Below are 55255 nucleotides of genomic sequence, written 5' to 3' on the forward strand. Positions count from 1 at the left end.
ACACCGACCCCGCCGCCGACGCGAACCGGATGCCCGAGTCGGATCAGAGTGTCGGCATCGACCTCGGCCTGACGCATTTCGCGGTGCTGTCCACCGGCGAGAAAATCGACTCACCCCGGTTCCTGCGCCGGGCGGAGAAAAAGCTGAAGAAGGTCCAGAAGAGCCTGTCCCGCAAACAGAAGGGGTCGAACAACCGCAAGAAGGCCCGTCTGAAGGTCGCCCGCGCCCACACCAAGGTCACCGACGCCCGCAAAGAGTTCCACCACCAGCTCTCCACCCGGCTGATCTCCGAGAACCAAGGAATCGCCGTGGAGAGTCTGTCGGTGGCGGGGCTGGCGCGTACCCGGCTGGCCAAGTCCGTCCACGACGCCGGGTGGACGGCGTTCGTGAACATGCTGGAATACAAAGCCCAGCGGTACGGACGCACCCTGATCAAGATCGGCCGGTACGAGCCGACGAGTCAGGTCTGCTCCACCTGCGGGGTCAAGGACGGTCCCAAACCCCTCAACATCAGGGAATGGACCTGTACCGCCTGCGGCACCCTCCACGACCGGGACCACAACGCCGCGATCAACGTGAAGACGGCCGCCGGACTGGCGGTAACAGCCTGCGGAGCGCCGGTAGGACCAGAACCCGTTCTGGCACAGCGCGAAGAAACAGGAAGCCACGGACTCCCCACTGGAAACCGCGCCGCGTAGCGGCACGGCAACCGGTGGAGAAGGCCAGAATCCTCGCCTTTCAAGGCGAAGAGCATGTCAACTGTTCGCGCACACGCCCGTCGTACGGATCGAGGCGCACACCGATGTGGAGAACCTCGCCGAGCAACGCGCCCTGGAGAAAGTCGGTTTCACCCGCGAGGGCGTCCTGCGCAGCGTCGTGTTCCGGGACGGGCGCTGGCGTGACGGCGTGTCCTACAGCGTGCTGCGGGACGACGCGCCCTGAGCGAGCGGCAGTTCGGCCCACACCGTCTTGCCGACGGGCCGCTCCGCCACTCCCCACGTCCGGGCCAGCACCCAGACGAGGATCAGGCCCCGGCCGCCCTCCTCCTCCGGGTTGGTGACGATCCGCAGTTGCCGGTCCCCTCGGGTGTCGCTCACCTCGACACGCAGCGTGTCGTCCCCGAGCAGCAGCAGCCTCAGCTCGAAGTCCCGGCCGGGCACGCGTCCGTGCGTGACGGCGTTGGCGGCAAGCTCCGCGACGACCTGCTGCGCCGTGTAGTTGGCGTCGCCGTCGTGCGGATATCCCCAGTCCGTGAGCTGCTGCGCGGCGAGCCGGCGGGCCAGGCGGGCACCGCGCGGGGTGGAGCTGAAGCGCAGGGTCAGTTCACCGGGAGGAGCGTTCCGGGTGGAGATCTGGGTGGAGATTTCGGAGTTCACCTGACTCAGCGTGGCCGGTTGTATCTACCCTGGCCAGGGGCGACTTGGCGACTCTGTGTAGCCGTACGGCTGCGGTGGGGCGGGCGTACGGGTCGTCGGTCCTGACCAGGGAGACGTGAAGGCGGTGGCGTGAGTGACGGATGAGCGCAGGCCGGAGACACCGGCGGAGGCCGACGGGACGACGGGGCTGTTCACCGCGCTCGGCAAGATGATGAAACTCCTGCGGGAGCGGAAGGGGCTGACGCAGAGGGAGTTCGGGCAGCTCGTCGGATACGGGCCCGATGCCATCTCCTCCATGGAGCGTGGGGTGCGGACGATGCGGCCCGAGGTTCTGGAGCAGGCGGATGGGCTGTTGGACGCGGGGGGTTTGTTCCTGGAGGCGATCCCGGAGGTCCGGGAGGCGATGAGCAGGGTTCGGACCCGGCATCCGGAGTGGTATCGAGGGTATGCAGCGTTGGAAGCGGAGGCGGTGGAGCTGCACCATTACTGCAGCTATGCGGTACATGGGCTCCTCCAGACCGAGCAGCACGCTCATGCGGTGTTCGCGAAGCGGCGGCCAGTCATGAGTGAGGAGATGATCGAGAAGCGAGTGGCCGACCGGCTCGAACGGCAACAGCTCTTCGATCGCTGGCCGGCGCCCATCATCAGTTACGTGCTCGAAGAGGTCGTACTGGACAGGCCGATCGGTGGGCGGGAGGCTCACGCCGACCAACTGCGGCGTCTGTTGCATGTGAGCGGCAACCGGAACATCGAGCTCCAAGTGATGCCGACTGGCATGGAGGAACATCCCAACATGGATGGGCCGTTCAACCTGCTGACCCCTAAGAAGCACGCTCAAGTGGCATATACGGAGATCCAGGGATATCCCCGGCTGATCACGGACTCGGAAGAGGTCCGAAGGATCGCCGACCGCTATGGGATCATGCGAGCAATGGCGCTCACCCCCAGAGAGTCACGGGTGCTGATCGGGAAGAAGCTGGAGGAGCTATGAGCAGCGAGGACCTCACCTGGTTCAAGTCCAGCTACAGCGGCGGCGAAGGCGGTGATTGCGTGGAAGCCGCCTACACCTGGCGCAAGTCGACGTACAGCAGCGGCGAGGGCGGCGACTGCCTCGAAGTCGCCGCCTGCCCTCACACCGTCCACGTCCGTGACTCCAAGACACCCACCGGCCCCCGGCTGGCCCTCTCCTCCCCTGCCTGGGCGGATTTCCTCGCGTTCGCCACTAAATGAGCGTCGGGACATCCGGCTGGGCGACTCGACCTGGTCCTGCCGGCGGCAGGTTGCAATTGGCGGGTTTGCGCCACCCCTTCCACCTCCACCTTCGCAAGCCCGTCCAGCAGGTGGCCCCATCACTCCAATTGCCCTTGGACGCGTAATCGGTGAGGCTGCTGTGACTAGTGAGCCGTGTCAGGGCACGCCTGCCGGCCCCCACCAGCCGACGTGGCACCAGCCGCCGGGGCCATCGGCCGCAAGCCGCCAACCCACCCGGCGTGCCTCTGAGGCGCGGGCGCGCACCCCTCACCCCGGCCGGGAACGCAGCACGCCCGAGGGAAGGTCTGCCTGGGCCACCCGTTCCTCCCCCGGCCGCCCGCTCGCTTCTCACCCGTGCTGGAGCGGACCGAGTCAAGGGTGGGCCGTAGGCCCATCGGCGAAGCCGACGCGGAGCCGAAGGCGTAGCGCCCTTTACTCGGGCCGTGGAAGCACGACACTGGCCAAGAGGCGGGCGGTCCAACGACCACGCCTCCAACTAGGGGAGGGGTGCCCGGGCTCCGCTTCGCACCCACCCCGTAAGGCCTTGAGAACGCCCGCCCGTCCCCGTCACACGCCCAGGCCGGCGGGCGGCGGGCCCAGTGGATCGCCCGGCAGTACCGGCGGATTCCTCAGCGCCGTCTCGTACGCCTGCCGCTCGAAGGCGAACGGGCCGATCGGCAGCTCGCCCCACTCCTCGCGTTCGGGCTGGTGGAAGGCGGACCAGGTGACCGTCGTGGAGGTCGTCCCGATACGGGCCATCAGCGCCCAGCACTGCCAGAGGCCGCAGGGGCAGCCGAGGAGGGGAGTCCGGTCGGCCGCGTCCAGGAAGTGGTTCCCGGTGAAGTCGAGGACGCCCAGACCGTCGTGCTGACGCCAGATCAGCTCGGCCGACTCCCGCTCCTGTTCCTCCTCCTCGAACTGGTCCGCCAGTTCGGGTCGCCACAGCTCACGCGTCGCCCGGGCCGTCAGCGCGCGCAGGTCGGTGCCGTCGACGCGGATGCCCCACACGAGGGCGGTCGGGTGGTCGTCCCAGGGGTAGTGGAAGAACTCGATGCCGTTCATGCCGTTCATGCCGTTCATGCCGCTCGTGCCGCTCATGCCGTTCATGCCGCTCATGCCGCTCACGAGCGGCATGCTCCCTGGTCCGGGGGCCGTCCGCGAATCCTTTAGTGCTGCGCGTACAGGCCCTCCACCTGGTCCGCGAAGTCCCGCATGATCGTCTCGCGGCGGAGTTTCATCGAGGGGGTGAGGTGGCCGGCGAACTCGGAGAAGTCCGAGGGGAGGATGACGAAGCGGCGGATCGACTCCGGGCGGGACACCAGCTTGTTGGCCTCGTCGATCGCGCGCTGGAGGACGGCGTTCAGCTCCTCGTCGTCGATCAGCAGCTCCGCCGGGACGGGGTGCTTGCCGTTCATCTGACGCCAGTGGGTGAGACCGTCGGGGTCGAGGGTGAGGAGGGCGGAGACGTAGGGGCGGCCGTCGCCGAGGACCATGGCCTGGGAGATCAGGGGGTGCGAGCGCAGCCAGTTCTCCAGGGGCGCGGGGGCGACGCTCTTGCCGCCCGCCGTGATGATCATCTCCTTCTTGCGGCCGGTGATCGTCAGATAGCCCTCGTCGTCGAGCTCGCCGATGTCACCGGTCGCGAGCCAGCCGTCGGGTGCGGCGGGAACCACTCCCCCGGCCGCCGGGTCCCAGTAGCCGCGCAGGACATGCTCGCCCGCGACGAGGATCTCGCCGTCCGCCGCTATGCGGATCTTCGTCCCCGGGAGGGGCCAACCCACCGTTCCCAGGCGGGGCTTCAGCGGCGGGGTCACCGTCGTCGCGGCCGTCGTCTCCGTCAGGCCGTAGCCCTCGTAGATCTCGATGCCCGCGCCGAGGTAGAACGAGGAGAGGCGGCGGCCGAGCGGGGAGCCGCCGCAGATGGCGTGACGGACCCGGCCGCCCATGGCGTTGCGGATGCGGCGGTAGACGAGCGGGTCGTAGAAGGTGCGGGCGGCGCGCAGGGTGGCCGCCGGGCCGTGGCCGGTGCCGGTCTTCTGCGCCTCGACCGCCTCGCCGTAGCGGCGGGCCACGCCGACCGCCCGGTCGAAGGAGGTGACCCGGCCGCCGGCCTCCGCCTTCGCGCGGGCGGTGTTGAAGACCTTCTCCAGCATGTACGGGATGGCGAGGAGACAGGTGGGTCTGAAGGCCGCCAGGTCCGGCAGAAGGTCGTCGGACTTGAGGCTGGGCGCGTGGCCGAGGCGGACGCGGGCGCGGATGCAGGCGATGGCGACCATCCGGCCGAAGACATGCGACATGGGGAGGAAGAGCAGGACGGAGAGGTCCTCGCCCTTCGACTTGAAGACCGGGTAGAGCAGTTCGATCGCGTTGTCGACCTCGGCGAAGAAGTTGCCGTGGGTGAGCGCGCAGCCTTTGGGGCGGCCGGTGGTGCCGGAGGTGTAGATGAGGGTGCAGAGGGTGTCGGGGACGAGCATCCCACGGCGGATCTCGACCTCGGCGTCGGGGACGTTCTCGCCCGCCTCGATCAGCCGGTCCACGTGCCCCTTCTCCATGACCCAGAGATGGTGGAGGTCGGGCAGCCGGTCGAGTTCGGGGCCGAGGGCGGCCGCCTGACCGGCGGTCTCGGTGACGAGGGCGACCGCGCCGGAGTCGTGCAGGATCCAGCGGGTCTGGAAGACGGACGACGTCGGGTAGATGGGGACGGTGACCAGGCCCGCCGCCCAGGCCGCGAAGTCCAGCAGCGTCCACTCGTACGTCGTGCGGGCCATGATGGCGAGCCGGTCGCCGGGCACCAGGCCCTCCGCTATCAGCCCCTTGGCCACCGCGTGGACCTGGGCGGCGAAGCGCTCGGCCGTGATGTCCGTCCAGTCGCCGTCCTTGTCCTTGCGGCTGACGACCACCGTCTGGGGGGCGGCGGCCGCGTTGTCGTAGGGCAGGTCGGCGAGCGAGCCGTAGGTCACCGGGCGCGCCAGCGCCGGAACGGAGGCCTCCCGTACCGCGCCGTCCAGTCGTCGCGTCTCGGGTTCCACGAGGGCGGGGGGAGCGTCGAAGTCGGCGGAGACGTATGCCGAGCCGGCGGCTGAGGACGGGGTGGACACGGGCGGCTCCCTGAGCGTGCAGCGAGAAAACTGCTTGCTGCATGACGTACGTGCTTCGCGCACCGAGGCGTTCAACCGCGATGCCCCCTAACGGACTTTAAGAGGCCCTAAGACGTCCTAAGGCCCTTTAAGGCAGGGGTTACCACCGGTTAGGTAGGGGATCGTACGGCGTGCACGTGTGGGGCTTGTGCGTGTTCCGGGATGTTTCGGGGCTGGGGATGTGCAATCTCGGCGGTTATATGAGGAATCTTCACGTTCGTTCCAGAATCGCGGTCACCCCCTGGCCGCCCGCCGCGCAGATCGAGATCAGTCCCCGTGCCGGGCCGTCCCGTTCGGCGAGCAGCTTGGCCAGCGTGGCGACGATACGGGCTCCGGTCGCCGCGAAGGGGTGGCCGGTCGCGAGGGAGGAGCCGACGACGTTCAGCCGGTCACGGTCGACGGGCGCGAGACCCTGCTTCTCCCAGGCCGCGAGGGTCGCCAACACCTGGGAGGCGAAGGCCTCATGGACCTCGAAGAGGTCGAAGTCCTCGATGCCCAGACCGGTGCGCGCCAACATACGGGGGACTGCGTAGGCGGGGGCCATCAGCAACCCGTCCCCGCCGGTCCCGTCCTGGCCGTCGGCGACGTCACCGTGCACGAAGTCGACGGCCGCCGTCTCGTACGCGGTCAGGTAGGCGAGCGGCTCCAGGCCGCGCGCCTCGGCCCACTCCTCGGAGGCGAGGAGGACCACGGCCGCACCGTCCGTCAGCGGCGTCGAGTTGCCCGCCGTCATGGTCGGGTCCGGACCATCCGTGCCGAACACCGGCTTAAGGCGGGCGAGTTGCTCGGCCGTCGAGTCCGGGCGCAGGTTCTGGTCGCGGGCCAGGTCGCGGAACGGGACGACGAGATCGCCGAAGAAGCCCCGCTCGTACGCGGCGGCGAGCCGCTGGTGGCTGGTGGCCGCCAGTTCGTCCTGGGCCTCGCGCTCGATGCCCCAGGCGCGGGCGGTGACCGCCGCGTGCTCGCCCATGGACAGGCCGGTGCGCGGTTCGGCGTTGCGCGGGATGTCGGGGATCAGGTGGGAGGGGCGGATCTGCGCGAGCGCCTTGAGGCGGGCGCCCGTCGACTTCGCCCGGCGGGCCTCCAACAGGATGCGGCGCAGGCGGTCGTTGACGCCGAGGGGGGCGTCGCTGGCGGTGTCGGCGCCGCCGGCGATCGCGGACTCGGTCTGGCCGAGGGCGATCTTGTTGGCGGCGGCGATCACGGCCTGGAGTCCGGTGCCGCAGGCCTGCTGGATGTCGTAGGCGGGGGTGCGGGCGTCGAGCTTCGAGCCGAGGACGGTCTCGCGGGCCAGGTTGAAGTCACGGCTGTGCTTGAGGACGGCGCCGGCGACCACCTCGCCCACCACGCCCGGGACGTCGAGCGCGTACCGGTTCGCCAGCCCGTTCACGGCCGCCGTCAGCATCTCCTGGTTGGAGGCGGTGGCGTAGGGGCCGTCGGAGCGGGCGAAGGGGATGCGGGTGCCGCCGACGATCGCGACGCGACGGGCGCGCGGGGGCTCGACCGGGGGCTTCGGGGTGCCTTCGCGCACCAGCTCCAGGGGACTCATTCTCGACCTGCTCCTCACCCGTGACCTAGACTTACCCCCGGTAACCTTACTCCGGAGCAAGCATATTTCCGTCGTGCCGAGCCCGTGGGAGACGAGACGCACATGGCCGACCGCTATCTGAGCTTCACCGCCACCGCACCCGGCCGTTTCCTCACCCGGCGACTCGGGCTCCCGCAGCCGGCGGCGCTCAGCCGCTTCTCGCCCGAACGTCCCTCCCTCACAGGCAGCTTGGCTCACCTTACGGCCGGCAGGTCCACCGTCGGCGATCTTGCGGCCGTCCTCTCCCGCACCGGCCTGCCGCTCGGCGCCGCCGACCCCGCCGCCGCCGACCCCGCCGCCGCCGACCCCGCCGCCGTCGTGCTCGACGCGACCGGCGTGCGGGACGTCGACTCGCTCACCGAGGTGCACGCGGCCCTGCACCCGGTGGTGCGGTCGGTCGCGGCGAGCGGGCGGGTCGTGGTGCTCGGCGCGCCCCTCGATCCCGAGGACCACCACCAGGCGGCCGTGCAGCAGGCCCTGGAGGGGTTCGTGCGGTCACTCGGCAAGGAGATCGGGCGCGGGCGCACCGTGAACCTCGTCCGGCTGGGCGGCGACGCGGCCGCCGCCGAGTCGACCCTGCGCTTCCTCCTCTCCCCCAAGTCGGCGTACGTCAGCGGCCAGGTGATCGCGGTGGCGGCCGACGGGTCCGGGGGATCCGGCGGGTCCGAGGGCCCCGAGGACTGGTCGCGGCCTCTCGCCGGCCGTACCGCGCTGGTCACCGGCGCGGCCCGAGGCATCGGCGAGGCGGTCGCCGAGACGCTGGCCCGGGACGGCGCCCATGTCGTCGTCCTGGATGTGCCGCAGGCCGAGGAGGACGCCCGTCGGGTCGCCGAGCGGCTGGGCGGCACCGCTCTCGCGCTCGACATCACGGCCGCCGACGCGGGTGAGCGGATCGCCGCCGAACTCCCCGACGGGCTGGACGTGTTGATCCACAACGCCGGGATCACCCGGGACCGACGACTGGTCAACATGCCTGCGGAGCGGTGGAGTTCCGTCCTGGACGTCAATCTGGCGAGCGTGCTGCGCACGACGGACGCGCTGCTCGCCAAGGGGGCCCTGCGGCCGGGCGGGCGGATCGTGGCGACCGCCTCCATCGCCGGGCTGGCGGGCAACGCGGGGCAGACGAACTACGGCGCGAGCAAGGCGGGCATCGCCGGTCTGGTCCGCTCCCTCGCGCCGCGCGCGCTCGCCGGGCACGGGGTCACGGTGAACGCGGTGGCGCCGGGGTTCATCGAGACGAAGATGACGGCCGCGGTGCCGCTGTTCATCCGCGAGGCGGGCCGCCGGATGAACTCCCTCGCGCAGGGCGGGCTGCCCGTCGACGTCGCCGAGACGACGGCGTGGCTCGCGCATCCCGCCTCCGGCGCGGTGAACGGGCAGGTCGTGCGGGTGTGCGGCCAGAGCCTTCTGGGGGCGTAGTGGCTACGGTGACCACGACCCTCTCCCGCCTGCCCGCCCTCGGCCCGCTGTTCGCCCTCGGCGCCCTGCGCTCGCCCTTCAAGCGGCCCCGGCCGGGCGTTACGTTCCCGGGCCTCGGCGACCGCCTGGTCCTGCCCGGCCTGCGCGTCGACCTGTCCCGCCTCGCCGCGTACGAACGGGTGTGCGCCTTCCCGACCGGTGAGGACTCGCTGCCGCTCACCTATCCCCACGTCCTGGGCTTCCCCCTGGCCATGCGCCTGATGAGCCGCCGGGACTTCCCCCTCCCGCTGCTCGGCCTCGTCCACACCTCGATCGACATCACCCGCCACACGGCCCTGGCGGCCACGGGAACGTACGAACTCACCGTGTACGTCGACCGGTTGGCTCCGCACCGGCGGGGTACGGAGGCGGTCGTCGTCACCGAGCTGCGCAACGGCGGCAGGGTCGTATGGGAGTCCACGAGCATGTATCTGGCCCGGCACCGCACCGAGGCCGGGCACGCTCCGACGGAAACCGAGGCCACGCCCGCTGCGAGGGAACCGGAACCCGGCCCGCTCCCCGCGCTCGACGAGTGGCGGCTCGCCGCCGACGTCGGCCGGCGCTACGGCGCCGCCTCCGGCGACCGCAACCCCATCCATCTGCACGCCCTCACCGCCCGCCTCTTCGGCTTCCGCCGCGCCATAGCCCACGGCATGTGGACCGTCGCCCGCTGCCTCGCCGCCCACGGCACCCCTCAGGCGGTGCGCGTACGGGCGCAGTTCCGGGCCCCGGTACTGCTCCCGAGCACGGTGACCTTCGTGGCGGATGGCGCCCGGTTCGAACTGCGCGGGACGGGAGACGGGAGAGGAGACGGTTCGGGAGAGGCGGGACGGGTCCATGTGAGCGGCAGGATCGACCCACTCGTCCCGTGATCGTCCGTCAGAGGACTAGGACACCTGACCGCGGACGACGGTGACGCCTCCCAGGAGGCCCCAGGCGTCGATGCGGACCGTGGGACCGCCCGGCTCGGTGGGGCCCGCGTCCTTGACGCCGCCCAGGCGCAGGCCCCGGACGTCGACCTGGACGTCGGGGCGGACCTTCAGGCTGACGCCGCCGATCAGGCTCAGCTTGGTGATCCGCAGCTCGGCGCCGTCCGGGATCTCCACGTCGGTCAGGTCGACGTCGGCGCCGCCGACGAGGGAGACGGTGAGGGTCCGCTCGTGGAGGGTGGCGCCGTCCAGCCGATGACCGCCGATGAGGCTGATCTGGATGTCGGTCTTCTGCGGCTGGTCCTTGCCGGGCTTCGTCATGGGGAAGACGGTAGGGGTGGCGGGCAGGGGCGGCCCAGTGCCTCGCGTCCAGCGGTGAGCATGACAGATGTCATGCGCCGAGCGCGGCCTCCGGCGGAGTCCACGCGCGGCCTTCCATCAGGTTGCCCAGGCCCGCCCACGCGAAGTTCATCAGCGTCGCCGCTGCCTGGCGGGCCGTGGTGCCGTCGGTGGTGTTGGCCCAGGCGGCCAGCGACTCGGCGGCGCCGACCAGGGCCTCGGCCAGGCCGGCGACCTCGCGTTCCGGCAGGTCGGGGTCGCGGTGGGCCTCCCGGGCGGCGACCAGGATCAGCTGCGTCACGAACTCGACGATCTCCTCGCGCATCGCCGCGACCTCGCCCGCGAACCGCTCGCCGTGCGTGCGGGCCTGGAGATGCAGGACGGACCAGGCGTGCGGGTGCTGCGCGGTGTGCGCGAAGAACGCCCGCAGTCCGTCCCAGAGTTGGCGGTCGGCGGGCACGTCGGTGCGGACGCCGGTGCGGACCGCCTCGACGAGCGCCTTGGCCTCACGCCGGATGCACGCGGTGAAGAGGTCTTCCTTGGAGTTCAGGTACAGGTACACCAACGGCTTGGAGACGCCCGCGAGTTCGGCGATCTCGTCCATCGACGCGGCCATGTACCCCCGGCGGCCGAAGGTCTCCACGGCGGCGTCCAGCATCTGCTGCTCACGGACCGCACGCGGCATCCGCTTGGTCTTCACGGCACCCATGAGCACAGAGTAGTTGGGCCCGGCCGGACCCGACCCCGGACGAGCAGCCAGGAGCTGGGGCTCGGGCCTCAGGAGGTCTGCGCCTGGCCCTGCGTCTGGCCCTGCGTCTGGCCCTGGGGGCGGGTGGCCTCGTCGACCGTGGCGTCCTCCTGGGAGCGGTTGGCCTCCAGGTTGGCCTTCATGCGGTCGACGCGCTCGACGACCGTCACCGAGGCGCGGTCGCGCTCCTTGCGCAGCACCACGAAGCTGATCGGCGCGGAGATCACCAGCGAGAGCAGGAGGATCCACATGATGTTGGAGTCGCCGAGGCCGCGCGGGATGACGCCCGAGTAGACGAGACCCCAGACGACCACGAAGCAGCCGGCGAAGACACCGAGGCGCATCAGTGTGTAGCGGAGCATGTCAATCCACTCTTCCGTTTCCAAAAGGGGCCAGCGTCCAGTGAAGCACGCCGGAGTCCCGATCTTGCAGCCGCCCCCGCAGCGTCACGGGAGCCGTGTCACGTCAGCGGCAGCAGCATGGTGATGTCGTCCCGGTCGTCCCCCGGCGCGACCCTGATGGCACCGGGCACCCGGCCGACCTCCTTGTAGCCGCAGGACCCGTAGAAGCGCTCCAGGCCGAGCCCGCCCCGGCAGGTGAGCTGGATCGCCTCGATGCCCTCGAAGCCGCGGGCGGCGTCCTCGACGGCCGCCAGGAGGTCCCGTCCGTAGCCCTTGCCCTGGTGCCGGGGGTGGACCATCACCGTGTACAGCCAGACCCAGTGGGTCTTCAGCCGGTGCGCGTTGAAGGAGAAGAACGCGGTCGCCGCCACCTCACCGGCCTCGTCACGCCCGACGAGCAGCCGCATCCGCCCCTCGACCATGGACACGAGGTGGCGGACCAGCTCCGGCCGAACCGTCTCACGCTCGACCGGCGGCACGAAGCCGACGGCTCCGCCCGCGTTGGAGACGTCCGTCCACAGGTCGAGGACGCCGTCGCGCAGGGCAGGGGTGATGGCGGGGTCGAGGGTGAAGGTAAGCGACACACCGGGATCTTAGTCCTTACGACAAGACGCGTGCCGCCGTTCTCAGATCCTGGACCAGCCCCTGGTAGGCACCCTCGCGGTCGTCGGCGCGCAGCACGGAGGAGGGGTGGACCGTGGGCACCAGCCGCTCGCGGCGGCCGTGGATCTCCTCCTCCAGGACCGTCCCGCGCACCTCCCCCACCCGGAACGACGACCCCAGCAGCGCCTTCCCGGCCGTCGCGCCCAGCACCACGATCAGCTCGGGCTCGACGAGGGCGAGCTCGGCCGCGAGCCAGGGGGCGCACGCCGTCATCTCGCGAAGGTTCGGCGCTTTGTGGATACGGCGTTTTCGGGGCTCCGCCTGCGTGAACTTGAAGTGCTTGACCGCGTTGGTCACGTAGGCGTCGCCGGGATCGATGCCGGCCTCCGCGAGGGCACGGTCGAGGAGTTTGCCCGCGGGGCCGACGAAGGGCTTGCCCTGCCGGTCCTCCTGGTCGCCGGGCTGCTCACCGACGAGCATCACCCGGGCGTCGGCCGCCCCCGCGCCGAACACCGTCTGGGTGGCGTCCCGGTGCAGCGGGCAGCCGCGGCAACCGGCCGCCGCCTTGCGCAGCGCGGTGAGACCGCCGTGCTCCGGAACAAAGGGCCCTGCTGTGTAGGCGTCCTCAGGCGCTCGCGTGGTCACCATGGGGTTCGAGTACCCGCCGTGGACTCGGACCCCACGCTCACCCCGGCTGAAAAGTCACACCCGCATCGGCTGCGGGGCGTCCCGGCGGGCCGGGTCCGGGCCGTCGTACTCGCGGATGATCTCGTAGCGCGTGTTCCGCTCCACCGGACGGAAGCCCGCGTCGCGGATGAGGTCGAGGAGGTCCTCGCGGGTCAGCTTGTTCGGGGTGCCGTAGTTGTCGGCGTCGTGCGTGATCTTGTACTCGACGACCGAGCCGTCCATGTCGTCCGCGCCGTGCTGGAGCGCGAGCTGCGCGGTCTGCACGCCGTGCATGACCCAGAAGACCTTGACGTGCGGGACGTTGTCGAAGAGCAGACGGGAGACGGCGAAGGTCTTCAGCGCCTCCGCGCCGGTCGCCATCTGCGTCCGCGCCTGAAGGCGGTTGCGGACCTTCCCGTCCTTCATGTCCACGAAGTCGTGCTGGTAGCGGAGCGGGATGAAGACCTGGAAGCCGTTCGTCTCGTCCTGCAGCTCACGCAGGCGCAGGACGTGGTCGACCCGGTGGCGCGGTTCCTCGATGTGGCCGTACAGCATGGTGCACGGGGTCTTCAGACCCTTCTCGTGCGCCAGGCGGTGGATCCGCGACCAGTCCTCCCAGTGCGTGCGGTGGTCCACGATGTGCTGCCGGACCTCCCAGTCGAAGATCTCCGCGCCGCCGCCGGTGAGGGACTCCAGGCCCGCGTCGATGAGCTCGTCGAGGATCTCCGACGCCGACAGACCGGAGATCGTCTCGAAGTGGTGGATCTCCGTGGCCGTGAAGGCCTTCAGCGAGACGTTCGGGAGGGCGGCCTTCAACTCCCGCAGCGAGCGCGGGTAGTAGCGCCACGGCAGGTTCGGGTGCAGGCCGTTGACGATGTGCAGCTCGGTGAGGTTCTCGCCCTCCATCGCCTTGGCGAGCTTCACCGCCTCCTCGATGCGCATCGTGTACGCGTCCTTCTCGCCCGGCTTGCGCTGGAACGAGCAGTAGGCGCAGGACGCCGTGCACACGTTGGTCATGTTGAGGTGCCGGTTGACGTTGAAGTGGACGACGTCGCCGTTCTTCCGCGTCCGCACCTCGTGCGCGAGACCGCCCAGCCAGGCCAGGTCGTCCGACTCGTACAGCGCGATGCCGTCCTCACGGGTCAGCCGCTCACCGGCCCTGACCTTGTCCTCCAGCTCGCGCTTGAGCCCGACGTCCATGACCACACCTTTCTCCGACAACTCGACCAACCGTACGCCTGCACCACTAGACCTCTTCGGGAAGCTCTCCCACCCGGTTCTCCCACTTCGTGGAGAGCACGATGGTCGTACGGGTCCGGGAGACGCCCTTCGTTCCCGACAGCCGTCGGATGATCTTCTCCAGGCCGTCCACGTCGTTCGCCCGCACCTTGAGCATGAACGAGTCGTCGCCGGCGATGAACCAACAGTCCTCGATCTCACCGAGGTCCTTCATCCGGTTCGCCACGTCCTCGTGGTCGGCGGCGTCGGAGAGGGAGATGCCGATGAGGGCGGTGACGCCGAGGCCGAGCTGCGCGGCGTTCACCGTGGCGCGGTAGCCGGTGATGACGCCGGCCGCCTCCAGCCGGTTGATGCGGTCGGTGACACTGGGCCCCGACAGTCCGACGAGGCGTCCCAACTCCGCGTAGGAGGCCCGGCCGTTCTCCCTCAGGGCCTGGATGAGCTGCCTGTCCACCGCGTCCATGCGAATCGAAGCCTTCCGATCAAAGTTCCTGAAGAGATGAGAGGTGCCACGGCGTACGGCGTACTCAGGTGTCCCGGACCGCGCCCAGCTCGCCGTCCCACCGGCGGTACAGTCCGTGCGCGACCCCGGCCGCGTCGAGGACCCGCCCGGCGACGAAGTCGACCAGGTCCTGAATGTGGGTGGCCCCCGCGTAGAAGGCGGGCGAGGCCGGTACGACGCTCGCGCCGGCGTCGTCGAGAGCGACCAGATGCCGCAGCGTCTGCCCGTTCAACGGGGTCTCCCGTACCGCGACGACGAGCGCCCGGCGCTCCTTGAGCGTGACGCTCGCCGCACGCTGGAGGAGGTCCTTCGACAGACCGAGGGCGACGCCGGCGACGCAGGCGGTGGAGGCGGGCACGATCAGCATCCCCTTCGCGGGATACGACCCCGACGACGGCCCCGCCGCAAGGTCCCCCGCGCTCCAGTACCGCACGGCCTCGACGCCGGCCTCGAGGTCGACCTCGAACGTGCCCGGCTTGCCGTCGGCCCCCCGCGTAAGCCATTCCCGCAGGTCGTCCCGCCAGTGCGCGTCCCGGAAGGAGATCCCGGTCTCGTCGAGCAGTGTGAGCCGCGAGGCCCGGCTGACCACCAGGTCCACGCTCTCCCCCGCGGCGAGCAGCGCACGCAGCACGGCGGCGGCATAGGGCGTACCGGACGCCCCGGACACCCCCACGATCCAAGGCACGCGCTGCGTTTCTCCTGCGTTCACACCTTGAGCGTACCGGTGGGCGGAAAGGTCTTCAGGACCGGCCGACCGTGTTCGGAGCGACGGGCAGCGCCTTGGTGGGGATCATCAGCTTGCCCAGGGAGGAGTCAACGGTCAGTTCGCGTCCGTACGGGAGGGTGTCACGCCCCAGGTAGCCGTCGGGACCGGGGTTCCACATCGTGACGACGTGGCCTTCGAGCGGGTCCAGGACCAGGTAGTTGGCGATCCCCCGGGAGGCGTACCAGCGGGGCTTGACCTCGTAATCCCGGCGGATGCTGCTGGGGGACACCACTTCGGCGACGAACTCGATCAGGTCGGGCGAGTACTCGCTGCGGTTCTCGGCCTCGGCATCGGCCGGAATGACCGCCAGGTCCGGACAGAACTCGTTGTCGTCGTCGAAGGGGAAGGCCACGTCGCTCACCAGCGCCCACCCGGGCGGCAACTGGCCCTCCACGATCGTCCAGACCCGCTGGATGGTCTTCCCGTGTACCGGCCTGACCGGATTCATCACGATGCTGCCCTCGACAATCTCCGTCAGATAGCCGGGGAACATGTCCTCCAGCTTGCTGAGCTGTGAGTGCAGTCGGTCAAGGTCCGAGACGGTCACGGCGGCCTCCCTGGGGTCCTGCTCCCGATGGTAGGCCGCACGGTATTCAGACGGTCAGACCTCGAACCAGGAGATCCAGCAACGCACACACGAACAGGGCAATGCCGATGAAACCGTTGACGCTGAAGAACGCCCTGTTCAGACGGGACAGGTCGTGGGGCCGCACGATGGTGTGCTCGTAGACGAACGCGCCCGCCACGATCAGCAGTCCGAGCCAGAAGAACGCGCCGGCGTCGGTGACGAGGGCGTACCAGACGAACAGGGCCGTCGTGATCGCGTGGCAGGCGCGCGCCCCCCGGATCGCCGCCGGGATGCCGAAGCGGGCCGGAACCGACATGACGCCGATCTCACGGTCGGTCTCGATGTCCTGGCAGGCGTAGATCAGGTCGAAGCCGCCGATCCAGACGCCGACCGCCAGGCCGAGGATCACCGCGTCCCACGACCACTCGCCGGTGATCGCCAGCCAGCCGCCGATCGGACCCATGGCCTGGGCGAGACCCAGGATGGCCTGCGGGAAGTTCGTGAACCGTTTGCCGTACGGGTACACCACCATCGGGATGACCGCGACGGGGGCGAGGGCCAGGCAGAGGGGGTTGAGCATGGCCGCCGAGCCGAGGAACACGGCGACGGCGATCAACGCGCCCGTCCAGGCGTGCCTGACCGACATCGCGCCGGTCACCAGCTCACGGTGGGCCGTGCGCGGGTTGCGGGCGTCGATCTCGCGGTCGATGATCCGGTTGACGGCCATCGCGAAGGTGCGCAGGCCCACCATGCAGATGGTGACCAGCAGCAGCCTGCCCCAGTGGATGTTGCCGTCCTGCTGGAACATCGCGGTCAGCGCGGCGATGTAGGCGAAGGGCAGCGCGAAGATCGAGTGCTCGATCATCACCAGGCGCAGGAACGCACGGGCCCTGCCGGGCTGGGGAATCGCGGCGGCGGAGGCGCTCACAGTCCGTATTCCTTCCAGCGTCGCGTCACGCGTTCGGATGTCTCCGGGTCGGACAGGACCATCTCGGGCCAGCCGCCGTCGCGGGTGTAGCCCTCCTCGGGCCACTTCTTCGTGGCGTCGATGCCCGCCTTGCCGCCCCAGAACTGCTGGTAGGAGGCGTGGTCGAGGTGGTCGACGGGGCCTTCGACGATCGACAGGTCGCGGGCGTAGTCCGTGTTGCCGAGCGCCCGCCAGGCGACCTCGTGCAGGTCGTGGACGTCGCAGTCGGAGTCGACGACCACGATCAGCTTGGTCAGCGACATCATGTGAGCGCCCCAGACCGCGTGCATGACCTTCTGCGCGTGCTTGGGGTACTTCTTGTCGATCGAGACGATCGCGCAGTTGTGGAAGCCACCGGACTCGGGCAGGTGGTAGTCCACGATGTCCGGGACGATGATCTTCAGGAGCGGCAGGAAGAAACGTTCCGTGGCCCGGCCCAGCGGGCCGTCCTCCGTCGGGGGCCGGCCGACGACGATCGACTGGAGCAGCGGCCGCTTCCGCATCGTCACGCAGTCGATCTTCAGGGCCGGGAACGGCTCCTGCGGGGTGTAGAAGCCGGTGTGGTCGCCGAAGGGGCCCTCCGGGAGCATCTCGCCCGGCTCCAGCCAGCCCTCGATCACGACCTCCGCCTGCGCCGGAACCTGGAGCGGGACGGTCTTGCAGTCGACCATCTCGATCCGCCTGCCCGCGATGAACCCGGCGAAGAGGTACTCGTCGATGTCACCGGGGAGCGGGGCGGTGGAGGCGTAGGTGACGGCGGGCGGGCAGCCGAAGGCGATCGCGACGGGGAGCTTCTCGCCCTTGCGCGCGGCGACCTGGTAGTGGTTGCGGCTGTCCTTGTGGATCTGCCAGTGCATGCCGATCGTGCGCTTGTCGTGGCGCTGGAGGCGGTACAGGCCGAGGTTGCGGATCCCGCTCTCCGGGTCCTTGGTGTGCGTCAGACCCAGGTTGAAGAAGGAGCCGCCGTCCTGCGGCCAGGTGAAGAGGGCGGGCAGGGCGTCGAGGTCGACGTCGTCGCCGTACAGGGCGACCTCCTGGACGGGCGCGTCGCCGGCCTTCACCTTCTTCGGCGGCACGTGCGCCATCGCGCCGAGCTTGCCGAACGCCTCGCGCACACCGACGAACCCCTGCGGCAGCTCGGGGCGCAGCAGCCCGCCGATCTTGTCGGAGATGTCCTCGTACGACTTCAGGCCGAGGGCCTTGAGCAGCCGCCGGTCGGTCCCGAAGACGTTCATCGCGAGGGGCATCGACGACCCCTTCACGTTCTCGAAGAGCAGCGCCGGGCCACCGGACTTCTGGACCCGGTCGACGATCTCCCCGACCTCCAGATACGGATCGACCTCGGCCTTGACGCGCTTGAGGTCGCCTTCGCGTTCCAGTGCCCTGAGCAGGGAACGAAGATCGTCGTAAGCCATGTGTCCCAGTATCGGTCAACGGTTACCCTGACCCCGTCACCGGGGCTGCCCAGCGCCCCGCCGCCGTCTTCCGGGAGATCCCACCACCATGCTCAGGTATCTGCCGTTTTTGCTGGTCCTGGCGCTGTGGATCTATGCCTTCATCGACTGCCTGAACACTCCCGAGGAGGAGGTGCGGGGGCTGCCGAAGGTGGTGTGGGTCATCATCATCCTGCTCTTCGGCGAGGTGCTCGTCGGTCCGATCGCCTGGCTGGTGGCCGGGAAGGTGCGGCACGCGCCCGGAGGCGGGGCCACGCCGGGACCCCTCTCGTCGGGACGCCACGGCCACCCCGCGAAGTTCGTCGCGCCGGACGACAACCCCGAGTTCCTCAAGTCCCTGAAGGCCGACAACGACAACGACGAGAAACTCCTCAAGGACTGGGAGGCCGACCTGCGCCGCCGCGAGGAGGAGCTGAAGCGCCGCGAGGCGGGCGAGGACCCCAAGGACAACTGATGGAACTGCGGCTGCTGGCCACCTTCGAGAAGGTCTCCGCCGTCCTGAGCTTCACCCGGGCCGCGGCCGAGCTGAACTACGCCCAGTCCAGCGTGACCAGCCAGATCCGCACCCTGGAGGACTCCCTCGGCGTCGAGCTCTTCGACCGGCTCGGCAGCCGTATCCGGCTCACCGAGGCGGGTGAGCGGCTGCTGCCCTACGCCCGGCAGCTGCGGGAGCTGGCCGAGGAGGCGCGCGTCGCGGTCACCGGCCCGCAGGAGCCCTCCGGCGCGCTCGCCGTCGGCACGATGGAGTCGCTGACCTCCTACCGGCTGCCCCCGCTCCTCGAACTCTTCCACCACCGCTACCCGAAGGTCCGCCTCTCGCTGCGCCCCACCCTCGGGGACGAGACCCGGCAGGCGCTGCGGCAGGGGACGTACGACCTCGGATTCCTGATGGAGGCGGAGACCGAGCACGCGGGGCTGGAGGCGGAGGTGCTGGCGGTGGAGCCGCTCGCCCTCGTCGCCTCGCCGCGACACGCCCTCGCGGGGAAGGAGTTGGCAACCGCCGACCTCGTACGGCAACCGCTCCTCGCCACCGAACCGGGGTGCGCCTACCGCGACTTGTTCGAGCGGGAGCTCAGGTCCGCCGATCCCGACGTGCAGTTCATGGAGTTCGGCACGATCGAGGCCACGAAACGCGCGGCGGCGGCCGGCCTCGGGATCTCGTTGCTGCCCGAGGTGACGGTCGCCGCCGAACTCGCGGAGGGGACGCTGCTGCGGCTGGCCTGGGAGCCGCCGTTCACGCTTCGCACGCAGTTGGCGTGGCGGGCAGGGAAGCGGCTTCCGGCGCATGCCCGACTGTTCCTCGAACAGGCGCGGCGGCTCGTGGCCGAGCAAGGGTGACCCTGAGGCTCGCTGTCACGATCAGCGGCACGCCGAGCGCCTGGACGAGGCCGATGTGGTGGCCGTACACCAGCCAGTCCATGCCCATCGCGACCGCCGGATAGGTGAAGGCGAGCACAGCGATCTTCGCGGTCGGCAGCTGGGCGTAGGCGGCGTACATCAGGACGTACATCAGCCCGGTGTGGACGACACCGAGCCCGACCAGCCAGCCCCAGTCCGCGCCGGTCCCGCCCATCGCGCCGAAGTCGGCGAAGGGGAGGAGGAGGGGGATGCCCACGACGACCTGGACCAGGGCGATCAGGTGCGGGCGTACGCCGGTGATCCGCTTGGTGACCAGGGTGGACAGGCCGTACAGGAGCGCGGCGAGGAGGGCCTGCCCGACGCCCGTCAGATACGTTCCGCCGCTCGTGAAGTCGGACGGCCTGACGCCCGAGACGAGGATCAGACCCGCGAAGGCGACGACGATCCAGCCGACCTTGGCGGCGGTGAGCCGCTCGCGGAAGAGCAGGGCTCCCAGCAGCACGACGTAGAACGGCTGGGTGTGGTAGACGACCGTGGCGACGGAGATCGACGTGTTCTCGTACGACTGGAAGAGGAAGACCCAGTTGAAGACGATGAACACACCGCCGAGCACGGCGAGTGAGAGGGTGCGGGGCGTGAAGCCGTGGTCGCGCAGCCAGCCGCGGGACACGACGTACGTCCCCAGCGCCAGCGCGCCGAACAGGACGCGGAAGAAGACGACGTTGAACGGCGACGCGCCCGACTCGACGACGAAGACGCCGAGGGTGCCGGAGAGCACCATCGCGACCGTGAGCTGGGCCGTGCCCTTGCTCTCCGAGCCCGTGTTCTGCGAGCCCGCGCTGCCCGGGGCCGTGTTCCCCGAGGCCGTGTTCTGTGAGGTCATGCCCCGAAGGTAGGAGCGGGCGGGCAGGCCGGTCCACGAGCCAGTGGGGGGTCGCGTCGATGGGCCCATCGAGGCAGCCGATGCCCGCAGGCAGACCGCCGTGCCCGCACGGGCGGCCGGGCCGGGCAGGCCGGGCAGGCCGGGCAGGCCGGGCGGTGGTGTCAGTCGCGACGGAGGACGAGGGCGAGCAGCCCGGGGAAGCGGGCGTCGAACTCCTCCCGCCGCAGCCGGTTGACCCGCCTGGGCCCCTCGTCGCGCTGCTCGACGAGACCGGCCCCGCGCAGCACGGCGAAGTGGTGGCTGAGGGCCGCCTTCCCGACGGGCACGTCGAAGCTGCCGCAGGCCCGCGTCCACTCGGGCGAGCCCGCCAACTCCCTGACGAGGGTGAGTCGTACGGGGTCGGCCAGCGCGGCGAGCGCGGTCAGGACCGGGACGTCGTCGGGGTGGGCATGCTCGGGTGCGGCCCGATGACTGACGCTGCGCTCTGCCACGCCCGACTCCTTCGCGCTGCTTGCCGAGTGTTCGACAGAAACCATACACTCGCGAGTGTTCGCTTTTCATTGAACAGACGGGCGAGGAGTCCGGCATGCGCGCGATCGAGTTCCAGCAGTACGGCGGCCCCGAGGTCCTGGAGGCGGTGGAGGCGGACGTGCCCGAGCCCGGCCCCGGCCAGGTGAGCGTCGACGTGGCCTACGCCGGGGTGAACTTCGCGGACCTCAAGGCACGCGCGGAGGGCTACCGGGTCCCGGCGCTGCCGTTCCGGCCCGGACTGGAGCTCTCCGGCCGGGTGCGAGCGGTCGGCGACGGCGTGACCGGGCTGTCCGTGGGCCAGGAGGTGACCGCCCTGACGCAGAGCGGCGCGTACGCGGAGGTGGCCGTGGCCGAGGCTGCGACCGTCTTCCCGCTGCCGCAGGGCGTCGACCTGCGCACGGCCGCGAGCCTCCTGACGGTGCTGCCGACGGCGTACGCCCTGGTGCACACCGTGGGCCGGCTGCAGCCGGGCGAGAGCGTCCTGGTGCAGGGCGCGGCCGGCGGGATCGGCACCGTCGCCGGCCAGTTGGCGAAGGCGGCGGGCGCGGGCGCGGTGTACGGCGTGGTGTCGTCGGCGGCCAAGGCCGAGTACGCCCGCGGCCACGGCTACGACGAGGTGTTCGTCGGCGACTTCGAGAAGGCGGTACGGGCGGCGACCGGCGAGCGCGGGGTCGATCTCGCCCTGGACCCGGTGGGCGGCGAGACGCTGAAGGCCTCCCTGGCCTCCCTCGCGGTCTTCGGCCGCCTGGTCTCCTTCGGCAACGCGAGCTCCGCCGAGCCGTGGCAGGTGGGCCAGCCGGAGCTGTACCCCACCGGCCTGTCGGTCGGCGGCTTCTCGATCCTCACGCTGGCCCGGACCGCCCCCTCCGAGCTGCGGACGCTGGTCGAGCGGGCGCTCGCCAAAGCCGCCGACGGGACGGTGTCCCTGCCGGTCACCGCACAGTTCGCCCTGGCGGAAGCGGCCCAGGCACACCGGCTGATGGGGGCCCGAAAGAGCACCGGCAAGCTGCTGCTGAAGGTCTGAACCACGCGGCGCTCAGTTCACGGTGATCGAGTCCAGCTTCTCGCGCAGGTACGCATGGGAGTCGGTCGGCTCGTACGCCACCCGGCCGACCGGGGCGGGCACCGACTCCACCAGCGTCCCCGGGGTGCACTCGCCGAAGTACACGAGGGACATCAGCTCCTCGGCGGGCTCGTCGGCCGGGGGCGGCAGGACCCGGTGGCGGCCGGAGCGCCAGCGGTCGCCGGTCCAACGGGCCAGCAGATCACCGACGTTGACGGTGAAGGCGGCCGGATCGAAGGGCGCGTCCTCCCAGCCGCCGTCGTCCGTCCAGACCTGGAGTCCGCCCTTTCCTGCCTGCCGGTCGAGGATCGTGACGGTGCCGAAGTCGGTGTGCGGGCCGATGCGGAACTGACCGGACTGCGGCTCGCCGACGACCTCCGTGCCCGGATACCAGTTGATGTTGAAGCCGTAGGTGGGATGGTCCATGTGGCGGGAGAAGAAGTCCGGTTCGAGGCCGAGGGCCTGGCCGAGCAGGGACAGCAGCTCCTTCTCCAGCTCGGCCATCCGCTCCAGGTACTCCTCGCACAACACCTTGAGCAGTGGCGTCTGCGCCGGCCACACGTTCGGCGCGTACCACTGGGCGTTGATCACCGGGTCGTCGAAGGGCTCGTGGGTGGCGAAGGTCAGGGACTCCTTCAGGTCGGGAGGCGTCTCGGTCCCCTCCGCATAGCCGTTGGCCTCCGCGCCGGGCCCGAGCCAGCCCCGTCCGCCGACCTTCGCGGCGTACGGCTGCTTGGCCTCGACGGGGAGGGTGAAGAACGCCCGGGCGACCTCCCGGATGCGCTGCCGCAGGACGGGGTCGACGCCGTGCCCGGTGACCAGCAGGAACCCCGCGCTCTGCAGGGCCTCGTCGACGGTACGGGCGATCGCGGCCCGGCTCTCGGGATCGCCGTCCAGCCAGGGGCGCAGGTCGACGGTCGGGATGCGGGACGGGCGGGGGGTATGGAGGGCCGGGGTCTGGGAGGCCGGGGTCTGGGGGGCCGGGGTCTGGGGGGCCTGGGGCTCACTCACCGATGTCCTCGTTCCACAGGGCCGGGTGGGTGTCGATGAAGTCGCGCATCATCGCCACGCACCCGGGGTCGTCCAGGAGCACGATCTCTACGCCGTGTTCCGCCAGCCAGTCGTGGCCGCCGTGGAAGGTGACCGCCTCGCCGATCACGACACGCGAGATGCCGAACTGGCGGACCAGTCCGGAGCAGTACCAGCAGGGGGACAGGGTCGTCACCATCGTCGTACCGCGGTACGTGCGCTGTCGCCCCGCCGCGCGGAACGCGGCCGTCTCCGCGTGCATCGAGGGGTCGCCGTCCTGGACACGGCGGTTGTGCCCGCGGCCCAGCAGGACGCCGTCCGGGCCGTAGAGCGCGGCCCCGATCGGGATGCCCCCCTCGGCGAGCCCGGCCCGGGCCTCGTCGACGGCGGTGGCGAGCCAGGTCCGTGCCGTCGCCTGATCCAGAAGGTCCATGACCTCATGCTGCTGTGGCGGGCGGCCCGGGGCAATGCGGGACCACTCGTACGGGGTGTCCGCCCACGCAACCGCCCCGCCGAGGAGGCCACTTGAGCGATCTGTAGCCTGGCCCGATCATCGTGGGCTCGTGGGAGGAACGTTCATGGTTGCTGCTCCGGTGTTGGAGGAGCTGCGGGAGGTCTGTCAGCCGCAGGCCAAACTGGCGAGCCGCAACGGCGAACACTGGGCGGGCCGGCTGTACATGCGGCGGGTCTCCCTGCGCTTCACCCGCCAGCTGGTGCGCACCCGAGTCACCCCGGACCAGCTGACCTGGACGATGGTGGGGTGCGGGGTGCTGTCCGGGGCCGCGCTGCTGATCCCGGGCCTGGCCGGGGCCGTCCTCGCGGCCCTCCTCATGCAGTTGTTCCTGCTGTTCGACTGCGTGGACGGCGAGGTCGCCCGCTGGAAGGGCCAGAACAGCGCGACCGGCATCTACGTCGACCGGCTCGGCGCGTACCTCGCCGACGCGGCGCTGATGATCGGCTTCGGCTTCCGCGCGGCGGAGTCGGGCCTCGGCGGCTGGGCGGGCTTCAACGGCTGGGTGTCCCTCGGCCTCGCGACGGCACTCGGCGTCGTGCTGCTGAAGGCCTCGACCGACCTGGTGGACGTGGCCCGCGCCCGCCGGGGGCTGGCCGTCGCCGACGACGAGTCCACCGCGCCCCGCTCGCAGGGCGTGGCCTCACTGCGCCGGCTCGCCGCCGCCTTCAAGATCCACCGGGTCACCAACGGCATCGAGGCGTCCCTGGTCCTCGTCGTCGTGGCGTTCGCCGACGCGGCCACCGACTCCGTCGACCCGACCCGCTGGGCGCTCGCCGCCATCGCCGTCATCACCTGGCTGATGGTCCCGGCCCACCTGCTGTCGATCCTGTCGTCGTCCCGGCTGCGCTGACGATCTCCGGGTGGTCGGGCACCCGGATCTGCGTGATCAGGCAGTGCTCGGCCGAACCTGCTCAGATCGCGTGGCGTACCAGGCGGTCGACTCTCACGTGTACCTGCGGGAGAAGCTGGACTCGATCACCGCGGAGTGAACACCGCGTAGTCGGCGACGGTGCGGCGGTAGCGGGTGTGCCCGGTCTCGTGGGTGTGGCCGCGCTGCCATTCCTCCACGTCGGAGGGGTTCCGGTGGGCACCGGAACCGGCGTGGCAGTCGGCGCACGACGTCTCGTACTCCGCGTCGGCCGAGGCGTCCGGGACGAGTGCGTACTCCTGGAGGCCCAGGAAGGCTGTGTGGTATCGGCGTTGGTGACGGCGCAGGAGTACGTTCGCGTCGGTCTCGGCGGTGCCGTCGCGGCGGGCCCTGGCCTGTTCGCGGAGACCGGCCAGGTCTTCGCAGGCGGCGCAGTCACGGACGGGGGCGGGAGTGGGCGGATCCTGCGATCCCTGGAACGAACGGGAGTTGGCGGCGCGGACGCCCGCGCTGAGGCGTTCACCGGTGGTAGCCGGGCGGATCAGCTCCGGGCGGGCTTCCCACTCCCGTCCTCCGCCGACCGGGCGCAGCAGCGCATAGGGGCCCGCCTTGCCTCGGTACTCGCCCACCTTGTCCGACCTGGGGTCGTAGACGACCGTTCCCGTTTCGATCTGGCTTTCGGTGTGCTCGGTCATGCCCCGTCCGTGCCCTCTCCGTATCGACTTCGTGACTCTGGGTGTGTAGAGCGTCGCGTGCGGGCACGGTCCGCATCAATGCCCGACGCGTGCCACGCGCGCATGTCACGGAGGGGGACGGCCCTTGACCACCAACGCCATGCTGTTCGGGGAGCTGTTACGCCACTTCCGCGAGGGGGCGCTGCTGACGCAGGAGGCGCTGGCGAGGGCGATCCCGTGCGACAGGTCTTTTGTGGCCCGCGTGGAGGCGGCGACCCGGGTACCGCAGGACACGTTCGCCAAGAAGTGCGATGAAGTGCTGGGTACGGGTGGGGCGTTGGGGCGGCTGTGGGGGCGGGTCGACTGGTACGCGGCAGTAGAGCATCCCGACTGGTTCAAGCGGCGCGCAGAAATGGACACGGAGGCGGTCTCCCTCTGGGAGTACCAAGAGCGCGTGATGCCAGGCATGTTGCAGACGCCGGAGTACGCACATGCTCTGTTCTCGCGTGTCGCCAGCGGCGATGAAGTGGAGGAACGCGTTCGAGCGCGATTGAGTCGACAGCAGCGATTCCTGACCGAGGGCGGCCCGTTGTACGTCGTCGTCATGGACGAGAGCTGCCTGCGCAACGTCGTGGGCAGCTCGGAGGTCATGCGGGACCAGTGCGCACACCTGCTGAGCGTTGGCCGACGCTCCAACATCCGTATCCAGGTGGCCCCCGCGGATTTCCCTGAACTCCTGCGCCCCAACGTTTCCATGTCGCTGATCGAGCTACCTGACGGGCACCGATGGGTGTACTCGGAGTCGGTGGACCGTGGCCATTTCAACGACGATCCGGCCGTCTTCACAAGCCATAGCCACGCCTATGATGTGCTCAGGGCGGACGCTCTGTCAGCCCGGGAGTCCGCCGTCCTGATCGGCGACGCGATGGAAGGGTACGGGCGGCATGCGCAGGCAGGAACTCAACGCGGCGATCTGGATCAAGAGCAGCTACAGCGGCGAGAACGGCGGCAACTGCCTCGAAGTCGCCCCCGAATTCACCTCCGTCGTCCCCGTCCGTGACAGCAAGCGTCCCGACGGTCCCTTTCTCCTCCTTACCCACACATCCTGGGCCGCGTTCGTCACGTCCCTGAGCCTTTGATATCGACTGTCGAGTTTTTTGATATCATGGGGAGTGTAATGCCCTGGACCGAGGAGGACGCATGGCTCGGACAGTCATCGACGTCGACGATGAAATGCTCGCCGAGGCGGCAGCGATCTTCGGCACTACGACCAAGGTCGCGACGGTGAACGCCGCTCTGGAGGACGCGATCAAGCGCAGGAAGCGCGCGGCCTTCCTGGGCTGGCTCGCGGAAGGCGGGCTGCCTGACCTGACCGGTCCGGTCGAAACCTCGAAGACCGTGGACGACCCGCACCAGGCCGCATGAACGACCGCTACCTCATCGACAAGTCCGCGCTCGCCCGCTACCCGAAACCGGCGGTTCGCGCGGTGATCGATCCGCTTCACAATGCGGGCCTGCTGGCGGTGTGCGGCGCTGTCGAACTTGAAATTCTGCACAGTGCCCGTTCCAAGGCGGACGCGGAGCGGATCCGCGATGAGATGCGGGGCTTCGACTGGTTGCCCACGCCGGACGAGGCGTGGGACCGTGCGCTGGACGTGCAGACGCGGCTCATCACAGTCGGCAACTGGAAGGCTCTGTCGGTCTCCGACCTGGTCATCGCGGCGACCGCCGAGCGTCATGGTGCGACGGTCCTGCACTACGACGGTGACTACGACATGATCGCCGGCGTGACGGGCCAGCCGACCCGCTGGGTGGTCTCGCCGGGCACCGCCGACTGAACCGACCACCCCGTACCGGAACTTTCGTAACCCAACGGACACCACGCGATCTGGCACATAGCAACTCCCTCTCCTTACCCTTGCGTTGGGAACCGGCCCTGGGGGAGGTGCGCGGTGCACGGACGGTTGTACGGGCGTGGGGCGCTGTTCGACGTCGAGCCCGCCGGTCTTGTACCGCGACTCGTGGGGATGCGTCCGTACGAGCTGCACACGGAGCGGCTGGAGCATCCCGGCGGGCCGCCGCTGCTGGTGCTGGCCGGCGGGCGCGGGGTCGGCAAGAGCGCGGTGCTCGGGGAGTTGTGGGACGCGTACACCGAGCACAACCGCCGGGGTGAGGCCCGTCGGCGTACTCCGGTCGCGTTGATCGACTGTGAGGACGAGCAGTTCGCGGGGCCTCCGCACGAGGAGAGCCCCGAGTCCTGGTCGCCGGTGTGGCAGGCGTTGCTGGTGGTCGCCGAGCAGTTGACCGAGCCGGTGAAAGCGGCGGGGCAGCTCACCTTCCCGCGGCTCACGGCGGGGCTGGTGGCCGTCCGCGCCAGTGACTGGAGCGGGCGGACCGACTCCGACCGCATCCGGCGCGAACTGGTGCGGATCCTGCTGCTGAACGAGCGGGCGACGCGGTTCAGTCTGGCCGGGCGCTGGGCCGCCAAGGTCGCCTCGAAGGTGATCGCGGCGGCCAGCGGCGGGGGCCCGTTCGTCGCGGCGACCGTCGAGGCCACCCTGGAAGCGCTCTCCGAGGGGGTCACGCACCGCAAGGAGCAGCGGCCGGCCACCTGGTACCGGTCGTATCCGAACGCGGGCGGCAACGCCAAGCGCGGGCTGCTGCTGCTCGCCGGGAACTTCCGCGCCGGGGGCACCTCGCGCGAGCACGCCGAGCGGTGGCTGGTGCGGGCGCTGCTCGCCGACCTGGCCGAGGCGTACTCCGGGATCGGCTCGCACCTCACACGGCTCGGGCGGCCGCTCGTGCTGTTGGACAACGCGCGTAGCGGGCCCGGTCCGGGGCTGCTGGACGCCGTCCTGCGGGACCGGGCCGACGGCGTCGCCGACCAGGTGGTGTGGGCGGCGACCGTCCGCGGCACCAACCATCCCGCGCTGGGGGACGCCGTCCGCCGCGAGCTTCCGGACGTCGCCCGGGTCACGGACTGGGAGCCGGGCAGCTCACCCTCCTCGCGGGCGCTGCTCGTGCCGCTGCCGCCGCTCTCCCCCGACGACACCCTGCACATGGTCGGCGCGGTCTGCGACGACGTCGAGATCCCGCCCCAACTCCCGCACGCCATCCACCGGTTGACCGGCGGCAACCCGCTCGGCATCGTCCTGCTCGCGACCGCCGCCCGCCAACACCCGGACAAGGCCGCCTCGTTGGGGCGGCTGCTCATCGCGAAGGTCAAGCTGGAGGAGGGGCAGGCCGACGACGGCCGTCCCGCCTACGCCGAACTGCTCGGCCGGCTGGCCCCCGAGGACCGGCTCGACGAGCTGACGGTCCTCGCCGCCGCCCACGGCCACGACTCCGCCGTAGCCCTCGCGCACGCCCAGCTCCCGGACGACTTCGGCTCGTCCGGCGTACGGTCGCTGCGGGCGCGGCTCGCCGAGGAGGGGCTCGCGGCCTCGCCGGGACACTTCGTCGGCGACCCCTTCGTGCGGACGTTGCTGCTGCTGCGCCTGCACCACCGGCACTCCGACCACGCCAAGTGGCGCGAGGTGCACGAGACGCTGATCGCCCACTTCGCGACCGGCCCCGGCTTCCGGACCCCGCATCCCGGCGTCGACGCCTTCCGCCTCTACCACGAGCTCTCCCTCGGCGACACGGCCGGCGCGGTGGCGCACCTGCGCGACACCTTCACCACCCTGCGCACCCGCACCTGGCTGGACACCCTCCGCTTCCTGGCGTCCGCGCCCTACTTCCACGCGCACGACGCCGAGGGCCGCGACGACGGCCACGAGGATCGCCGGTCCGCGATCGCGCTGGGGCGCACGGACGCCGCCCAGGAGCCCCCGGAGGGCGTCAACGCATCCCTCCACCTGCGGATACGGCGGCTGCTGCACGCGATGTGGCAGGTCACCGACCCGCTGGTGCTGCCGGATCCGAAGGTGTGCGGGCGGCTGGAGTTCGAGCTGCTGCAACTGTCCGACCTGCGGCCCGCCGGGGGCGCGCTGCTCTTCGCAGCCTCCCAGGCCTGGCCCCGGGACGCCCTCGCCGGCCGCCCCCTGCGCACACCGGCCGAGGACGGCGACGGAGACGGCGACGGGAGCGGGAGCGGGGGCGGGAACGGGCCGGACGACGGGGACGACGACGGGGACGACGGGGACGGGGTGGCGTGATGGCCGACGGAGGCAGGAACGGCGACAGAAGTCCGCTGGTGCGGTGGCTGCGGGAGGTCTGGGAGATCCGCCTCTACCGCTATCTGGCGCTGCTGGTCACGGCGGCCCTGGTGGTCGGGGTGGTCTTCGCCGTGCGGGCGGTCACCGAGGAGAACCGTGCCTGCGGGCCCGGCGTGGCCCGTCCGGCCGACAGCGACGAGTGCGTGGGCGTGGCCACGGGACCGTACGACTTCGGGCATGCCCAGCTGCGGGACACGGTGCAGGCCATCGACCGGGAGAACGACCGGCTCAAGGCGGGCAGTTACGTCACCATCGCGCTGATGCTCCCGTACACCGCGTCCACTCCCTCCACGCTCAGCGACATCCAACACGAGGTGCAGGGCGCGTACCTGGCGCAGTGGCAGGCCAACCACACCTCCAACGGGCAGGCCCCGTCGATCCGGCTGGTGCTCGCCAACCCGGGGGCCACCAGCGACCACTGGGAGACGATGGTCGACCAGTTGGAGCGGATGACGAAGAGCGCCGACCGGCTGCGGGCGGTCGCCGGGGTCGGCCAGAGCACCGACAACAACAAGAAGGCGGTCGCAGAACTGACCGCGCGGGGCATCCCGGTGGTCGGCGCGTCCATCACCGCCGACGACCTCGCCAACGGCCGGCGCGGCAAGGACCCGCTGCCCGGGCTGGCCCGGGTCGCCCCCACCAACACCGACGAGGCGCGCGCCCTGGCCTCGTTCGCCAAGGTCAACGCGGGCCGGGCGCTGCTGGTGTACGACAAGCCGGGCGACCCGTACACGCGGACGCTCCAGACGTCGTTCGCCGCGCTGCTCAAGGGCTCGCCCTACGAGCCGCAGCCGTTCACCCCGCCCGCCGACCGCACCCAGGAGGGGACGACGGCGAACACCTTCCGGCAGATCACCCACCTGGTGTGCGACACCTCGGCGGAGACCGACACGATCCTGTTCGCCGGCCGCCACACGCAGTTGCGCCAGTTCATCAACGCGCTCGGCACCCGAGGCTGCCAGAACCGCAGGTTCACGGTGCTGACCGGCGACGAGGGCTCGTATCTGTCCGGCGACAAGAAGCTGGACCGCACGGCCCTCACCCACAACCTGTCCGTCCGCTACACGGCCCTCGCCCACCCGGACGCCTGGACGCAGTCCCCGCCGGGGCGGGGCGGCTCGGCGGCGGACGCGAAGGTCCTCACCGACCTCGTCGCCCGCGCCGTCCGCGAGCCCGTCGGCCCGATCGGCCCGGTCGCCCTGGACGACGGCCAGCTGATCATCGCCTACGACGCGATCACGCTGGCCGTCCACGGCATCCGTGAGGCCACCCCGGACGGCGGGACCGTCCCGCCCCTCGCGGACGTCGGACTGCAGTGGCCGCAGGTCAAGGGCTCGCTGCGGGTGAACGGGGCGAGCGGCTGGATCTGCCTGGACGTGCACGGCAACCCGTACGACAAGGCCGTACCGATCGTGGAACTCCACGCCGACGGCGGCTCGCGCTTCGTGCGCATCGCCTGGCCGGAGGGGAAGCCGCCGGCGGGGGAATGTCTGCCGCCGTCCTAAGCCCCGCCGAGCATATCGACCAGACGTTCGAATCTAGCCCGCCACTCCTGCTCGCCCTCGCCCTCACCCTGGAACTCGCGGGTGAAGCGCAGGACCGTCCCCTCGTCCCCGTCCCGCTCCAGGTGGAAGCGGATCCGGCCGCCGTCCGCCACCGTGTACTCGGCGACCCGGTCCACGTCCCACGCGGTGACCTGCCCCGCGCCCAGGCCGCGCAGGGCGACCGTGCCGCCGAGCCGGGGTTCGAGGACGTCGACGGCCGTCCACCAGCCGCCGAGCCCCTCCGGCGTGGACAACGCCGGCCAGACCGCCCCCATGCCCCCCGGGACCCGCACCAGGAAGTGCAGGATGTGCGTGTTCCCGTGGGTCTGGCTGGTGCCCTGTTCGACGGAACCGCTCATGACACCAGCCTGACCCCCGGGAACCGGTTTCGCACGGTTACGGCCGCTCGCCCGCCTTGTCGACGACGGCGCGGCGCAGGATGGCGTCGTCCTCGAACACCGACCCCTTCTTGAACTTTCCGTAGTCCCGGGTGAGGGTAGTCCGCTGCCCGATCATCTGGTGCGTCTTCTCATCGAAGATCCATTCGACCCGGAGCGGCATTTTCGCGTCCTCACGAGCGACCGCCACGCCGTGCCGTCCTGTCACGTCCACGGCGTCCTCGTCCACGGTCACCCCGGGGAGACGGGCGGCGGCCTGGTAGAACGCGGCGGCCTGTGCGGGCGGCACGATTCCCTGCCCCATCAATTCGCCCACACGCAGGAAGATCGTCTGGTCCCTCTCGAGGACGACGGGTGACACGCCGCTGAACAGGTACACCAAAAACGCGGAGGGGGCTTTTTGGAACCAGTCGTACATCGCGTCCGGGTTGGTGGGCAGGGACTTGAGGTAGTTGTATCCGGCGTACACCTGGCTCGGGAACTCCTCCGGCCGATAGGCCGGGTAACTCACGTCGCGCGGCTCGGTCTCGTCCCGGATCACACCCTCGCTGTGGCCGTCCACGGACACCCAGACCTCCCTGCGGTGCAGGGGGGCGACGACCCGCTTTCCGTCCTTGCCGATCTTGACGGCGGACGATTTGGACTCGACGTAGGTGAACTGGTCGTCGCGGATCTCGCCGTACCCCGTCGCGTGCCCGGCGGCCAGCGCCGCGTCCTCCAGGACGGCGGCCGCCGTGGTGACGCGCGGTCCGGAGCCGGAGTCGCCGGACGACGGCAGCAGCGTGAAGGTGACGGCGGCGACGGTCGCCACGGCCGCCGCCGTGAGCGCGGGGCGCAGCCACGGGTTCCGCTGGCGGACGGGGGCCTGGTCCTCGTACCGGATCTCGGTCATCAGATGCTCCTTGAGGAGTCGGTGACGGCCCGGCGGAAGGTCCTTCTCCGGCAGTTCTGGAGTCTGGTTCATCGGTTTCCCTCCCTCAGGGGGCCGACCGCGGTGATGCGGTCACCTCTCATCTGTCCGTTGTTTTGCGGGAGTTCCAGGTATTTCGCGAGTTTCGTCCGCGCCCTCGACAACCGCGACCGCACCGTCCCGACCGGCACACCCAGCGCCTCGGCGGCCGCCGCGTAGTCCAGCCCGCCCCACACGCACAACGCCAGCACCTCCCGCTCGGCCCGCCGCAGCTTCGCGAAGGCGCTGCGTACGAGGGCGAGTCGCTCGGCGTCGTCGAGACGGCCCGCGATCTCCTCGGCGAAGTCGTCCAGCGGCTCGCCGCGCGGCAGCCGGGCGACGGCCGCCGCGTGTCTTCGGGCCGCGCGGCGGGTGTTTCGCGTGACGTTGGTGGCGATGCCCAGCAGCCACGGGCGAAGCGAACCGCCATCCTCGTCGAGCTTCTCGCGCAGCCGCCAGGCGTCCAGGAAGGTCAGCGAGACGACGTCCTCGGCGACCGTCCACTCCCCCGTGAGCCGGTAGGCATGGTTGTAGACGGAGCGTGCGTAGGCGTCGAAGAGCTCACCGAAGGCGTCGTGGTCCCCCGCGCGGATGCGTTTCCTCAGACTGCTCATCGTGCTTGGAGTCGTATCCACGTCCCCTTACCTGTCCGTACGACGAAGGCCGGTTCCTGTGACCTGAGCCACGGGAACCGGCCTTCTCGGTACGAGAGTTACGACTTACACGCCCGCGTACGAGTGCTTGCCGGAGACGAAGATGTTGACGCCGTAGTAGTTGAACAGCCAGCAGCCGAAGGCGATCATCGCCAGGTAGGCGGCCTTGCGGCCCTTCCAGCCGGCCGTGGCACGGGCGTGCAGGTAGCAGGCGTAGGCGACCCAGGTGATGAACGACCAGGTCTCCTTGGGGTCCCAGCCCCAGTAACGGCCCCACGCGTCGCCCGCCCAGATCGCGCCCGCGATGATCGTGAACGTCCACAGCGGGAAGACCGCCGCGTTGACGCGGTACGCGAACTTGTCGAGGGACGCGGAGGCGGGGAGCCGGTCGAGCACCGAGTTCGCGAAGCGGCCCGGCTTGCCACCGGTCGCGAGCTTGTTCTCGTAGGAGTCCTTGAACAGGTACAGGATCGTGGCGACCGCGCCGACGTAGAACACCGCGCCGCAGAAGATGGCGGTGGAGACGTGGATGTACAGCCAGTACGAGTGCAGGGCCGGGACCAGCTGGTCGCTCGCCGTGTAGAGGACGGTGACGGCGAGGCCCAGGTCCAGCAGGACCGTGGTGATCAGGAACAGGCCGAGCCAGCGCACGTTCTTCTTCAGCGCCAGCAGCCCGAGGTACACGCCGACGGCCACCGTGGAGAAGGTGATGTTGAACTCGTACATGTTGCCCCACGGCGCGCGTTCCACCGAGGCCGCGCGGGCCACGACGCCGGCCAGCTCGACCAGGAAGGCGAGCACCGTGAGGGAGACGGCGATCCGGCCGTACATGTCGCCCTGCTCGTCACCGCCGTGCGCGCCCGGCCCGTCGGGCACGTCGCGTGCGCCGGCTGCGGAGCGCACCACGACCTGCGGGCGCTCCAGGACGGCCGTGCCGCCGTTCTTCTTGACGGTGACGGCCGGGCCCTTCGCCGCGGCCTGCGCCTCGGCGGTCAGCGCGGCGGCGGTGCGGCCGACCTTGCTGCGGCTGCCGAGGAGCCATTCGGCGATGTACGCGAAGAAGGCCAGCGTGTAGACGGCCATCGAGGAGTAGATCAGCGTGTTGCTGATGTTCGCGAGATTCTCGTTGGAGGCGGCGGCCAGATCGGTTGCGGCGGCGAGAGTCACTTCTCAGACCCTTCGGCAGGTACGACTTCGGGTTCGGGGGAATCGGTGGGGTCAGGTTCCGGGGCTCCGGGAGCCTGGTCGTACAGGGTTCCGGCGAGGTCGCCGAGTTCCTCGGGCACCTTGGCGGACTCGCTGCGGCCCAGGCCGGCCATCTCGACGACCGTGACGCCGTCGGCGTCCTTCACCGCACGCACCCACACCCGGCGGCGCTGGACGAACAGGGACGCGGCCAGGCCGAAGATCGCGGCGAGCGCGCCGCCCAGCGCCCAGCCGCTGCCCGGCTGCTGGGTGATCTGGAAGTTCGCCCACTGCTGGGTGCCCTCGTAGGTGATCGAGCCGGCACCGCCCGGGAGGGTCAGGGTCTCGCCGGGCTTCAGGTTCTCCCGCACCTGCGCGCCCTTGGCGTCCTTGAAGTCCTTCATGTGGGTCTTCTCGAGCTGGTACACGCTCTGCGGGATGCCCGAGTTGACGCCGAGGTCACCGTGGTACGGAACGAGGTTCAGCACGGGGTTGAGCAGCGCGGGGAAGCTGGAGGCCGTCTCCATGCCCTTGACGTACGACGGCAGGAAGAACGCCTGGAAGGCGAGCTGCTCGGAGACGCCCTTGGCGTTCTTGTAGCCGTCGTAGACCTTGACGACCCCGGAGGAGGTGACGTTGGAGTCCAGCGGCAACAGCGGTACGGCGTCGCTGTAGACGATCTTGCCCTTGCCGTCCCGGACGGTGACGAGGGGGGCGTAGCCGTGGGCGGTGAGGTAGACCTTGGAGTCGCCGATCTCCAGCGGGTGGTTGACCTTGACGACGTCCTTCTTGCCCTTGCCGTACGCGCCCACGCTGTAGGTGAGGGCGGCCTGGTAGGTGCGCGGGGTGCCCTTGTTGGGGCCGCTCGTCTCGTACGTGCCGGTGAACTTGTCCAGCCTGAAGCTGAACGGCGTGAGGTCGTCGGTGTTGAAGAGGGTGCCGGACTTGAAGTCGTCGTACTGGGTGAGGGTGTTGGAGAAGCCGCCGTCGCCCTCGACGACCAGCTTGTTGCCCTCGGACTTGTACAGCTGGCCCCAGGCGAAGGCGACCAGCATCACGATCAGCGCGACGTGGAAGGCGAGGTTGCCGACCTCCCGGAGGTAGCCCTTCTCGGCGGCGACGGCGTCCCCGGCGAGGTGCGCCCGGAAGCGGCGCTTCTTCAGCAGGGCGAGCGCGGCCTCGCGGACCTGCTCCGGCTCGGCCTCGGTGCGCCACGTCGTGTACGCGGGCAGCCGGGTCAGACGCTTGGGCGCGCCCGGCGGACGGCCGCGCAGCTGGCCCACGAACTGCCAGGTGCGGGGAACGATGCAGCCGATGAGGGAGACGAACAGCAGGATGTAGACCGCGGAGAACCACGCCGAGCTGTAGACGTGGAAGAGGCCGAGCCTGTCGTAGACCGGCGCGAGCGTCCGGTGCGCCTGGCGGAAGTCGGCGACCTTCGTCTCGTCGGTACCGGACTGCGGGATCAGCGAGCCGGGGATCGCGCCGAGCGCCAGCAGCAGCAGGAGCAGCAGCGCGACCCGCATGGACGTGAGCTGACGCCAGAACCAGCGGGCCCAGCCGACGAGCCCCAGGCCGGGCCCACTGGCCAGGGAGTCCACCGGCGCGGTGGACAGCTGGGAGCCGGCGGCGCCGATGTCCTGGTCGTCGGGGGCGACGGGGGCGACGGGGGTCACCTCACCGGTCGTCGAGGTCGTGCCGGTCGGGCTCTCGCCGGTTGTCGGGCTCTTGCCGGTTGTCGGGCTCTTGCCGGGTGTCGGGCTCTTGCCGGGTGTCGTGGTCTTGCTCATGAATCAGATCCCCACAGTGAAGCCGGCGGACCAGGACTGGATGTCCTGCACGAGGCGGTCCCACGCACCGGTCAGCAGCAGCAGACCGGTCACGATCATCATCGTGCCGCCGATCCGCATCACCCAGACGTAGTGACGCTTGACCCAGCCGAAGGCGCCGAGCGCCTTGCGGAAGGCGACCGCGGCGAGCACGAACGGCACACCGAGGCCGAGGCAGTAGGCGACGGTCAGTATGGCACCGCGGCCCGCGCTTCCCTGCTGGGAGGAGAGGGCGATCACGGAGGCGAGGGTGGGGCCGATGCACGGGGTCCAGCCGATGCCGAACAGCGCGCCGAGCAGCGGGGCGCCGGCCAGTCCGGCGACGGGCCGCTTGTGGAAGCGGAACTCCCGCTGGGTCATCCAGGGCATCAGACCCATGAAGAAGACGCCCATGATGATCATGAGCACGCCCAGCACCTTGGACAGGACGCCCTGGCTGTCCTGGAGGTTCTGGCCGAAGTAGCCGAACAGGGCCCCGCTGGAGACGAACACGGCGGTGAAGCCGAGGACGAAGAGCGAGGCGCCGGCGACCATCCGGCCGCGGCGGGCCTCGGCCAGGTCGGTGCCGGCGACGCCCGTGACGTACGACAGATAGCCGGGGACGAGCGGCAGGACGCAGGGCGAGAAGAAGGAGACGAGACCGCCCAGCAGGGCGATGGGCAGGGCGACGAGCAGGGCGCCGTTGAGCACCGTGTCGTTGTAGCCCGTCGCGGCGAGCGTGGTGACTGCGCTCACGTCACTTCTCCGCGACGACCGGGGAGATCATCGTGCGCAGCTTGTCCTCGCTGAGCGCGGCCAGCGAGCGGGCGGCGATCTTGCCCTCCCGGTCGATGATCAGCGTGGAGGGGATGGCCTGCGGGTTGAGGGTGCCCTTCTTGAAGCGGAGCATCAGCTTGCCCGTCGGGTCGTACAGGCTGGGGTAGGTGATGCCGTACTGCTCGTCGAAGGCGACGGCGTTACGGGCCTTGGTGTCCCGGGTGTTGAGGCCGACGAACTGCACGCCGTCGGCCTGGAGGTCCTGGTAGACCTTCTGGAAGCCGGGCGCCTCGGCACGGCACGGGGAGCACCAGGAGCCCCACACGTTGAGGACGACGACCTTGCCCTTGTAGGCGGCCACGTCCAGCTGCTTGCCGTCGATGGTCTTGCCGGACAGGTCGGGCGCGGCGACCCGTTTCCCCTTCTCCACGGTGGAGATGCCGTCCTTGCCCATCACGAAGTTGGTGTCACCACCCCCGCCGGCGGCGCCTCCCGAGGTGCACGCGGACAGCAGCGACGCCGCGGCTACGGCGACGACGACAGACAGGGGGGCGCGGCTGGCGGCACTCATGTGAAAAGTTTCGCATGTCCGTTCCGGGGATCTTGCGCGCCCCCCTTGCGGGGAGAAAACCGCATATCAGGCGGCGGATGCGGACCCCGTCGCGGACGCCCCGGCCGACGCCTTCGGGCTCTTCGGGGTCGTGGGAGTCTTCGGGGTAGCCGCGAGGAACGTCTTCCAGCCGCCGGCCGGCTGCTGGCCGACGTCGAGGGTGCGCAGCTTCTCGAGGACCTCGGGCTTCTGGACGTCGATCCAGTCCACGAACTGCCGGAAGGAGACCAGCCGTACGTCCGCGCCCTTCTCCTTCTCCCGCGCGATGTGCTTGAAGGCCTCCTCGACGGAGTCCATGTAGATGCCGCCGTTCCACTTCTCGAAGTGGTTGCCGATGAAGAACGGCGCGCGGTTGGACTCGTACGCCCGCTGGAAGCCCTGGATGTAGGCCTGCGCGGACTGCTTGCGCCAGCCCGGGTAGTTGTAGCTGGGCGCCTTGGTCGAGTTCTTTGACTGGTTGGCGAGCATGTTGTAGTCCATCGACAGGACCTCGAAGCTGTGGCCCGGGAAGGGCACCTGCTGCAGCGGCAGGTCCCACAGGCCGCCCCGCTTCTTCGGCCACACCTGACGGCCGCCCGGCGAGGAGGCGTCGTAGCGCCAGCCGAGTTCCTTGGCGGTCGGCAGCAGGTTGTCCTGGCCGAGGAGGCAGGGGGTGCGGCCGCCGACGAGTTCCTTGTCGTAGTCGAAGGGCAGCGCGGGCAGGTCCGTCCAGCCGGTGTTGGTCCGCCAGTTCTTCACGAACGACTTGGCCTGGTCTATCTCGCTGCGCCACTGCTTGGCCGTCCAGTTGCCGACGGTGCCGTGGCCGGAGCAGAAGTGCCCGTTGAAGTGGGTGCCTATCTCGTGGCCTTCGAGCCAGGCCCGGCGCACGTTGGTGAGTGTCGCCTTGACGTGGTCGTCGGTGAGGTAGCCGATGTCGGAGGCGCCGCGCGGGTTGTTCGGCGGGTCGTAGAGGCGCTTCTTCGACTCGGGCAGCAGATACAGCCCGGAGAGGAAGAAGGTCATGCTCGCGCCGTGTTCCTTGGCGAGGTCGAGGAAGCGCGGGAAGAGTCCGTTGCCGACCTCGCCGGCGCCGTCCCAGGAGAAGACGACGAACTGCGGCGGCTCCTGGCCGGGCTCCAGCGGAACCGGCTTGGCCGGCTGGTGGGGCTGCTTGCCGGTGAAGGAGGTCGAGCCGTCGCCGATGGGGCGGGCGGAGGGCTTCGGACTGCCGGAGGGGCTGCTCTTGGAACCGTCCTTGCCCGACCCCGCGGGCTTCGGGTCGCCGGAACCGGTGAGGCTGCCGCAGCCGGACAGTCCGGCGACGGCGGCGGCCCCGGCACCGAGTCCGAGTGCTCCCCTTCGGGTGATCGTGCGCATGGCGTCCTCGTTCGTCAGGTCCTCGTCAGTGGTCACTTAATCAGAGGACATGACGAACGAGGGGGTTCCCCCCATACTTCCGGATTCGGTAACAGGGGAACCGATTCAGCCAGCGGTCTCGACGTGGGCAGGAGAAGCGGTTTCGACGTGGGCAGGAGAAGCGGTTTCGACGGGTGCGCGCGGGCGGCGGCGGCTACGCGCCGAAGGCCTTGTCCTTCCCCTTCACCGGCTTGGCGCCGGCCCGGAGATGGGCCGGCACGAGGTCGATGGCGGGCTCGCTGTAGCCGACGGACACGATCCTGTCGCCCTGGTACGTGAAGCTCGTCAGCGAGGCGAGCGTGCACTGCCGCTTGCGCGGGTCGTGCCACAGCCGCCGCCGCTCGACGTAGGACCGCACGATCCAGATCGGCAACTGGTGGCTGACGAGCACGGCCTCGTGCCCGCGGGCCGCGTCCTTCGCCGCGTCCAGAGCGCCCATCATCCGCACCACCTGGTCGACGTACGGCTCGCCCCAGGACGGCTTGAACGGGTTGACGAGGTGCTTCCAGTTCTCGGGCCGACGCAGCGCCCCGTCCCCCACCCCGAACGTCTTGCCCTGGAAGACGTTGTCGGCCTCGATGAGCCGCGCGTCGGTGGCCAGATCCAGACCGTGCGCCTTCGCGATCGGCGTGGCCGTCTCCTGCGCCCGCTCCAGCGGCGAGGCGACGACGTACGTCACATCACGCGGGGCGAGGTGCTCGGCGACCCGGTCGGCCATCTGCCGGCCCAGCTCGGAGAGGTGGTAGCCGTCGAGACGGCCGTAGAGGACGCCGTCGGGGTTGGCGACCTCGCCGTGCCGCATGAGGTGGACGACGGTGAGGTCCTTGCCGCTGTTGCCGTTGGTGCTCACGCGGTGGCCTCCGCAGCCGCTCGGGCCGCCGCCGGGAGGGCGTCGGCGATTCTCTGGACGGCCGCGTCGTCGTGGGCCGTGGACACGAACCAGGACTCGAAGGACGACGGCGGCAGGTAGACGCCGTTCGCCAGCAGCGAGTGGAAGAAGGCGGTGAAGCGGAACGACTCCTGCGCCTTGGCGTCCTCGTAGTCACGGACGGGCCGGTCCGTGAAGAAGACGGAGAACATGTTGGAGGCGCTCTGCAGCGTGTGCGCGACGCCCTCCTTGGTGAGCGCCTCGGAGACGAGCGCCTGGATCTGCCCGGACACGGCGTTGATCGTGGTGTAGGCGTCGTCGTCGAGGAGCCGCAGCTGGGCGAGGCCGGCGGCGGTGGCGATCGGGTTCCCGGAGAGCGTGCCGGCCTGGTAGACGGGCCCGGCGGGAGCGAGGTGCGCCATGACGTCGGCGCGACCGCCGAACGCGGCTGCCGGGAAGCCGCCGCCCATGACCTTCCCGAAGGTCATCAGGTCGGGCCGCACCCCGTCGATCCCGAACCAGCCCGCCCGGCTGGTCCTGAAGCCGGTCATGACCTCGTCGGAGATGAACAGCGCGCCGTTGTTGGCACAGGCGTCCTTGAGTCCCTGGTTGAACCCGGGCAGCGGCGGCACGACCCCCATGTTCCCGGGCGAGGCCTCGGTGATCACGCATGCGATCTCGCCGGGATGCCGGTGGAAGGCCTCCTGCACGGCCTCCAGGTCGTTGTACGGCAGGACGATGGTGTCGCCGGCCTGGGCGCCGGTGACACCCGGGGTGTCGGGCAGCGCGAAGGTGGCCACGCCGCTGCCGGCCGCGGCGAGCAGCGAGTCGACGTGACCGTGGTAACACCCGGCGAACTTGATCACCTTGGTGCGGCGGGTGAAGCCGCGGGCGAGCCGGATGGCCGACATGGTGGCCTCGGTGCCGCTGGAGACCAGCCGCACCTGCTCCAGGGGCTCGATGCGGGCCACCATCTCCTCGGCGAGCGCCACCTCGCCCTCACCGGGCGTACCGAAGGAGGTGCCGCGGGAGACGGCGTCCTGCACGGCCGCGATGACCTCGGGGTGCGAGTGCCCGAGGATCATGGGCCCCCAGGAGCAGACGAGATCGACGTACTCGCGCCCGTCGGCGTCCGTCAGATACGGGCCGGTGCCGGACACCATGAACCGGGGCGTTCCGCCCACGGCGCGGAAGGCGCGCACCGGGGAGTTCACGCCGCCCGGCGTGACGGCCGACGCACGGTCGAAAAGCGCCTGCGAGACGGGCGCATCGTATGAATAGGGCAGTTCGCTCATGACCTGCGACTTCTCCGACCTTCTCCGACTTGCTGGACTCCGGTTGCCAGTGACCTCCCAGGGTAGGCCAGCGGTGCTCGCCCTCGGCCGGGGCCGCCGCCCGCCCGCCCGACCGCTTCGTCATCTGCGAAACTGAAACGGACTGAGCCTGATAGACGTAGCTCACAACGACCAGGTGTCGAGGGGCTGCGAAGATCCTGCGGACAGGTGTTTCAACGCACGTTTCGGCGTGCGGCCGTGGGGGAGGTCACTGACACGATGATCGGGTTGCGCGGCGGGGGCCACGCGTCCTAGAAAAGCAGTCGGGTGGAGATATGCATCGCGGTGGCGGGCTGGGCGAGGGGACTGACGACCTGGGTCCTCGACGTGCCCATCGGGGAAGGCACCGGCGCGACGCGGAGGAAGCCGACGAAGCACGCCAGAACCAAGGCATGAACCAGGGCCTGAACCAAGGCATGAACCAGGGTATGAACCAGGGTGTACCGAATGAGCCCGAGCGGGTCGAGGGCCGAGTCGACGGCCGATTCGACCGTCGCGTCGACCAGCGGGTCGATCGTCTCCGGGCGGAGAGCAGGAATGGTGGTCGGGTGGGGGTGACGTACAAGTACTTCGGCGCGCCGGACGGTGCGACGGCGGCCCGCGTCCCGATCTCGATGCGCCCCGAGGAGCTCGGCGGCGACGAGCTCGGCATGAACGGCATGTTCACCAAGATCAAGCCGGAGACGATGGCCGCGATGGTCCTCACCGGCATCGAAGGCGTCCCCCTCCACAAGGTGCCCCCGCTGGAACTGGTCGTCCTGCACCCCGACTACGCCGTCGTGAAGCTCCCCATGACGGTCGTGGACCCCCTGCGCGACATCGGCGAGGAAGCGGTGGGCGCGGCGGCGTTCATCTGGTCGACGGTCCCGGACCGCGGCGGCCCCCGCGACGCGTTCAACGTGTACCAACTGCTGCACGAGTGGCAGGACTTCAGCCATCGGTTGCATGAGGCGGGGCATCAGCCTTATTGCTTGGTGTGGCCCTGAGCTGCGGTTTCGGGGGTTTCGGGCGGGGTCTTCGGGCCTCGCCCTTTTTGGTGCCGGAGAGAGGCCGTCAGGCGGCCAGGGCACATTGAGGGCACATTGGTTTCGCTGGGGGCGCTGATGTGCCCTGGGCAGCGGGCGGCTCGCCGTCGTCCTCCCCCTCGGCTTCCGTGAAGGCGTCGTCGATCGCCTTACGGGTGCGGGTCTCGCTGGACGGCAGCAGATGCGTGTACGTCCGCAGCGTGAAGCCCGGGTCCGAGTGGCCGAGGTACTCGGAGAGCGCCTTGATGCTCTCCCCCGCGTCCAGGAGTACGGAGGCGTAGGCGTGCCGGAGGGCGTGCATGCCGTCGTCCGGCGCCGCCCGGAGGTAGCGCGCGCCGCGCTCGCGGGGAGGGATCACGCCGGCCGCGGCCAGGGCGCGCTTCCAGTCGCCCATGTTGAAGACGCTTCGGTTGTATGCCCGCGCCTTCGCGTCGACGAAGAGGAGGCGGAAGGTCTTCGGCTCGCCGTCCGGTTTGGCCCAGGGCAGGGTGACGGCGGTCGGCGGGAACTCCTTCATGTGAGCCTTGATGGCTGCAGCGAGCTGGGCCGGCAGGGGCACTGACCGGATCTTGTTGCCCTTGGGCAGGGCGAAGACGGGCTTCGTACCGACGAGCCGTACCTGACGGTTGACGTGTATCCAGCCGCCCTTGAAGTCGATGTCCTCGACTGCGAAGCCGAACACCTCGCCCTGACGAAGGCCGCAGCCGAAGGCGAGCTTGCCGCCGGCCTGGAAGCGCTTCGGGAGTCCGGCGATGACCGCGCGGACGCGCTCCAACGACCAGGGGATGACCTTCTTCTTGGTCGCGGTCGGGAGCTTGACCGACTTCGACTTGCAGGGGTTCTTCGGCAGCAGCCCGTCCTCCACGGCCGAGCCGAGGATGCTGGAGAGGATGTCGAAGATGCCCTCGATCGTGGACACCTCCAGGCCGCCGTCCTGGAGCGTACGGATCCAACCCTGAATGATCGAGGGCTGGTTGAGGGACCGCAGCTCGCGTCGGCCGAGGTGCCCGACGATGTGGTTGCGGACGGTCGCCTCGTAGCGCAGGGCGGTCGTCGGCCCCACGGAGTTCGCGTCGAGCCACTTCTGCGCGTAGGCCCCGAGCGTCTGCTTCGTCTCGGCTGGGACGACGTAGGAGCCGCGCCGGATCTCGACGTCGACTTCGGCGGCGCGATTGTCGGCCGCGGCCTTCGTGTCGAAGTTCTCCTTACGCTGTTGCCCGTCCAGGTCGCGGTAGCGGACCTGCCAGCGCTTGCCGATGCCGTGGTCGGCGGTGGGGACCATCCGCTTCGTACGGCTCTTGTGGTCACCGCACTCGGCTTCGGTCGGCTTGGGGTGGGACTTGTGCCAGCGGTCGTACACGTCAGCCAAGAAGGACCCCCTGGATGCCCTCGGGGGTCTGAGAGGCGGCGTGGAGGCCGCCGGGTCCTATTTCGACAGGTTGGGTTTCCATGACAGATAGCTGTAGCTTGCATCCGGGCTCCATGGCAAGAGTTAGTTCTTAAACTCTCCACAAGTCGTTCCGGGGTAAAGTGGTGTTCGTCTCATCGAATTCCGGTACACCACAACCCTTTCCAGGTAGGCAACCGTGCTATCTTCCCTCGGTATCAAAAAGATGGGCGATTTAGGCGTCTATCAGCCAAGGTGCCCGGTGGGCTGACCCTACCCCTCCCGACCTCCAGGTCACAGCTCTGAGCTGTAGAGGTACCGGATTCCGGCACTTCCGCCAGTCACGTGGCCGCAGTAAATTTCGGCTGCCGTAGGAGCGATTTCGGCAACCGGGGATCGCCCCTTACTGTTTTGCTCTTCCCGGCCATGCCTGAGAAGTAGTCCAGAGAATCGGCAACGACTTTGGACCTTCCCCTGGATGAGATAGCCGCTTTGGCCGCACCACCCATCCAAATACCCGAACCCGATATGGAGACCTCATTGCCGAACCACTTGCCGCGTCTTGCCGCCGCCGAGCGTGACCAGCTCGCCACCCCCACCGACGTGGCCGCGTACCTCGGGGTGCCGGTGAAGACGCTCTACCAGTGGAAGTACCGGGGCATCGGCCCCAGCGTCCACAAGGTCGGCCGTCACCTGCGCTACCGCTGGCGGGAGGTGGACGCGTGGCTGGACTCCCAGACGTCGTACGACCTCACGGCCTGACCTCTCGTCTGACGCGGACAACGAAGCGGCCCCCGGCGTGCCAACGCCGAGGGCCGAAGATTCCCCTGCCGATTGCCCATCCCTGAACGAACGAGCTGGTGAGGGGCGGGACCTTGCACGTCCTGCCTCTCACCGGAGAGGAACGCCTATGGAGGACTCTACGTCCCCCAACTCCACGAACACCTCCCCCACCGGCTGGCCCACGCCTGCCGTCCCCGGCGAAGGCATCCCCTGGCGCCGCAGGGATCAGGCGGACACACTGTCCCCCGCTCCGGGGACCGTCGTACACCCGGCGGATGCGCACGCACACGGGGACCGTCCCCAGTCGTCTGCCGATGCTGCTGTTGGGGACCGTCCCCGCGACCTGCCCGGTGCTCGGTCCCCGCATGCCCCGGTCCCCGAATCGACATCAGGCGCAAACCCGCAGGCCAACGCCGTGAAATCGGGGACCGGTCCCCAAGAGGCTGCAGTTGCACCAGGGGACCGCAATGGGGACCGTGAGCACCGTCCCCGCCAGCCGCCGGGGACCGCCCCGCAGGAGGGGGCCGGTCCCGGTGAGGGTGCGGAACTGCTGGATGAGTTGCGGGCGACGATCGGCAAGTACGTCGTGCTGCCCAATGAGGAGGCGCTGACCGCGGTCACGCTGTGGGTGGCGGCCACGCATATCCAGACCGTTCTGCAGCACGCGCCGCGTCTGGCAGTCGTCGGCCCGACGAAGGGCTGCGGCAAGTCCCGGGTGCTGGACGTCCTCCACGAGACCGTCCACCAGCCGATCATGACGGTGAACATGTCCACGGCGGTGCTGTTCCGGGTGATCGGCAAGAACCCGCACACGATCCTGGTGGACGAGGCCGACACCATCTTCGGCCCCAAGGCCGGCGAGAACGAGGAACTGCGCGGCCTGCTGAACGCCGGGCACCAACGCAACCGGCCCGCCTGGCGCATCTCCGGTCCGGAGCACAAGCCGACCCCGTATCCGACCTTCGCCATGGCCGCACTGGCCTCGATCGGCGACCTGCCCGACACCATCACGGACCGGGCGGTCGTGCTCCGCATGCAAAAGCGGAAGCCGGGCGAGAAGGTGACCCCGTTCCGCTCGCGCTACGCCGCACCGGAACTGAACGCGCTGCGGGACAGACTCGCCGCCTGGCTGGGACCGCTGCGCGGCACGGCCGGCCGCATGGCGCCGACGATGCCGGTGGAGGACCGGGCGGCGGACACCTGGGAACCGCTGGTCATCATCGCCGACTTGGCCGACGGCCACTGGCCTGCCATCGCCCGCGCGGCCTGTGTGACGATGACTCGCTACGAGACCGCCCAGGACCAGCAGACCAACCTGAAGACGCGGCTGCTGCGCGACATCCACCGCATCTTCGAGGCACACGGCAACCCTGAGGCCCTGTCCTCCCTGGATCTGGTCACGGCCCTGCTCCAGGACCCCGACGCTCCCTGGGCGGAACACGGCACCAAGGGACTCAACGCCTACCACCTGGGCAGCATGCTCCGGGGCTTCGAAATCCGCCCGGCCAACTACCGGTTCGACAAGGGCAGGCAGGCCAAGGGGTACGCCCGTAACCAGTTCCTTGACAGCTGGGCTCGGCACTGCCCCGACCTCACCGGGACGACGCCCGCCCCCGCGCACGACGCCACACCCGCGCGCCCAACCCAGGGCATGCCGCCCGCGGCCCCGACAGGTCAACTGCCCGTCGGCCCGCCAGGCGGCCCCGCTGGCCCCAATCGTGCCCGCTGACCCGCCTCTTCCTGGGTCCGTATCACTTCGTCGCATCCGTCCCCGCGCAGGTCAGCGCGGGGACGGATGTCCTCACCGGGACGGACGTCTCCGTACCTGCCCCAGTGTCCGTACCTGTCCTGACCAGGCATGGGACGGATGCGACGCACGTGACACACCTCCTGCCTCCACGCCACCGGAGCACCACGCATGCACGAACAGCACCACGAACTCCCCTCAGCTCAGCAACAGACGCACACCACCTCAGCCCCAGACAGCGCAGCAAGTTGTCGGATAAGGAGTCCTTACCCGACCCCCGCCCCGGGGGAGTCGGAGGCATCCGGCGCAGGGGCGCCGGGGTCGTTCGGCCCGGGGGTGCCGAACGAGACCGGGGGCGAATCGTCGTTGCACGAGCGCCACCGTCCCGCGCCGCGTCGCCGTCTGCGTGACAAGCAGCTGCGCGAGCGCCGCGTCCATCCCCGTTATAACGACGCCGAGTTCGCCCTCGTCCAGAAGGCCGCTGCCCTGAGCCGCATGAAGCCCGGCGGCTACGTCGCCGAATGCGCCCTCGCCGCCGCCCGCGCCGACGACCCCACCGCAGCCGTCGCCGACTACCGCACCCTGGTGAAGACGCTGATGGCCGCCAACGGGCAGCTCGGCAAGGTCGGCAGCAACCTCAACCAGCTCACCTGGCACCTCCACCAGGACAGCGCATGGCCCCACCCCGACACCGTCCAACGGCTCCTGGCACGCGTCGAGGCATCCATCGCCGAACTGGACGCAGCGGTCGCCCAGATCACAGAGGGGCGGTGAGCCCTTGATCCCGAAGATCATCCTCGGCAAGGGGCCGAAGGCGACGCGCCGCACAATCGGCTACCTCTTCGGTAAGGGACGGGCAAACGAGCACATCGACCCGCACCTGGTGGCCTCCTGGAACGACTTCGCCCCCGACCCCGGCCGCAGCCCCCACCGCGACCCGAAGGACGTGGAAGACCAGCTCGCTGCGCAACTCGACCAGCCCGTGAAGATGCTGGGCGACAAGGCACCCAAGCACACCGTGTGGCACTGCCCCGTCCGCGCCGCACCCGAGGACCCGATCCTCACCGACGCCCAATGGGCCGACATCGCCCGTCGGATCGTGGCCGCCGCCGGCATCGCCCCCGAAGGCGACGAGGAAGCCTGCCGCTGGGTGGCCGTCCGCCACGCCGACGACCACATCCACATCGCCGCCACCCTCGTACGCCAAGACGGCCGCCGCCCCCACCGCGACTACGACCAGCGCGCCGTCCAGCGCGAAGCCCGCCAGATCGAAGTCGACTACGGGCTGAGACGGTTGAAGCCGGGCGACGGCACCGCCGCCAAACGCCCCACCAGCAAGGAACACTTCAAGGCCAAGCAACTGGGCCAGGAAGCAGCCACCCGCGAAGTCCTGCGCCAGCGGGTGCGCCGTGCCGTCGCCGCCGCAGCCGACGAGACCGAGTTCTTCGCCCTGCTGGACGCCACCGGCGTGACCGTGCGCCTCAAACTCGGCCCGTCCGGCGACGCCCTCGGCTGCAACTTCGCCCTGCCCGGCGACACCAACGACAAGGGCGAGCCAGTCTTCTACTCCGGCTCCACCCTCGCCCCCGACCTCTCCCTCCCCAAAATCCGCCAACGCCTCGCCACCACCAGCCCCGAACCGGTCACCGTCCACCCGGGCAACCCCTGGCACCAGGCCACCGCCGCCACCGAGCGCATCCCCCACCACCTCACCCACGGCGACGGCCCCACGGCTCAAGGACAGTTGGTTGCGCTCGGCGCCGCACTGGACCTCCTGCCGGTCACTGCGCCGGCAGCCCTCAGGGCCGAACTCGAACAGGCCGCGGCTGTCTTCGAGCGCGCCACCCGCTCCCGCATCGTCGCCGACCTCGACAGCGCCCGCGTCCTGCGCCGCAGCGTCCAGGCCATCTGGCGCGACCGGCCCCAGGACAGGGACGGAGCCGGACTCGCGATGCTCCTGGACGCCGTACTCACCGCCGTAGCGTTCGCGATGCACTGGCACCGCACCCGCCAGCATGCCCAGCAGCTGGCGGCAGCCGAACAAACCCTCCTTCACCTGCAGGTCGCATACGCGCAGGTCGCCAAGTTGGCCCTGACGGACCTCGCGCGCCGCTCCCCCGACCTCCAGACCAAGCGCCGCTTCGCCCATCACCTCCAGCAGGCGGTACCGGGGCACGCCGAGCGCATCCTCAACGACCCCGACTGGGACGCGCTCGCCACCGTGCTCGCCGAGGCGGAGGCAGCAGGGCACAACGCAGCCACCGTCCTCGAACAGGCACTCGGCCAGCGCACCCTGGACGACGCCCATAGCCCCGCCCGCGCGCTGACTTGGCGTATCCGCCGCCTCGGCGAGCGCCACGCGCCCGGTCCACGAGCCGAGGTAACACGGACTCGCAGCGTCAGGCAACGCCCTGTCCCGCCGGTCCAGTCTCCGCCGCAGTCGGCACGACGGCGCTGATCAGGTCGGGGCGGACAGCTTGGGTGCGAGGAGCTCCAAGGCTTCCTCCCAGCAGAAGCGGTCCGCCCCTCCGCCGGCCTTCGGCCGGTGCGGCTCGTACGAACCGATCAGCACCCCCATCTCGCGCAGCCAGTCCAGACTGCGGCGGTAGGCGGGATGGGTGGCCTGGGCCGAGTTCAGGTACGGCAGAACCGCGGTAGGGATGCCCATGCCGTACGCCTCGCACAGGATGCCCAGCGCGAGGGTGTCCGAGATCCCGGCGGCCCACTTGTTGACCGTGTTGAAGGTGGCCGGCGCGACGGCGATGGCATCCGCGGGCGGCAGGGGACGTGCCTCACCCGGGGTGCGCCAGGCAGAGCGGATCGGGTAGCCGGTCTGCGCCTCGACCGCCTCGGTGTCGAGGAAACCCAGGCCCTGCGGGGTGGCAACGACTCCGACGTCCCAGTGCCGTTCCTGCGCGGCCGTGATCAGCTTGCCGACGTCGCCGACGATACCGCACGCGCAGACGACGACGTACAGGAAAGGCTTCCTCTTCGGAGCGCTCGACTCAGTCACGCGGAAACCCCCGGAGCGATAGTCGGTCGATGTTCGATCAGCCTCTCTTCAAGGACCGTTGGACCCAAGCTGCTCATCGCCCAGAGGCTGCTGGTCTGGCGAGCCCACCGCCAGAGCGGGTCGACCGTGTCCACAGGGGTGTGGAAGGACAGCACCTGGATGCCATGGACGTCGAACGCCTGGGTGTCGAGGTAGCGCCAGCCGCCCATGCCGCAGAGATAGTGGGTGCTCGTGGTGGCGGCAGCGAGATCGGCGAGTCGCTCCGAGCGACCTTCTCGGGTCGGAATCACGCTGCTGTCCAGTACCTCGCCGCTCCAGCCCAACGCGGTGAGCAGGGCGACCGTCGACGCCTTGGCAACGTCGCAGACACGGTCGGTCGCCTCGAACTCATCGAGAACCGCCTCCAGGACTTCACGCACCGCGGGCCAGTGGCGACTGCGGCCGTAGTACTGGCGAATTAGAAGTCCGACGGTTCGACGGGAGCGGCCGAGGTCGGCCAGCCGCGCCTGATTGATCAGTGTCGAGCGCCCGTGGGGAAGATGGGTCGGGAGCGTGAGCCATTGCTGCCGCGCGGGCTCGTCCAGGGCCGCCAGACGAGCCCGGTGCTGGTAGTCACGCCGGGCGAACTGGACATCGTCCAGGACGATCCACCGGTCGGCGGCGTACAGCTTGGCCAGCGTGGACAGCCGCGGGAACAGGTTCGGCTGGTGGATCGCGCACACCCCGCCCGGCGGACCGACGTGCGACGGGTCAGCTGCCGATGAGGCGGCCGTCGAAACCGGCGCCCAGGAGGCGCTCGAAAGCGTCATACACATCCCCCGGTACGTCCTGCTCGACGGCGAAGCCGAGCTTCGGGTACTCGATCACCCGTTGCAGGTCGCCGACGAGCATGTCGACGACGAGCTTCTCGTCGCCGATGGACTTGATGTAGTCGTCCAGTTCCAGCGGCTCGGACGCACACACGACCTCGACCTCAGGCCACAACTTGCGGCAGGTCGCGTATGAGCGGCGCTCCATGTACGGCTTCGAAATCAGCAGCAGCGACTCGACCGTGACGCCGGCCTCAGCCAGCAGCTCGCGGGAGAAGGTGATGTTCTGGCCGGTGTTCGCGGCCTTCGCCTCGACCAGGATCGCCTCGTCCGGCACGCCCAGGCTCAGCGCGTGCTCGCGGTAGTGCACGGCCTCGCCGCGCGGGAAGCGCGCCCGGGTGGTGGGGCTGTTGCCGCCGCTGAAGACCACGACCGGGAACAGGCCGGCGCGGTAGAGATCAGCAGCCGCAGTGGCCACCCCCAGGTCGTGACTGCCCAGACCGATCGCCGCCGAGCAGGGCCGCTGTTCGTGGCCCATCTGGTGGTAGTTCCAGATCAGCGTCGCGTCGTGGAACTGCTCGTCGGTGATCTGGCGCTGCTCGTGCTCCGGCACTGGCACTCCCTGACTCATCCCTGCTGGCCCATTCGGATGCCCTCGATGCTGCGCAGCTGGTGGCTCAGCCCGTACTGGCGAGCCACTTGTGCCGCCTGATCGAGGACGGACAGCCCATCATTCCGGGTCGCTGCATCCGACAGAAGGATGTGCCCGTACGCGGTGTCCAACCGCACCCGTTGCATCGGGGAGTCGACCGTGCCAGTGGTCCGCGCGATGTCGATGTAGTGCAGGGCCTGCTTCAGGTCGCCGGCGCCGCGGTGGGCCAGCGCCAGCTTCTGGTGGGCGACCGACCAGTCCTCCGGCTCGCCCAGGTCCTCGAAGGAGCGAGTGGCCTCGACCATGACACCGGTGGCGTATTCGTTGTCGCCCTCCTTGCTCAGCGCCGTACCCACCCAGAGCCGCGCCCTGGCACGGTCGCGCGGGCTCAACCGCTCATCCGTAGCGAGGAGTTCGTAGTGGCGGGCGGAGGATTCCAGCTGGCCGGACATCTCCTGCACGACGGCCAGGGACAGCTCGATCTGGGCGACCCGGCGCGGGATGTCGAGCTCGGTGAACATGCCGCGGGCGCTCAGGTAGGAATGCCGGGCGGAAAGTGGGCCGAGGATCGCGCCCTGGTCACGCTGGAGGTCGCCAAGGAGCACAAGGGAACGGCCATACAAATAGAGGCCCTTGTCATCCAACTGATGGGGTGCACGGCTGCCCAGCCAGCGGTTCAACAGGGTTGAGGCGAAAGGGAAGTCCTGGCGACTGATGCAGACGACGGCGCGCTCAATGTCCTCGGTCCACGTCTCGTAGTCCGCCGGCCGCGCGCTCTTCCGCTCAGGGAACAGCACTGCCTCGAACCGGGATTGGGCGGCGGAATTCGCCCGTGCGAGCGCAGTGTCGAGGATGGCCTGGGTGTCCGGGCGGGGCTGCGTCTCCGCGCCGAGGCTCTCCCACTTCGCGACCGTGCGCAGCGCGACACCGAGGTGCTCGGCGAACGCGCGCGTGCTCATTCGCAACGCGGCGCGCAGGGCGCTCGCCTCCCGACCCGTCCATTGCTGCACGCTGATCACGGATGACCTCCCTCCGTCACGTATAGAAGCACTGTCGGTGACGACGTGGGGCGCGAAGTGCAACGGAAGTACAACAGCGGGTCATTTCGAGGCCGTTCACGACGGCCGACGCTGTGGGCATGGACGACGACCTCATCACCGAACGCCGCTCCGTCGCCTTCCCTCAGGTCTTCGGTTACCTGCGCCACGTCACCGGCGGAATGTCCCGCCATACGGCGCTGGTCGACTGCCTCACCGAATACTGCGACCGGCACGAACTGACGCTGTGCGGCGTCTTCACCGACCGCGACGCCACAGTAATCATCCGCTCCCCTGCCTTCGTCGGTCTGCTCGATGCGCTCGAACTCCCGGAAACCTACGGTGCCGTGGTTCCGGCTCCCAGCCATCTCGGCCCGAAGGGCCTCGGCACCGAGCGCAAGCGGCAGATAACAGCGACACGCGCTCGTCTGATCGTGGTCCGCCCCCTGATGCCGACCACGCGATCCGCCTCATCACTCAGCGCGAGCCCCAGCCTTCGGCGGCAGGGAGATGTGTGATGTCCGTGCGTAACGCGTTGCGAAGCGCGCCCATGGTGAACGAGGTGCCGGGGCTGCGGCTGCTGAAGGTCGGCGACGGCTGGGACGTGGTGCGCACTTCGGCCGAGATCGGCCTCTTAGCTCTGGCCTACCTGCGCGGCACTGGCATCTCCGTCGGCCCCGTGCTCTACGACAGGCCCAACGGGCGTCTCTACTACGCCGTGCCGACCGGTTCCGCAGCCAGCTGGGACGACCTGCCGGTACGACACCTTTCCACCAACTCCTGGCTCGTCGCCCCCGGGCTGGAACTGCTCGACGACTGGTTCGGCGGATGGTGCGAGCTGCCTGACGACGACACCCTCACCGACGCGGACGCCCTCCGCGCCGCGCTCCAGCACCCGTACGTCACCGCGGCCAACGACGAAGCGCAGGCCGACTCCCGCCTCTAGAACTCGGGCCCATGCCCCTCTACCCCAACCTCAAGGGGACACCTGTGACGACCCACCCCGTCTCACCGAACACCGTCCTCGCCAACGCACTTCTCCGCACAGAGGACGTCCTGACCCCACGCATCCTGGCCACCCCACCCGAGCGGATCGTGTTGGTCGTCGGCACCCAGATCAACGGCGCCCCGCACATCGGCACCTCGCTCGTCCAGTCCCTCGCCTTCGCCATGGCCGCCCGCCTCCGCGATCGATTCCGCATCCCCAGCACGGTCGTCTTCAGCGCCCTCGACAACGCCCCGCACGAACTGGCCACAGACCCAGCCAGCGGACATCGTTACCAGCGCGCCTACGCCCAAGCCCTCGGCGAGAAGGCCCTGACCGACCTCGTCACCGCGCTATACCAACCCCTGTTCACGGCCCTGTCCCGGCGCCTGGGCGTCCCCCACCGTGTCGAGACCTACACCCAGCAGCAAGCCGACGAATGCTTCCGCCGAACCTGGCTACAGCTCCTCCCCCGCATCGACGCCGCCCGCTGGTGGCTGGCCCCCTCCACCGGCACCCCGCACCTCCGAGTTCCGTGCCCCCAACACGGCTGTGGCTGGTCCGAGAAGCACGCTGAACGCACCAGGGTCCTCCTCACCGACCGGGAAACCGCCGCCGTCTCCGCGGTCTGTCTCCACCACGGCCCGTACCGAGCCACCATCACGCCCACCACCGGCGCCTACCTCGACCTGGCGACCCTGTACCGCAACCTGGTCAAGGAACTCACGCTCACGAGCACGCCGACCCGGGAAACCCTGTACGTCATGGTCAAGGGCGGCGACTGGGTCTTCGGCTCCATCCTGGTCGACGAAGCCCTCCAGGCCGTCGGCCTCACTCGTACACAGCTACCCGCCCGACTGTTCTGCCCACAGGTCGTCACCGACACCGGCGCGAAACTCTCCAAGTCCCTCATCCGCGAAGGCCATGCCCCCTTGTCTGAGGGAGCGGCCCGCTGGATGCTCGACACCCGGGAATGGCCCGGCACCGTCACCGAGTACGCCGACCAACTGCTCGCCATGACCGAGACGATGCTGTCCGACCCCCGTCACTTCTTCCGCTCGTACTCCGCAGCCGAGATCGGCCGCCTGATCACCGCACCAGCGCCCAGGAGCGTCTCCGCCTCATGAGCAACACCACCGGCCGCGTCCGCGAACTCAACCTCTACCGCCAGTACTTCGACCTCGTCGCCGCCGGCACCAAGACGATCGAGGTACGGGTCAAGTACCCACGCCTCGCTGGCCTCGCCGCCGGCGACGTCATCCGGTTCCGTATCAAGGGCACGGACGAGACCTGCGCGGTCGAGGTCAAGCGCGTGACCGAGTACACCGACTTCGAGGCGCTACTCGACGGCGAGGGAGCCTCCAACGTCAACCCCACAGCCACCCGTGAGGAGCAGCTCACCAACATCCGGGCCATCTACCCTCCGGAGAAGGAAGCCCTCGGCACGCTGGCCATTGAAATCCGGCTTCTTGAAGCGCTCCGAGTCTGATGGAGGCTACTTCCAGTCTGGCGAGCAGCAACCGTTGGCCGACTCCTTGGTGTACGCGATCATGGCCCAGGCCCTTCTGAGGTGACCGATCGGGAAACAGCCTGGGCCCGGAGCAATCACCGCTCCGGGCCCACACCAGCATGTGTCCACTTCGCTTGCTCTGTAACCCGCGACCGTGAGGGTACAGCTGGCAACTCTTACCGGGTGACCTACAACGGAGCTTCGAGGATCACCGACTTCGCGACGAACCCATGACGCTCGTAAAACCTGATGGCGTCGGGGTTACTGGCGTACGCGGTGACATCAACGCGGTCAGCCTGCTGTCCCTTCGCCCAGGCCAGGAAGCCGACGACGAGTTGGGAGCCAATCTGCCCGCGGCGCCACTCAGGCTTGACGTACATGCTGAGGAGCGTGGCCGTCGTAATGGGCTTCATCGGAGAGGCTCCTGACAGCACAGCACTGAGGCTTCCTACGACTTGATCCCCATCCTCCGCGACAAGCGTCAGGCGTTCGGGGACCTCCAGGTTCTGGCGGAAGCGCTCGGAGCCATGCTCCCGAGGCCAGTTGACGTTGATGCCACCCGGATCACGGGTTCCACCGTCCTCTGCGAACAGTCCCGCACTGCACTCGACGAGCCCGGGCACGTCTCGCTCCTCGGCTCGGCGTACGACCACTTCTCTTGGCTGCATGCTCATGCGCACCAGTTTATGCGTAGCCTGCGTGCCTGCTACACCGAATCAATCAAGACAGAAGTCAAGCGGTCGTCCGAAAAGATACCTGCAGAATGAAATCAGACGCTGGCTACACAGAATCGGCCACGTCGATCCGATCTTGCATATTGAGGTAGTAAAAATTCTTGCCACCCTCCACCCAGCCGCGTTAGCGATCCAGATTCATCCTTTATGGACATAACACGCAAAGCGCGCAATATAATTTCACTATGCGGAATAAATGAATCACGATACAGAATCGGAGTCATCTATTCCGATTGCTACACGCATAGATCCCCGATGGTTACACATGTGAAACTATGATCTTGGACGCAAGCGCTTTCTGCTTGCCTCGACTTTTCGGCGGGGTAAATTCATCTCGTCAACGAGGCCGGGGAGCTGGAGAGGCTGAATCGCTTCTTCTACCCCGGTCCAAATCGCGAAGAGGGAGACCGTCATGGTTGAGATCTACGACGAGAACGACGAGATGGCCCTGCGTGCCGAGGCGAACAACAACATCGCACCGGCCATCGAGTTCGGCTGGGACGAGTGACCTTTCCAGTCACCTGCCGCTAATTAATTAGTGGCACAGATGGGGTTGTTCCTGCCTTACCTCCCTGGTGGCGGAGCAACCCCATCTTGCGCTGTGCCACTCCGGAGCATCGTCTCAACTTCCAGCCGTGGATGTAACAGGGGAACTTTCAATGGGAAATCAGGCTGCCATGGGTGATATCCGAGTGATTGCCGCCCCGGTAGATGTCATCCACATAACGGACGAGCGCTCCTTGGTCGTCACCCCCCAAGGGAATAAGTTCTACGCAAAAACGAAGGCCGAGGCGCTCCGTCGGTGGCTGGCAGGCTTCGACGGGACCAATACCCTGGACGAGCTGCTGAGCGAAGCCCCCGAAGGGTACGGGCGGATCGCAGCCAAGCTGCAGGAAGACGGCAGTGTCCAGCCGGTGCG

The 55255-nt window shown here is 69.5% G+C and carries 61 protein-coding genes and 1 pseudogene (2 of these 62 running past the window's edge); 26 read left to right on the plus strand and 36 right to left on the minus strand.

The annotated features are described in order from the left end of the window. On the plus strand, nt 1–698 hold the 3' portion of the coding sequence (locus B5557_RS18585) for an RNA-guided endonuclease InsQ/TnpB family protein (protein ID WP_079664862.1). It extends 526 nt beyond the left edge of the window; only the last 698 of its 1224 coding nucleotides appear in the window; its start codon lies off the left edge, out of view; its stop codon occupies nt 696–698. Nucleotides 699–804: 106 nt separating this feature from the next. Next, complete coding sequence (locus B5557_RS18590; RefSeq protein WP_231976393.1) at nt 805–942, plus strand: GNAT family N-acetyltransferase; 138 nt, start codon at nt 805–807, stop codon at nt 940–942. On the opposite strand, the gene B5557_RS18595 is transcribed toward B5557_RS18590, so the two are convergent. After that, the gene (locus B5557_RS18595; protein ID WP_079660526.1) at nt 912–1376 is read right to left on the minus strand and encodes an ATP-binding protein; all 465 of its coding nucleotides are present in this window, start codon (nt 1374–1376) and stop codon (nt 912–914) included. The genes B5557_RS18590 and B5557_RS18595 overlap by 31 nt on opposite strands. Nucleotides 1377–1509: 133 nt before the next feature. Here B5557_RS18595 and B5557_RS18600 point away from each other — a divergent pair, with 133 nt between their 5' ends. Both B5557_RS18600 and B5557_RS18605 read left to right on the plus strand, forming a co-directional pair. Continuing rightward, nucleotides 1510–2367: a helix-turn-helix domain-containing protein gene (locus B5557_RS18600; RefSeq protein ID WP_231976394.1), complete on the plus strand. Its 858-nt coding sequence runs from the start codon at nt 1510–1512 to the stop codon at nt 2365–2367. Further along, a complete protein-coding gene (locus B5557_RS18605) occupies nt 2364–2606 on the plus strand; it encodes a DUF397 domain-containing protein (RefSeq protein ID WP_079660527.1) in 243 nt (80 codons plus the stop codon). Before B5557_RS18600 ends, B5557_RS18605 begins: the two co-directional genes overlap by 4 nt. Before the next feature lie 588 nt (nt 2607–3194). Here the strand turns inward: B5557_RS18605 and B5557_RS18610 are convergent. The 3 genes from B5557_RS18610 to B5557_RS18620 form a co-directional block, all read right to left on the minus strand. Then, nucleotides 3195–3752 (minus strand): hypothetical protein, encoded by a 558-nt coding sequence (locus tag B5557_RS18610; RefSeq protein ID WP_159424394.1) that lies wholly within the window; start codon nt 3750–3752, stop codon nt 3195–3197. Nucleotides 3753–3793: 41 nt separating this feature from the next. Further along, complete coding sequence (locus B5557_RS18615) at nt 3794–5725, minus strand: AMP-dependent synthetase/ligase (RefSeq protein WP_079660528.1); 1932 nt, start codon at nt 5723–5725, stop codon at nt 3794–3796. 250 nt (nt 5726–5975) lie between these two features. Then, nucleotides 5976–7313: an acetyl-CoA C-acetyltransferase gene (locus B5557_RS18620; protein WP_079660529.1), complete on the minus strand. Its 1338-nt coding sequence runs from the start codon at nt 7311–7313 to the stop codon at nt 5976–5978. A gap of 102 nt (nt 7314–7415) precedes the next feature. Between B5557_RS18620 and B5557_RS18625 the strand changes: the two genes are divergently transcribed. Both B5557_RS18625 and B5557_RS18630 read left to right on the plus strand, forming a co-directional pair. Then, a complete protein-coding gene (locus B5557_RS18625) occupies nt 7416–8771 on the plus strand; it encodes a 3-oxoacyl-ACP reductase (protein ID WP_079660530.1) in 1356 nt (451 codons plus the stop codon). 8 nt (nt 8772–8779) lie between these two features. Continuing rightward, a complete protein-coding gene (locus B5557_RS18630) occupies nt 8780–9682 on the plus strand; it encodes a MaoC family dehydratase (RefSeq protein ID WP_173877702.1) in 903 nt (300 codons plus the stop codon). A 15-nt stretch (nt 9683–9697) separates the two neighbouring features. On the opposite strand, the gene B5557_RS18635 is transcribed toward B5557_RS18630, so the two are convergent. The 11 genes from B5557_RS18635 to B5557_RS18685 form a co-directional block, all read right to left on the minus strand. Next, the gene (locus B5557_RS18635) at nt 9698–10060 is read right to left on the minus strand and encodes a hypothetical protein (protein WP_079660532.1); all 363 of its coding nucleotides are present in this window, start codon (nt 10058–10060) and stop codon (nt 9698–9700) included. Nucleotides 10061–10130: 70 nt separating this feature from the next. After that, nucleotides 10131–10787 (minus strand): TetR/AcrR family transcriptional regulator, encoded by a 657-nt coding sequence (locus tag B5557_RS18640; RefSeq protein WP_079660533.1) that lies wholly within the window; start codon nt 10785–10787, stop codon nt 10131–10133. Nucleotides 10788–10855: 68 nt separating this feature from the next. After that, entirely contained in the window at nt 10856–11188 is a 333-nt protein-coding gene (locus B5557_RS18645; RefSeq protein WP_079660534.1) for a DUF4229 domain-containing protein, read from the minus strand. Nucleotides 11189–11286: 98 nt separating this feature from the next. Continuing rightward, nucleotides 11287–11811: a GNAT family N-acetyltransferase gene (locus B5557_RS18650; protein ID WP_079660535.1), complete on the minus strand. Its 525-nt coding sequence runs from the start codon at nt 11809–11811 to the stop codon at nt 11287–11289. A gap of 16 nt (nt 11812–11827) precedes the next feature. After that, nucleotides 11828–12478, minus strand: coding sequence for a UdgX family uracil-DNA binding protein (locus B5557_RS18655; RefSeq protein WP_107472606.1), 651 nt, complete (start codon nt 12476–12478; stop codon nt 11828–11830). A 54-nt stretch (nt 12479–12532) separates the two neighbouring features. Further along, on the minus strand, nt 12533–13696 hold the full coding sequence (gene mqnE, locus B5557_RS18660) for an aminofutalosine synthase MqnE (protein ID WP_079660536.1): 1164 nt from the start codon (nt 13694–13696) through the stop codon (nt 12533–12535). Between the two features lie 46 nt (nt 13697–13742). Beyond that, nucleotides 13743–14198: an Lrp/AsnC family transcriptional regulator gene (locus tag B5557_RS18665; RefSeq protein ID WP_079660537.1), complete on the minus strand. Its 456-nt coding sequence runs from the start codon at nt 14196–14198 to the stop codon at nt 13743–13745. A 64-nt stretch (nt 14199–14262) separates the two neighbouring features. Next, nucleotides 14263–14922 (minus strand): UbiX family flavin prenyltransferase, encoded by a 660-nt coding sequence (locus tag B5557_RS18670; protein ID WP_079660538.1) that lies wholly within the window; start codon nt 14920–14922, stop codon nt 14263–14265. Nucleotides 14923–14977: 55 nt separating this feature from the next. Then, the gene (locus B5557_RS18675) at nt 14978–15550 is read right to left on the minus strand and encodes a Uma2 family endonuclease (protein ID WP_079660539.1); all 573 of its coding nucleotides are present in this window, start codon (nt 15548–15550) and stop codon (nt 14978–14980) included. Nucleotides 15551–15596: 46 nt separating this feature from the next. Beyond that, the gene (mqnP, locus tag B5557_RS18680; RefSeq protein WP_079660540.1) at nt 15597–16499 is read right to left on the minus strand and encodes a menaquinone biosynthesis prenyltransferase MqnP; all 903 of its coding nucleotides are present in this window, start codon (nt 16497–16499) and stop codon (nt 15597–15599) included. Further along, on the minus strand, nt 16496–17953 hold the full coding sequence (locus tag B5557_RS18685; RefSeq protein ID WP_079660541.1) for a menaquinone biosynthesis decarboxylase: 1458 nt from the start codon (nt 17951–17953) through the stop codon (nt 16496–16498). Before B5557_RS18685 ends, mqnP begins: the two co-directional genes overlap by 4 nt. A gap of 88 nt (nt 17954–18041) precedes the next feature. On the opposite strand from B5557_RS18685, the gene B5557_RS18690 reads away from it, so the two are divergent. Continuing rightward, nucleotides 18042–18446 carry a PLD nuclease N-terminal domain-containing protein gene (locus B5557_RS18690; protein ID WP_079660542.1) on the plus strand — a complete coding sequence of 135 codons (405 nt, stop codon included), beginning with the start codon at nt 18042–18044 and terminating at the stop codon, nt 18444–18446. Further along, the gene (locus B5557_RS18695; RefSeq protein ID WP_079660543.1) at nt 18446–19330 is read left to right on the plus strand and encodes a LysR family transcriptional regulator; all 885 of its coding nucleotides are present in this window, start codon (nt 18446–18448) and stop codon (nt 19328–19330) included. The genes B5557_RS18690 and B5557_RS18695 overlap by 1 nt, the downstream gene beginning before the upstream one ends. On the opposite strand, the gene B5557_RS18700 is transcribed toward B5557_RS18695, so the two are convergent. Together B5557_RS18700 and B5557_RS18705 are read right to left on the minus strand one after the other, a co-directional pair. After that, the gene (locus tag B5557_RS18700) at nt 19227–20132 is read right to left on the minus strand and encodes a DMT family transporter (RefSeq protein WP_079664866.1); all 906 of its coding nucleotides are present in this window, start codon (nt 20130–20132) and stop codon (nt 19227–19229) included. The genes B5557_RS18695 and B5557_RS18700 overlap by 104 nt on opposite strands. 263 nt (nt 20133–20395) lie before the next feature. After that, complete coding sequence (locus B5557_RS18705; protein WP_399324786.1) at nt 20396–20770, minus strand: ArsR/SmtB family transcription factor; 375 nt, start codon at nt 20768–20770, stop codon at nt 20396–20398. A 50-nt stretch (nt 20771–20820) separates the two neighbouring features. On the opposite strand from B5557_RS18705, the gene B5557_RS18710 reads away from it, so the two are divergent. Further along, on the plus strand, nt 20821–21789 hold the full coding sequence (locus B5557_RS18710; protein ID WP_079660545.1) for a quinone oxidoreductase family protein: 969 nt from the start codon (nt 20821–20823) through the stop codon (nt 21787–21789). Nucleotides 21790–21801: 12 nt separating this feature from the next. Here B5557_RS18710 and B5557_RS18715 read toward each other — a convergent pair whose 3' ends face one another. Beyond that, complete coding sequence (locus B5557_RS18715) at nt 21802–22752, minus strand: isopenicillin N synthase family dioxygenase (protein WP_231976452.1); 951 nt, start codon at nt 22750–22752, stop codon at nt 21802–21804. Nucleotides 22753–22831: 79 nt separating this feature from the next. After that, on the minus strand, nt 22832–23290 hold the full coding sequence (locus tag B5557_RS18720; protein WP_079660547.1) for a nucleoside deaminase: 459 nt from the start codon (nt 23288–23290) through the stop codon (nt 22832–22834). Between the two features lie 145 nt (nt 23291–23435). On the opposite strand from B5557_RS18720, the gene B5557_RS18725 reads away from it, so the two are divergent. Then, complete coding sequence (locus B5557_RS18725) at nt 23436–24221, plus strand: CDP-alcohol phosphatidyltransferase family protein (RefSeq protein WP_079660548.1); 786 nt, start codon at nt 23436–23438, stop codon at nt 24219–24221. Between the two features lie 125 nt (nt 24222–24346). Here B5557_RS18725 and B5557_RS45950 read toward each other — a convergent pair whose 3' ends face one another. Beyond that, complete coding sequence (locus B5557_RS45950; protein WP_079660549.1) at nt 24347–24934, minus strand: DUF7848 domain-containing protein; 588 nt, start codon at nt 24932–24934, stop codon at nt 24347–24349. 139 nt (nt 24935–25073) lie between these two features. Here B5557_RS45950 and B5557_RS18735 point away from each other — a divergent pair, with 139 nt between their 5' ends. The 6 genes and pseudogenes from B5557_RS18735 to B5557_RS18760 all read left to right on the plus strand — a co-directional run bounded on the left by B5557_RS18735 (nt 25074) and on the right by B5557_RS18760 (nt 30635). Continuing rightward, the gene (locus B5557_RS18735) at nt 25074–25973 is read left to right on the plus strand and encodes a helix-turn-helix domain-containing protein (RefSeq protein ID WP_079660550.1); all 900 of its coding nucleotides are present in this window, start codon (nt 25074–25076) and stop codon (nt 25971–25973) included. Further along, nucleotides 25948–26052: pseudogene (locus tag B5557_RS45200) on the plus strand (DUF397 domain-containing protein); the annotation flags it as partial. The gene B5557_RS18735 and the pseudogene B5557_RS45200, both read left to right, overlap by 26 nt. A gap of 61 nt (nt 26053–26113) precedes the next feature. Further along, complete coding sequence (locus B5557_RS18745) at nt 26114–26338, plus strand: type II toxin-antitoxin system VapB family antitoxin (RefSeq protein ID WP_079660552.1); 225 nt, start codon at nt 26114–26116, stop codon at nt 26336–26338. Continuing rightward, a complete protein-coding gene (locus tag B5557_RS18750) occupies nt 26335–26751 on the plus strand; it encodes a PIN domain nuclease (protein WP_079660553.1) in 417 nt (138 codons plus the stop codon). The genes B5557_RS18745 and B5557_RS18750 overlap by 4 nt, the downstream gene beginning before the upstream one ends. Nucleotides 26752–26865: 114 nt before the next feature. Then, complete coding sequence (locus B5557_RS18755) at nt 26866–29070, plus strand: hypothetical protein (RefSeq protein ID WP_231976395.1); 2205 nt, start codon at nt 26866–26868, stop codon at nt 29068–29070. Then, nucleotides 29070–30635, plus strand: a complete 1566-nt coding sequence (locus B5557_RS18760; RefSeq protein ID WP_079660554.1) for an ABC transporter substrate-binding protein — start codon at nt 29070–29072, stop codon at nt 30633–30635. The genes B5557_RS18755 and B5557_RS18760 overlap by 1 nt, the downstream gene beginning before the upstream one ends. Here B5557_RS18760 and B5557_RS18765 read toward each other — a convergent pair. The 10 genes from B5557_RS18765 to hemL all read right to left on the minus strand — a co-directional run bounded on the left by B5557_RS18765 (nt 30632) and on the right by hemL (nt 40615). Beyond that, nucleotides 30632–31033: a hypothetical protein gene (locus tag B5557_RS18765; RefSeq protein WP_079660555.1), complete on the minus strand. Its 402-nt coding sequence runs from the start codon at nt 31031–31033 to the stop codon at nt 30632–30634. The two genes, B5557_RS18760 and B5557_RS18765, sit on opposite strands and share 4 nt — an antisense overlap. A gap of 37 nt (nt 31034–31070) precedes the next feature. Continuing rightward, nucleotides 31071–32036, minus strand: a complete 966-nt coding sequence (locus tag B5557_RS18770; protein WP_079660556.1) for a CU044_5270 family protein — start codon at nt 32034–32036, stop codon at nt 31071–31073. Continuing rightward, nucleotides 32033–32635, minus strand: a complete 603-nt coding sequence (locus tag B5557_RS18775) for an RNA polymerase sigma factor (RefSeq protein WP_173877703.1) — start codon at nt 32633–32635, stop codon at nt 32033–32035. Before B5557_RS18775 ends, B5557_RS18770 begins: the two co-directional genes overlap by 4 nt. A 105-nt stretch (nt 32636–32740) precedes the next feature. After that, the gene (gene ccsB, locus B5557_RS18780) at nt 32741–33841 is read right to left on the minus strand and encodes a c-type cytochrome biogenesis protein CcsB (RefSeq protein WP_079660557.1); all 1101 of its coding nucleotides are present in this window, start codon (nt 33839–33841) and stop codon (nt 32741–32743) included. Further along, complete coding sequence (gene resB, locus B5557_RS18785) at nt 33838–35649, minus strand: cytochrome c biogenesis protein ResB (protein WP_079660558.1); 1812 nt, start codon at nt 35647–35649, stop codon at nt 33838–33840. Before resB ends, ccsB begins: the two co-directional genes overlap by 4 nt. A gap of 3 nt (nt 35650–35652) precedes the next feature. Further along, nucleotides 35653–36423, minus strand: coding sequence for a cytochrome c biogenesis CcdA family protein (locus B5557_RS18790; protein ID WP_079660559.1), 771 nt, complete (start codon nt 36421–36423; stop codon nt 35653–35655). 1 nt (nt 36424) lies between these two features. Further along, nucleotides 36425–37015 carry a TlpA family protein disulfide reductase gene (locus B5557_RS18795; protein WP_079660560.1) on the minus strand — a complete coding sequence of 197 codons (591 nt, stop codon included), beginning with the start codon at nt 37013–37015 and terminating at the stop codon, nt 36425–36427. A gap of 66 nt (nt 37016–37081) precedes the next feature. Next, a complete protein-coding gene (locus tag B5557_RS18800; protein ID WP_079664869.1) occupies nt 37082–38413 on the minus strand; it encodes a hypothetical protein in 1332 nt (443 codons plus the stop codon). A gap of 193 nt (nt 38414–38606) precedes the next feature. Next, on the minus strand, nt 38607–39254 hold the full coding sequence (locus B5557_RS18805) for a histidine phosphatase family protein (RefSeq protein ID WP_079664870.1): 648 nt from the start codon (nt 39252–39254) through the stop codon (nt 38607–38609). A 44-nt stretch (nt 39255–39298) separates the two neighbouring features. After that, a complete protein-coding gene (gene hemL / locus B5557_RS18810) occupies nt 39299–40615 on the minus strand; it encodes a glutamate-1-semialdehyde 2,1-aminomutase (protein ID WP_079660561.1) in 1317 nt (438 codons plus the stop codon). 587 nt (nt 40616–41202) lie between these two features. Here hemL and B5557_RS46265 point away from each other — a divergent pair. After that, a complete protein-coding gene (locus B5557_RS46265; protein WP_010353923.1) occupies nt 41203–41640 on the plus strand; it encodes a hypothetical protein in 438 nt (145 codons plus the stop codon). Between the two features lie 67 nt (nt 41641–41707). On the opposite strand, the gene B5557_RS18825 is transcribed toward B5557_RS46265, so the two are convergent. After that, a complete protein-coding gene (locus B5557_RS18825) occupies nt 41708–43039 on the minus strand; it encodes a tyrosine-type recombinase/integrase (protein ID WP_079660562.1) in 1332 nt (443 codons plus the stop codon). Between the two features lie 555 nt (nt 43040–43594). On the opposite strand from B5557_RS18825, the gene B5557_RS18830 reads away from it, so the two are divergent. From B5557_RS18830 to B5557_RS18845, 4 genes are all read left to right on the plus strand, one after another. Beyond that, nucleotides 43595–43828 (plus strand): helix-turn-helix transcriptional regulator, encoded by a 234-nt coding sequence (locus B5557_RS18830; protein WP_231976396.1) that lies wholly within the window; start codon nt 43595–43597, stop codon nt 43826–43828. Nucleotides 43829–44408: 580 nt separating this feature from the next. Further along, nucleotides 44409–45578 carry a DUF3631 domain-containing protein gene (locus B5557_RS18835; RefSeq protein ID WP_079660563.1) on the plus strand — a complete coding sequence of 390 codons (1170 nt, stop codon included), beginning with the start codon at nt 44409–44411 and terminating at the stop codon, nt 45576–45578. Between the two features lie 354 nt (nt 45579–45932). After that, on the plus strand, nt 45933–46370 hold the full coding sequence (locus tag B5557_RS18840) for a plasmid mobilization protein (RefSeq protein ID WP_079660564.1): 438 nt from the start codon (nt 45933–45935) through the stop codon (nt 46368–46370). Nucleotides 46371–46374: 4 nt separating this feature from the next. Beyond that, nucleotides 46375–48054, plus strand: a complete 1680-nt coding sequence (locus B5557_RS18845; RefSeq protein WP_079660565.1) for a relaxase/mobilization nuclease domain-containing protein — start codon at nt 46375–46377, stop codon at nt 48052–48054. Here B5557_RS18845 and B5557_RS18850 read toward each other — a convergent pair whose 3' ends face one another. Genes B5557_RS18850 through B5557_RS18865 form a run of 4 tightly spaced genes read right to left on the minus strand, consistent with a single transcriptional unit; the run spans nt 48055 to nt 51089 of the window. Beyond that, complete coding sequence (locus B5557_RS18850; protein ID WP_079660566.1) at nt 48055–48609, minus strand: flavoprotein; 555 nt, start codon at nt 48607–48609, stop codon at nt 48055–48057. It abuts the gene before it with no gap. Then, nucleotides 48606–49418, minus strand: a complete 813-nt coding sequence (locus B5557_RS18855) for a WbqC family protein (protein ID WP_231976398.1) — start codon at nt 49416–49418, stop codon at nt 48606–48608. Before B5557_RS18855 ends, B5557_RS18850 begins: the two co-directional genes overlap by 4 nt. After that, nucleotides 49360–50049 (minus strand): YdcF family protein, encoded by a 690-nt coding sequence (locus B5557_RS18860; protein ID WP_079660568.1) that lies wholly within the window; start codon nt 50047–50049, stop codon nt 49360–49362. Before B5557_RS18860 ends, B5557_RS18855 begins: the two co-directional genes overlap by 59 nt. Beyond that, the gene (locus B5557_RS18865; RefSeq protein WP_079660569.1) at nt 50046–51089 is read right to left on the minus strand and encodes a helix-turn-helix domain-containing protein; all 1044 of its coding nucleotides are present in this window, start codon (nt 51087–51089) and stop codon (nt 50046–50048) included. The genes B5557_RS18860 and B5557_RS18865 overlap by 4 nt, the downstream gene beginning before the upstream one ends. Before the next feature lie 119 nt (nt 51090–51208). Here B5557_RS18865 and B5557_RS18870 point away from each other — a divergent pair, with 119 nt between their 5' ends. From B5557_RS18870 to B5557_RS18885, 4 genes are read left to right on the plus strand one after another with little or no spacing between them, the layout of a single operon-like run. Continuing rightward, a complete protein-coding gene (locus B5557_RS18870; protein ID WP_231976399.1) occupies nt 51209–51625 on the plus strand; it encodes a hypothetical protein in 417 nt (138 codons plus the stop codon). Beyond that, complete coding sequence (locus tag B5557_RS18875) at nt 51625–52053, plus strand: hypothetical protein (RefSeq protein ID WP_079660571.1); 429 nt, start codon at nt 51625–51627, stop codon at nt 52051–52053. The genes B5557_RS18870 and B5557_RS18875 overlap by 1 nt, the downstream gene beginning before the upstream one ends. A gap of 44 nt (nt 52054–52097) precedes the next feature. After that, complete coding sequence (locus B5557_RS18880; RefSeq protein ID WP_079660572.1) at nt 52098–53219, plus strand: hypothetical protein; 1122 nt, start codon at nt 52098–52100, stop codon at nt 53217–53219. Beyond that, nucleotides 53216–53581: an ASCH domain-containing protein gene (locus B5557_RS18885; protein WP_079660573.1), complete on the plus strand. Its 366-nt coding sequence runs from the start codon at nt 53216–53218 to the stop codon at nt 53579–53581. Before B5557_RS18880 ends, B5557_RS18885 begins: the two co-directional genes overlap by 4 nt. A gap of 209 nt (nt 53582–53790) precedes the next feature. Here the strand turns inward: B5557_RS18885 and B5557_RS18890 are convergent, their stop codons facing one another. Further along, nucleotides 53791–54276: a GNAT family N-acetyltransferase gene (locus B5557_RS18890; RefSeq protein WP_231976400.1), complete on the minus strand. Its 486-nt coding sequence runs from the start codon at nt 54274–54276 to the stop codon at nt 53791–53793. A gap of 719 nt (nt 54277–54995) precedes the next feature. Between B5557_RS18890 and B5557_RS18895 the strand changes: the two genes are divergently transcribed. Beyond that, on the plus strand, nt 54996–55255 hold the 5' end (the start) of the coding sequence (locus tag B5557_RS18895) for a YcaO-like family protein (RefSeq protein WP_079660575.1). It continues 1993 nt past the right edge of the window; the window shows 260 of its 2253 coding nt (coding positions 1–260); the start codon lies at nt 54996–54998; the stop codon falls past the right edge of the window.

The sequence above is a fragment of the Streptomyces sp. 3214.6 genome (genome assembly GCF_900129855.1).
Lineage (GTDB): Bacteria > Actinomycetota > Actinomycetes > Streptomycetales > Streptomycetaceae > Streptomyces > Streptomyces soliscabiei.

Excerpts from the sequence above, each read along its gene's own strand:
- B5557_RS18625 (WP_079660530.1), top strand. The coding sequence starts at position 7,416 with ATGGCCGACCGCTATCTGAGCTTCACCGCCACCGCACCCGGCCGTTTC.
- B5557_RS18695 (WP_079660543.1), top strand. The coding sequence starts at position 18,446 with ATGGAACTGCGGCTGCTGGCCACCTTCGAGAAGGTCTCCGCCGTCCTG.
- B5557_RS18720 (WP_079660547.1), bottom strand. The coding sequence starts at position 23,290 with ATGGACCTTCTGGATCAGGCGACGGCACGGACCTGGCTCGCCACCGCC.
- B5557_RS18725 (WP_079660548.1), top strand. The coding sequence starts at position 23,436 with ATGGTTGCTGCTCCGGTGTTGGAGGAGCTGCGGGAGGTCTGTCAGCCG.
- B5557_RS18870 (WP_231976399.1), top strand. The coding sequence starts at position 51,209 with ATGGACGACGACCTCATCACCGAACGCCGCTCCGTCGCCTTCCCTCAG.
- B5557_RS18705 (WP_399324786.1), bottom strand. The coding sequence starts at position 20,770 with ATGGTTTCTGTCGAACACTCGGCAAGCAGCGCGAAGGAGTCGGGCGTG.
- B5557_RS18830 (WP_231976396.1), top strand. The coding sequence starts at position 43,595 with ATGGAGACCTCATTGCCGAACCACTTGCCGCGTCTTGCCGCCGCCGAG.
- B5557_RS18745 (WP_079660552.1), top strand. The coding sequence starts at position 26,114 with ATGGCTCGGACAGTCATCGACGTCGACGATGAAATGCTCGCCGAGGCG.
- B5557_RS18640 (WP_079660533.1), bottom strand. The coding sequence starts at position 10,787 with ATGGGTGCCGTGAAGACCAAGCGGATGCCGCGTGCGGTCCGTGAGCAG.
- B5557_RS18875 (WP_079660571.1), top strand. The coding sequence starts at position 51,625 with ATGTCCGTGCGTAACGCGTTGCGAAGCGCGCCCATGGTGAACGAGGTG.
- B5557_RS18635 (WP_079660532.1), bottom strand. The coding sequence starts at position 10,060 with ATGACGAAGCCCGGCAAGGACCAGCCGCAGAAGACCGACATCCAGATC.
- hemL (WP_079660561.1), bottom strand. The coding sequence starts at position 40,615 with ATGAGCGAACTGCCCTATTCATACGATGCGCCCGTCTCGCAGGCGCTT.
- B5557_RS18665 (WP_079660537.1), bottom strand. The coding sequence starts at position 14,198 with ATGGACGCGGTGGACAGGCAGCTCATCCAGGCCCTGAGGGAGAACGGC.
- B5557_RS18655 (WP_107472606.1), bottom strand. The coding sequence starts at position 12,478 with ATGGTGACCACGCGAGCGCCTGAGGACGCCTACACAGCAGGGCCCTTT.
- B5557_RS18710 (WP_079660545.1), top strand. The coding sequence starts at position 20,821 with ATGCGCGCGATCGAGTTCCAGCAGTACGGCGGCCCCGAGGTCCTGGAG.
- B5557_RS18645 (WP_079660534.1), bottom strand. The coding sequence starts at position 11,188 with ATGCTCCGCTACACACTGATGCGCCTCGGTGTCTTCGCCGGCTGCTTC.
- B5557_RS18760 (WP_079660554.1), top strand. The coding sequence starts at position 29,070 with ATGGCCGACGGAGGCAGGAACGGCGACAGAAGTCCGCTGGTGCGGTGG.
- B5557_RS18890 (WP_231976400.1), bottom strand. The coding sequence starts at position 54,276 with ATGAGCATGCAGCCAAGAGAAGTGGTCGTACGCCGAGCCGAGGAGCGA.
- B5557_RS18690 (WP_079660542.1), top strand. The coding sequence starts at position 18,042 with ATGCTCAGGTATCTGCCGTTTTTGCTGGTCCTGGCGCTGTGGATCTAT.
- B5557_RS18860 (WP_079660568.1), bottom strand. The coding sequence starts at position 50,049 with ATGAGTCAGGGAGTGCCAGTGCCGGAGCACGAGCAGCGCCAGATCACC.
- B5557_RS18620 (WP_079660529.1), bottom strand. The coding sequence starts at position 7,313 with ATGAGTCCCCTGGAGCTGGTGCGCGAAGGCACCCCGAAGCCCCCGGTC.
- B5557_RS18765 (WP_079660555.1), bottom strand. The coding sequence starts at position 31,033 with ATGAGCGGTTCCGTCGAACAGGGCACCAGCCAGACCCACGGGAACACG.
- B5557_RS18685 (WP_079660541.1), bottom strand. The coding sequence starts at position 17,953 with ATGGCTTACGACGATCTTCGTTCCCTGCTCAGGGCACTGGAACGCGAA.
- B5557_RS18735 (WP_079660550.1), top strand. The coding sequence starts at position 25,074 with ATGCTGTTCGGGGAGCTGTTACGCCACTTCCGCGAGGGGGCGCTGCTG.
- B5557_RS18700 (WP_079664866.1), bottom strand. The coding sequence starts at position 20,132 with ATGGTGCTCTCCGGCACCCTCGGCGTCTTCGTCGTCGAGTCGGGCGCG.
- B5557_RS18795 (WP_079660560.1), bottom strand. The coding sequence starts at position 37,015 with ATGAGTGCCGCCAGCCGCGCCCCCCTGTCTGTCGTCGTCGCCGTAGCC.
- B5557_RS18805 (WP_079664870.1), bottom strand. The coding sequence starts at position 39,254 with ATGCGGCACGGCGAGGTCGCCAACCCCGACGGCGTCCTCTACGGCCGT.
- B5557_RS18855 (WP_231976398.1), bottom strand. The coding sequence starts at position 49,418 with ATGACGCTTTCGAGCGCCTCCTGGGCGCCGGTTTCGACGGCCGCCTCA.
- B5557_RS18605 (WP_079660527.1), top strand. The coding sequence starts at position 2,364 with ATGAGCAGCGAGGACCTCACCTGGTTCAAGTCCAGCTACAGCGGCGGC.
- resB (WP_079660558.1), bottom strand. The coding sequence starts at position 35,649 with ATGAGCAAGACCACGACACCCGGCAAGAGCCCGACACCCGGCAAGAGC.
- B5557_RS18885 (WP_079660573.1), top strand. The coding sequence starts at position 53,216 with ATGAGCAACACCACCGGCCGCGTCCGCGAACTCAACCTCTACCGCCAG.
- B5557_RS18800 (WP_079664869.1), bottom strand. The coding sequence starts at position 38,413 with ATGCGCACGATCACCCGAAGGGGAGCACTCGGACTCGGTGCCGGGGCC.
- B5557_RS18770 (WP_079660556.1), bottom strand. The coding sequence starts at position 32,036 with ATGAACCAGACTCCAGAACTGCCGGAGAAGGACCTTCCGCCGGGCCGT.
- B5557_RS18750 (WP_079660553.1), top strand. The coding sequence starts at position 26,335 with ATGAACGACCGCTACCTCATCGACAAGTCCGCGCTCGCCCGCTACCCG.
- B5557_RS45950 (WP_079660549.1), bottom strand. The coding sequence starts at position 24,934 with ATGACCGAGCACACCGAAAGCCAGATCGAAACGGGAACGGTCGTCTAC.
- mqnE (WP_079660536.1), bottom strand. The coding sequence starts at position 13,696 with ATGGACGTCGGGCTCAAGCGCGAGCTGGAGGACAAGGTCAGGGCCGGT.
- B5557_RS18775 (WP_173877703.1), bottom strand. The coding sequence starts at position 32,635 with ATGAGCAGTCTGAGGAAACGCATCCGCGCGGGGGACCACGACGCCTTC.